Source organism: Burkholderia multivorans ATCC BAA-247 (assembly GCF_000959525.1).
GTDB lineage: Bacteria > Pseudomonadota > Gammaproteobacteria > Burkholderiales > Burkholderiaceae > Burkholderia > Burkholderia multivorans.
Window position 1 is genome coordinate 287,392 of the sequence record NZ_CP009831.1, and the last position, 55,822, is coordinate 343,213.

The following is a 55,822-nucleotide window of genomic DNA, read 5'->3' on the forward strand; positions in this document are numbered from 1 at the left end:
GTCCCACCGCAAGATGCGCGTGTCGGGTGACAAAACGTCGCGACGTCGCGCCCGCGCGCGCAAGCCTTTGAGCGCGTGACGCGCATCGAATCGGGTGCGTGCGCAACGATCGACGGTCGATCGGCGCAAGGCATCGCGCGCGCCGCGGAAACCGGCGCGCGCGATGCCGCGCTCAGGCCGATGCGCCTTCGTCTGCGTCCGCGTGCGCGGCAGCAGGAATCAGCAGCACGGGTAGCGACGCGTGTCGCACGCACTGTTCGGCGATGCTGCCGAGCACGAGCCGGCGGAAGCCGCGACGCCCGTGCGTGCCGAGTACGAGCAACTCCGCGCCGAACGCTTTCGCGCCGTCGAGGATCAGCGACGACACGTCGTTGAACGACGACGCCTCGTTGGTCAGCGTCGCGCCCTTGACGCCCGCTGCCTGCATCTGCGCGGAGAATTCCGCCGCGAGTTCGGCGCCCTGCGCGAGCAGCTGATCGCGCAGTACCGACGGATCGTAGCCCGGCACGTTGTAGTAGATCGCGGCGTTCTCGACGACGTAGAGCGCCTGCAGTTCCGCGCCATGCGCTTTCGCGAGCGCGAGTGCTGCTTCGAACGCGTGGCGCGACGTATCGCTGCCGTCGACGGCAACCAGAATGCGTTTGTACATGGTGTCTCCGAGAGGCGGTTGAACGGAAGTCGGCCGGACGGCCGCTCCGGCCTGCGTTGCTGCGTCGCAGAGTAAACGAATGCCCGCGACTTTGCAGTGCCGAGCCGATCCGCGCGTTGTCGCGGCGAGCGTGCATGACGTGGCGGCGCGACGCAGCATCTTGCGTCGCACGATGCCGCACCGCGCACGCACGCATGCGCGCCGCGCGCGCCGATACCCGCGCGCGTCGATCGCCCGCGGTGCAGCCGTTCCGCAAACGATCGATTCAAACGCATGCGCCGACGCGCAAGCAACGCGCGCCGCGCCTCGGCGTCGTGCGTGAGCCGCCGCGCCGCGCTACCGGTCGGCCGGCGCCAGCTCGATCACCCTGCCGGGCCGTCGATCGTGGCCGGGCCCGTACACGCTGCCGTACATCCGGTGCACGGCGCCGAACGTGTCGTCGCCGACGGCGGCCGGCGCGTCGAAGCCTTTTTCGACGAGCACATAGCCGGCACGTAGCGCGAACGCCGGATGATTGCCGCCCGGCCGGCTATCGAAGCCGGCGAGGCCGTCGCCGGCCTCCGGCATCGCATTGACGAGCGACGCATTGCTGCGCGTGATCTGATCGGGAGAGAACGGTCCGCCGCCGGCAAGGCGCGCGGCCTCGCGGTGCTTGCCGTCGGTATCGACGGTGCTGTCGAGCGTGTCGTCGTTGTCGAGCTCGATGCTGCGCGGACGGACAGGACGGTTTGGGGTCGATGACGCCATCGCGACGCTCCTCGCGGCGAAGCGCTCCGGATCAAGCAAATCCCGTTCCGGGCACGACGGGAAAACGGCGCGCGGGCGATCGCCGCGGTCGCCTGCGCGCGCACTGATTCGTCATGATTTATTTCAACTAGAACACGCGTTTTCTCCAGAGTATGATTCGTTTCTTGCGAAGCGGCGACAGGGGATGCGAACTCGCCGCCTCTGCCCGCGCCGGGGCGCCAACACCCTCCAAGACGGGTAGTGAACAACAAAGCAAGGGACTAGAGGTGGCGGATTCCATGCAAGCGACTACTGCCTTCACGCATCGCGGTTATCTGTTGAATTGCGCGCCCGCGCGCACCAGCGACGGTTCGTTCAAGCCCTACGTCGTGATCTCGCGATCGAGCGACGGGGAGCTCGTGGCGAACCGTTTTTTTCCGTCCGACCTCCAGTTCAACGACGAGGACGCTGCGATCGCGCACGCGCGCGACTGGGCGGTGCGCTGGATCGACGCGAGCAGCATCACGATGTGACGTCGCGGCTGTGACGGGCATCGGCCATCGTGCCGATGCGCGGCATGCCGCCCGCCGGCGAAAAACGCGGTAATCTTGTCGGACCCGTCACTTTATTCGCGGCCGAGCGACGCAGCTCGGCCGTCTGCTTTGACCTATGTCGACATCACCCGCCCGTCAGTGGGGCCTCGAAGAAATCGTCGCCGGGCTGCGCGAGTCGCGCGAGGAGCGCCACCGCACGCGTCATCCGCGCGGCATCCGCGAACTGCCGTCGCGCGACGCGATCTGCAAGATCGTGACCGGCCTGCGCGCGTCGATGTTTCCGACGCATTACGGCGCGCCGGATCTCACCGACGAAAGCGTCGACTACTACGTCGGCCATACGCTCGAAAGCACGCTGCGCATCCTGTCCGAGCAGATCCGCCGCGCGCTGCCGTTCCTGCCCGAGCATGCCGATACGCCGCCGGCGGCACTCGAGGAGCGCGCGTTCGAGATCGCACGCGAATTCGGCAGGCAGCTGCCGGCGATTCGCGCCTTGCTCGTCAGCGACATTCAGGCCGCGTATGCCGGCGATCCCGCCGCGCAACACATCACCGAAATTCTGCTGTGCTATCCGGGCGTGCTGGCGATGATGCATCACCGGCTCGCGCATGCGCTGCACCGGCTCGGCGTTCCGCTGCTCGCGCGTTTCATCAACGAGATCGCGCATTCGGCCACCGGCATCGACATTCACCCCGGCGCGCAAATCGGGCCCAGCTTCTTCATCGATCACGGCACGGGCGTCGTGATCGGCGAGACGGCGATCATCGGCGAGCGCGTGCGCGTCTATCAGGCCGTCACGCTCGGTGCGAAGAGCTTCCCGGCCGACGGCGACGGCGCGCTCGTCAAGGGCAATGCACGCCATCCGATCGTCGAGGACGACGTCGTGATCTACGCGGGGGCGACGATTCTCGGCCGCGTGACGATCGGGCGCGGGTCGGTGATCGGCGGCAACGTATGGCTCACGCACAGCGTGCCGCCCGGCACGAGCGTCGCGCAGGGGAAGGTGCGCGAAGGCGAGCGCGCGGAGAAGCCGTAACGCGGCACGCGCGTGTCGGGGAGCGGCCGCTGCGGGCCGTAGCCAGGAACGCCGGAACGCTGGAATCGGCGCAACGCCGGAGCAGCGAAATCGGCGCCGGCGCAGCGGCCTGTGGCTGTGCGAAAGGCGGCGCGCTGCGCGCGCGTCGATCGTCAGTGCCGGCTGCTCGGCGAGCGATGCTTGTACAGCACGTCCTGATCGACGCGAATCAGGTTCTGCCCCGCATCGACGACGAAATCCACGCCGTTGTACGCGCTGCCCGTCAGCAGCAGGATCGCGCTCGCGACGTCGTCGGGGCCGGCGATGCGCGCGAGCGGCGTCGATGCGCGGCTCGCGTGTTCGAAATCGGCCTGCGTCTGGTCGTCGCTCGGCAGCATCAGGCCCGGGAACACGGCGTTCACGCGCAGCACCGGCGCGGCCGACAGCGCGAGCATCTGCGTCAGGTTGCCGAGCGCCGCCTTCGCGACCGTATAGCTGAAATGGTCGCGATGGAAGTTTTCCTTGATCTTCTGATCGACGACGTTCACGACGACGCCCTGCGTGCCCGCTGCCCGCGCGCGCTCGTAGAACGCACGCGTGAGCAGGATCGGCGCGCGACAGTTCACGGTCCACGCGTGATCGAACGCGGCGAGATCGAAGCTCGGGAAATGGTCCTGCCAGAACACCGACGCATTGTTCACGAGCACGTCAAGGCGCCCGAAGCGCGCGTACACGGCGTCGACCAGCGACGCGATCTGGGCCTCGTCGGACAAGTCGGCCTGCAGCGCGACGGAGGCGGGGCCGCGTTCGGCGATCGCGCGGGCCGCGGCTTCGGCCGCGTCGGCCGAGCGGTCGTAGTGCACGGCGGTGCGATAGCCGTGCGCGGCGAAATACTCGGCGAATGCGCGGCCGGCACGGCGCGCGGCGCCGGTCACCAGCACGACGGGCGCGTCCGCCGCTTGCTTCGTTGACTGCATTTACGTATTCGTCAGGTTCACGGAAGACGGGTTCGCGACGATCGACAGGAATTCGCGCCGCGTCGACGGATCGGTGCGGAATGTGCCGAGCATGCGCGACGTGACCATCTCGACGCCCGGTTTGTGCACGCCGCGCGTCGAAATGCACTGATGCGCGGCTTCGAGTATCACGCCGACGCCCTTCGGCTGCAGCACGTCGAACAGCGTGTCGGCGATCTGCACCGTCATCTTTTCCTGGATCTGCAGGCGCTTCGCGAATGCATCGACGAGGCGCGCGAGCTTCGAGATGCCGACCACACGGTGATTCGGCAGATACGCGACGTGCGCGCGGCCGATGATCGGCACCATGTGATGCTCGCAGTAGCTCTCGAAGCGGATGTCCTTCAGCACGATCATTTCGTCGTAGCCGTCGACCTCGCTGAACGTGCGCGCGAGGATGTCGCGCGGCTCGATCGAATAACCGGCGAAGAACTGCTCGTAGGCGCGCACGACGCGTGCGGGCGTATCGATCAGCCCTTCGCGCGTCGGATCGTCGCCGGCCCAGCGCAGCAGGACGCGTACGGCGTCCTCGGCTTCTTCACGACTCGGGCGGGATGCGGCCGGCTCGGACCGCGCGGTTTTTTTTCCCATAGCGTTGCTCCATCGAAGGCGCCGTTTGCGGCGGCGCGGTATCCGGGCATTGTTTCATGCTTTCGCGCTTCGTGCGTGCGGCCCCGCGCTCACTTCGGCCACTCGTCCTGCTCGTCGTTGAACAGCGACGCGACGACGCCGCGCAGCCACGCAGTGCGCGGATCGTTGTGGAATTTGCGATGCCAGTGCTGTTTCAGGTCGAAGCGCGGCAGCGGCAGCGGCGGCTCGACCGGCACGATGAACGCGTGCTCGGCCGCGTAGGCGTAACCGATCGCGTGCGGCACCGTCGCGATCAGATCGGTGCGGCTCAGGATGAACGGCAGACTCATGAAGTGCGGCGTCTCGAGCACGGCGCGCCGCTGCATCCGCTGCTTCGCGAGAAACTTCTCGAGCACTTCCTGGCTGCGTCCCTCGGCGCGCACGACCGCATGCCCGCTTTCGAGAAACTGCTCGACGGTGAACGGCCGCGCCTGCTCGAGCGGGTGACCGCGCCGCATCAGGCACACGAAGCGATGCGTGAACAGACGCTGCTGGAAGAAGTTGTTGCCGTCGAGATCGGGGAAATAACCGACCGCGAGATCGATCGAGCCGGCCTCGAGCCCGCGTCCGACTTCATCGTGCGGCAGCGACACCGAGCGCAGGTTCGCATGCGGCGCGCACTGCGCGAACGCCTGCAGCAGCTTCGGCAGAAACACGATCTCGCCGACGTCCGATAGCGCGATCGAAAACGTATGCGTGCTCGCGGCCGGATCGAAATCGTGCGGCGCGACGAGCCCGCGCTCGATCTGCGCGAGCGCGTCGCGCGCGGCGGGCAGCAGCGCGAGCGCACGCGGCGTCGGCTCCATCCCGCGCGACGTGCGCACGAACAGCGGATCGCCGAAATACGTGCGCAAGCGTCCGAGCGCCGTGCTGACGCGCGGCTGGCTGACGCCGAGCAGTTCGCCCGCGCGGCTCACGTTTCGCGTGTCGTCGAGCGCGACGAGGTAGGGAATGAGGTTCAGATCGAGCGCTTCCATCGTCGGCCAATATCTTGAAAACGGATAGAAGTTATCTCCGGAATCGCGTTGCCGCATAGTCGGGAAAGCGCTGAAATGCGTTCACCAATCGAACCAATGTTCAATTTCGAACCGATCCGGTGCAGGTGCGAAGCCGCCGCCCGGTCGACAGGAGACATGTCATGCGCACCCAGGTCGCCATCATCGGCGCCGGCCCCGCCGGCCTTCTGCTTTCCCATCTGCTCCGCCTGCAAGGCGTCGAATCGATCCTCCTCGAAGCGCGCTCGCGCGAATACTGCGAGAACCGCATCCGCGCGGGTGTGCTCGAACAGGGCACCGTCGACACGCTCAATGCGGCTGGCCTTGGCGACCGCATGCGCCGCGAAGGGCTGCAGCATCACGGGATCGAGCTGCTGTTCGGCGGCCAGCGTCACCGGATCGATCTGAGCGGCCTGACCGGCGGCCGCGCGATCACCGTCTATAGCCAGCACGAGGTCGTGCGCGACCTGATCGCGGCCGGCGTCGAGCACGGTCATCCGATGCATTTCGACGTGACCGACGTCGCGCTGCACGACGTCGACGGCGATCGCCCGTTCGTCACGTTCAAGCACGCCGACGGCCGCGCGGACCGCATCGACTGCGACTACATCGCCGGCTGCGACGGCTTCCACGGGATCGCGCGGCAGACGATTCCGGCCGAGCGGCTGCGCACGTTCGAGCGCGTCTATCCGTTCGCGTGGCTCGGCATCCTCGCCGACGCGGCGCCGTCGCTCGACGAGCTCGTCTATGCGCACCACGAGCGCGGCTTCGCGCTGTTCTCGATGCGCTCGCCGACCGTCACGCGGCTGTATCTGCAGTGCCGCCCGGACGAGGATCTCGGCGCCTGGTCCGACGCGCGGATCTGGGACGAACTGCATACGCGCTTTTCGAACGACACCGGCTGGACGCCGACCGAGGGCCGGATCACGCAGAAGAGCGTGACGCCGATGCGCAGCTTCGTGTCGGAGACGATGCAGCACGGCCGCCTGTTCCTCGCCGGCGACGCGGCGCACATCGTGCCGCCGACCGGCGCGAAGGGGATGAACCTCGCGGTCGCCGACGTCCGCGCGTTGTCGCGTGCGCTGGGTGCGCGCTACCGGACGGGCGACGCGACGGCGCTCGATGCGTATTCGGCGACCTGCCTCGAGCGCGTGTGGCGCGCCGAGCATTTCTCGTACTTCATGACGAACATGCTGCACCCGTCGGCCGACGATACGCCGTTCGTGAACCGGCTCAAGCTCGCGGAACTGAAGTACGTGACGCGCTCGCGTGCCGCCGCGCAATCGCTCGCGGAAAACTACGTCGGGCTGCCGTTCGACGACGAAGCCGGCCCCGAGACATCCCGCCTTGACAACGCGCTGTGCGCGACTCTATGATCGGCCCATCGTTCGCTAATCGAATCTAGGTTCGATTAGCGAACAAAACGCCGAAGCCGGAGCCGGTTTCGGCACGGCACGCGGCACGCGCGTGTTCCTCCGACAGCCGCGCATCGTGCCGCGGGTTCGTATCAGGAAGAGACATGGTCAACAAGATTTTCGAATCGCTTCAGTCGGCGGTCGCCGACGTTCACGACGGCGCGACGATCATGATCGGCGGCTTCGGCACGGCCGGCATGCCGTCCGAGCTGATCGACGCGCTGATCGAGCAGGGCGCGCGCGACCTGACGATCGTCAACAACAACGCGGGCAACGGCGAGACGGGCCTGGCGGCCCTGCTGAAGGCGAAGCGGGTGCGCAAGATCATCTGCTCGTTCCCGCGCCAGAGCGACTCGCAGGTGTTCGACGCGCTGTACCGCGCGGGCGAGATCGAGCTGGAGCTCGTGCCGCAGGGCAACCTGGCCGAGCGCATTCGCGCGGCGGGTGCCGGCATCGGCGGCTTCTTCACGCCGACCGGCTACGGCACGAAGCTCGCGGAAGGCAAGGAAACGCGCGTGATCGACGGCAAGCCGTACGTCTTCGAAACGCCGATTCACGCCGATTTCGCGCTCGTGAAGGCGTACAAGGGCGATCGCTGGGGCAATCTCGTGTATCGCAAGACCGCGCGCAACTTCGGGCCGATCATGGCGAGCGCCGCGAAGGTCGCGATCGTGCAGGTGTCGCAGGTCGTGCCGCTCGGTGGGCTGAACCCGGAACACATCGTGACGCCGGGGATTTTCGTGCAGCGCATCGTCGAAGTGCCGCAGGCCGCGCATGCGGCCGAGCTGGCCGCGGAACGCGCATCGCAAGCCGCCTGACCGCCCGAGGAGATCCGACATGAAACGACTGACCCGCGATGAAATGGCCAAGCGCGTCGCCCAGGACATCCCCGAAGGCGCGTACGTGAACCTCGGCATCGGCGTGCCGACGCTGGTGGCGAACCACCTCGATCCGAGCAAGGAAATCTTCCTGCACAGCGAGAACGGGCTGCTCGGCATGGGCCCGGCGCCCGCGTCCGGCGAGGAAGACGACGAGCTGATCAACGCCGGCAAGCAGCACGTGACGCTGCTCACGGGCGGCGCCTACTTCCACCACGCCGATTCGTTCGCGATGATGCGCGGCGGCCACCTCGACTACTGCGTGCTCGGCGCGTTCCAGGTATCCGCGAACGGCGACCTCGCGAACTGGCATACGGGCGCGCCCGATGCGATTCCGGCGGTCGGCGGCGCGATGGATCTCGCGATCGGCGCGAAGCAGGTGTTCGTGATGATGGAGCACCTGACGAAGCAGGGCGAGAGCAAGATCGTCGCGCAGTGCTCGTATCCGGTGACGGGCGTGCAGTGCGTGAGCCGCATCTATACGGATCTCGCCGTGCTCGACGTGACGTCCGACGGCCTCGCGGTGAGCGAGATCTTCACCGACCTGTCGTTCGACGAACTGCAGAAGCTGACCGGCGTGCCGCTGATCGACGCGACGCGCAAGGCGGCCTGAACCGCAAGCGGCCGGCGCGCGCGTGCGCACGCCGGCGCGCTTCGGTGGACAATAGGCCACCCGTTTTCCCATCCGACGCCATGCTCGAAGACAGCGCCCGCCTGACCTCCCTCATCTGCGGCAGCGAGCCGCTCAACCGGATCTGGTCGCCCCGTGCCACCGTCCAGCGGATGCTCGACGTCGAAGCCGCGCTCGCGCGCGTGCTGGCCGCGCAACAGGTTATTCCGGCCGCCGCGGTCGCGCCGATCGAACGCGCGTGCGTGGCCGACCGTCTCGATGCCGATGCGCTCGCACGCGACGCGGCGCTCGGCGGCAATCTCGCGATTCCGCTCGTCAAGCAGCTCACCGCGCAGGTGAAGGCCGACGATGCCGAGGCCGCGAAATTCGTGCACTGGGGCGCGACGAGCCAGGACATCATCGACACCGCGACCGTCCTGCAGCTGCGCGATACGCTCGACGTGCTCGAACCGATGCTCGACGACGCGTGCGCGTCGCTCGCGACGCTCGCGCGCACACATCGCGCGACGCCGATGATCGGCCGCACGTGGCTGCAGCAGGCATTGCCGATCACGCTCGGGCTGAAGTTCGCGCAGTGGCTCGACGCGCTGCTGCGCCATCGCACGCGGCTCGCCGAGCTGCGCGCGCGTGCGCTCGTGCTGCAGTTCGGCGGTGCGGCCGGCACGCTCGCGAGCCTGCGCGATCGCGCGAGCGGCGTGAGCGCCGCCCTGGCCAAAGAGCTCGAGCTCGCCGCACCGGCGGTGCCGTGGCACACGCAGCGCGACCGGATCGCCGAGGCCGCTGCATGGTTCGGCATGCTGATCGGCACGCTCGGCAAGATCGCGCGCGATATCTCGCTGCAGATGCAGACCGAAGTCGGCGAACTCGGCGAACCGGCCGCGGCCGGCAAGGGCGGTTCGTCGACGATGCCGCACAAACGCAACCCTGTGGGCTGCGCCGCCGTGCTGACGGCTGCGGTGCGCGCACCGGGCCTCGTCGCGACCGTGTTCGCGGGGATGGTGCAGGAACACGAGCGCGCGCTCGGCGGCTGGCAGGCCGAGTGGGACGCGCTGCCCGACCTCGCGCGCCTCGCCGGCGGCGCGCTCGCGCAGATCGCGCAGATCGTCGCGGGCCTCGACGTGAACGCCGAACGCCTCGCGGCGAACCTCGACCTCACGCACGGCTTGATCCTCGGCGAAGCCGTGATGCTCGCGCTCGGCGACCGGATCGGCCGTCTCGACGCGCATCACGTCGTCGAGCACGCGTCCAAGGAAGCCGTGCGCACCGGCGCGACGCTGTTCGACGTGCTCGCCGCCGACGCGACCGTGTCGGCCCACCTGTCGCGCGACGCGCTCGCACAGTTGCTCGACCCCGCTCATTACGTCGGCGAGGCGCACGCCTACGTCGACGCCGTGCTCGCGCTGCACGCGCGCACGTAACCACCAGGAGAACACTGATGCCTTTCGCCACCGTCAACGGCGTAAAACTGCATTACCGGATCGATCGTGCCGCGCGCGACGACGCGCCGTGGCTCGTCTTCTCGAATTCGCTCGGCGCGGACCTGCAGATGTGGGCGCCGCAGATTCGTCCGTTCACGCAGCACTTCAACGTGCTGCGTTACGACACGCGCGGCCACGGCCATTCCGATGCGCCGGCCGGTTCGTACACGATCGACCAGCTCGCGGGCGACGTGATCGGCCTGCTCGATCATCTCGGGATCGCGCAGGCGTCGTTCTGCGGAATCTCGATGGGCGGCCTGACCGGCGCCGCACTGGCTGCGCGCTTCCCGTCGCGCATCGTCCGCGCGGTGCTCGCGAACACGGCCGCCAAGATCGGCTCGCCGGAAGTGTGGACGCCGCGCGCGCACAAGGCGCGCACCGAAGGGATGTCCGCACTCGCCGACGCGGTGCTGCCGCGCTGGTTCACCGATGCGTTCGTGCAGCGCGAGCCGCGCCTGTTCGATGCGATCCGCGACACGTTCGTGCATACCGACAAGGACGGCTATGCGGCGAACTGCGACGCGCTGAACGCAGCCGACTTGCGCGACGAAGTGAAGGGCATCGCGCTGCCGGTGCTCGTCGTGACCGGCGCGCACGATCTCTCGACGCCGCCCGACCAGGGCCGCGCACTGGCCGCCGCGATTCCGGGCGCGCGTCACGTCGAATTCGACGCCGCGCACATTTCGAACATCGAGCGCACCGACGATTTCAATCGCGCGCTGCTCGATTTCCTGACTGCGTGAGGCAGCGACGATGGACGACCAGCAACGTTACGAAGCCGGAATGAAGGTGCGCCGCGCGGTGCTCGGCGACGCGCATGTCGACCGCTCGATCGAGAACCGAACCGAGGTGACCGAGGAATTCCAGAACCTGATCACGCGCTATGCGTGGGGCGAGATCTGGACGCGCGACGGCCTGCCGCGCCATACGCGCAGCCTGCTGACGATCGCGATGATGGTCGCGCTGAACCGCAGCGAGGAACTGGCGCTGCATCTGCGCGCCGCACGCAACAACGGCGTGACGCGCGACGAGATCAAGGAAGTGCTGCTGCAGAGCGCGATCTACTGCGGCGTGCCGGCGGCGAATTCCGCATTCCATCTCGCGGATCGCATCTTCAAGGAACAGGACGCGGCAGGCTAAGCGCGACTGGCAACGAACGCGCCGGCAGTGCATCGGCGCGCCGCGTACCGGATGGCCGGTACGCAAACAAAGGAATGGCCCGGCGCCCGCCGGGCCGCCGACAATCCGGCGTCGCGGCACGCAGCGCATCGAGCGCCTGCCGAGCCCGACATCGACAAGGAGACAGACAGTGAATCGCACCCCGGTGGTCGACGTCCAGACCTTCATCAACGAGCAGCCGTTCGGCGGCTTTCAGTGGCTCGTGTTTCTCATGTGTTTCGTGATCGTCCTGCTCGACGGATTCGATACGGCCGCGATCGGCTTTATCGCGCCGTCGCTGCTCGGCGAATGGAACCTGACCAAGCCCGATCTCGCGCCGGTGCTGAGCGCCGCGCTGTTCGGCCTCGCCTGCGGCGCGCTCGTGTCGGGGCCGCTGTCGGACCGGCTCGGGCGACGCGTGCTGCTGCTCGGCTCGGTGTTCCTGTTCGGCATCGCGTGCCTCGTGTCCGCGTTCTCGACGACGATCGGGCATCTGACCGTGCTGCGCTTCGTGACCGGCGTCGGGCTTGGCGCCGCGATGCCGAATGCGGTCACGATGATGGGCGAGTTCTGCCCGGACAAGCGCCGCGCGACCGTGATCAACCTGATGTTCTGCGGCTTTCCGCTCGGTGCGGCATTCGGCGGGTTTCTCGCCGCGTGGATGATTCCGCATTTCGGCTGGCGCAGCGTGCTGGTGCTCGGCGGCGTGACGCCGCTGCTGCTCGGCGTGCTGCTGCTGTTGAAGATGCCCGAATCGGTACGCTTCATGGTCGCGCACGGCCATCCGGTCGACCGGATCCGCGCGACGCTCGCGCGCATCTCGCGCGATGCGCTGAACGCGAGCGCGTTCGCGATGACGGAGTCGGCGCCGCAGACCGGCGGCAAGGGGCTCGGCGTCGTGCTGTCGCGCTCGTACGTGATCGGCTCGGTGATGCTGTGGGCCGCGTACTTCATGGGGCTCGTGATCTTCTACGCGTCGATCAACTGGATGCCGATTCTGCTGAAGGATGCGGGCCTCACGCCGAAGAGCGCGACGCTGATTTCCGCGCTGTTCCCGCTCGGCGGCGTCGGCGCGGTGCTGTGTGGCGTGCTGATGGATCGCTTCAACGCGAACCGCGTGATCGCCGTCTGCTATGCGCTGACGGCCGTCAGCGTCTATGCGATCGGGCAGGCGGCCGGCAACGTCGGGCTGCTCGTGCTCGTCGTGTTCGTCGCCGGCGTGCTGATGAACACCGCGCAATCGTCGATGCCGGCGCTCGCGGCTGCGTTCTATCCGACCGAAGGGCGCGGCACCGGTGTCGCGTGGATGCTCGGCGTCGGACGCTTCGGCGGGATTGCCGGGTCGTTTCTGGTCGCTGAGCTCACGCGCCGGCATTTCTCGTTCGCCGGCGTGTTCGCGACGATCGCCGTGGCCGGGCTGCTTGCCTGTGTCGCGCTGCTGATCAAGCAGATCGCGCGGCCGCATCGGACGACGCCGTCGACCGGCACGATCGAGCCGATCGGGCACTGAGCGGGGCCAGGCTCGGCGTGCCGGCGTTCGGGGCGGCGCGCCCGGCTCGGCCAGTGGGTCGCGGCTCGCGGCTCGCCTCTCGCGACTCGCGTGCGTCGTCGCGCAAAAGCATCCGGGCCGCATTCGCGGCCCGTCGACTCGGCGGCACGTGTGCCGCCGTTCATTCTTCCGCGTCGTGTTCCTTCACGAACGTGCGCAGATACGCGCGCAGCGCGGCCTCGCGGCAGCGGTGATCGGCGAGGTTCGCGGCGCCCATCTCTTCCTCGTCGCCGAACAGCGTCGGCGGCGCGCAGTAAGTGCCGACTTCGATGTCCTCGCGCAGCACGCGGATGTCGTGCGTGCCCGGATGGTATTCGGCCACCCAGTGCATTCCTTCGATGCGCTCGCCCGCCCTCAGCATTGGCTTCATCGGCAATCTCCCGGCAGCGGCGGCGCAGCCGGCGAAGCGGCTGCACGCGTCAGTAGCGAGAGCGTACGCCTGCGTCGCGCGAAGCTCAATGGGCGGTGAGCGCTCACTGCGGCAATACGTGCGCGACGAGCGGATACAGGGACAGGATCAGCAGCACGGCCATCGTCACGTTGAAGATGCGCAGCGCGCGCGGATTCGACAGGAAACGCCGCAGGCCGAGGCCGAACGCGGCCCACAGGCTGATGCACGGAAAGCCGATCAGCACGAATACGACGGCCATCCACGCGGCGTTCATGCCGTAATCGGCGGACAGCCGGATCGTCGTCGCGGCGGTCAGCACCATCATCCATGCCTTCGGATTGACCCATTGGAACGCGGCGGCTTCGATGAACGTCATCGGCCGCGGCTTTGCGCCGTGCGCCTTCACTTCGCCGGACGTGCCGATGCGCCAGGCGAGATACAGCAGATACGCGACGCTCGCGACTTCGAGAACCGTGTATAGCAGCGGCACGCGCTTGAACGCTTCGCCGAGTCCGAAGCCGACGCAGAGCATGAGGATCGCGACGCCGATGCTGATACCAAACAGGTGCGGCATCGTGCGGCGAAAGCCGAAATTGACGCCGGATGCGAGCAGCATCGTGTTGTTCGGGCCGGGCGTGATCGACGTGACGAGCGCGAACAGCATGCCGGCGGGCAGCGCGCTCAGCGTGAGGAATTCCATCGCGAGTTCTCCATTCGGGTTCTGGGCAGGAATGGAGTCAGTGTAATGACGATTGTCAGTACAGTACCGGTACAGATTGCCTGGCGAATGCCGGTACGGGCGGCGCGCGCTTGGCCGGCAAATCGTTACGGCGGCCATCAGCCCTACGCGATCGCCGCCGAATGTCCGGCAGATGACTGAACGACGCTCTTCGCGGCCCCGTCTGGAAGATATGGCATGGGCCGGAATCGCCTCTTCTGTCGTGACGGAGGGGCACAATGCCGCGCGAAAGGGCTTGCGCACGCTCGGGCGCCCAGAACGATATTGCGCCGGTTGCATCGGCATGGCCGCGTGTTTTCGCGCGCTCCGCGCAACGCCCCGTACGCATCTGCCCCCCTCCGCGAATCCCGACTCCGACGATATACCCCTCCCCCCTATTTGGCCAAAATCGCCTATACTCCCCCCCGGTATATTCGAGAACGCACCATGAGCCATACGATCAAGGAAAAGCAAAAACTGCTGAACCGTGTCCGCCGTATCAAGGGACAGGTGGAAGCGATCGAGCGCGCGCTCGAGGAAGAGCGCAGCTGCAGCGAAATCCTGCAATTGATCACGAGCGGGCGCGGCGCGATGAACGGTTTGCTCGCGCTGGTGCTCGAGGATCACATCCGCAGCCATCTGGTCGATGCGGACGATACGCACGCGGACGAAGGCGGCGCGACCGAGCAGCTGGTCGCGGTCGTTCGCAGCTACTTCAAGTGATCGGGGGCCGGGTGAACGATTTCAGGAATGCCGCGTTCGGCGCGGGACACGACCACATCTTTCTCGGCGCCGCGCACGAGCGAAACGAGCGCAGGACGTGGATGGTGATCGCGCTGTGTGCGGCGATGATGGTGGCGGAGATCGTCGGCGGGTCGCTGTTCGGCTCGCTCGCGCTCGTCGCGGACGGGCTCCACATGTCGACGCACGCGGGCGCGATGCTGATCGCCGCGCTCGCGTACACGTACGCGCGCCGGCACGCGCGCGATCCTCGCTTCGTGTTCGGCACCGGCAAGCTCGGCGATCTGGCCGGCTTTACGAGCGCGATCGTGCTCGCGATGATCGCGCTGCTGATTGGTTACGAGGCCGTCGCCCGCCTGCTGTCGCCGGTGCCGATCCATTTCGGCGAGGCGATTCCGATCGCGGTGGCCGGGCTAGTCGTCAATATCGTGAGCGCGTGGTTGTTGAGCGGCGATCATCATCACGGGCACGACCATCACGGTCATCACCACCACAACCACGATCACAACCACGATCACAACCACGAGCACAACGACGAGCACAACGACGAGCACGACGCCCACGCCCCCTCCGTCGCCGCGACACGCGACCACAATCTGCGCTCCGCCTACATCCACGTGATCGCCGATGCTGCCGTCTCGCTGTTGACGATCGTCGGGCTGCTGCTCGCGCGCGCATTCGGCTGGGTCTGGATGGACCCGCTCGCCGGCATCGTGGGCGCGCTCGTGATCGCGAACTGGTCGTACGGACTGATGCGCGACACCGGCGGCGTCCTGCTCGACATGAATGCGGACCGCCGCTTGACGGAACGCGTGCGGCACGCGCTCGAGCACGATGGCGATACGGTCGGCGATCTGCACGTATGGCGTGTGGGGCCCGGCCACATGAGCGCGATCGTCTCCGTGACGACCGACGATCCGACGCGCGATGCGCGCTTCTATCACGGCCTGCTGCGGCACATCGGCGGCCTGTCGCACGTGACCGTCGAAGTGCTGCCGGCCGCGGCGGGGCAATGACGATGGCAGTCCGATCGCCTTGCGTCGAAGTCTGCGCGTTCGACGGCCGCACCGGCTACTGCATCGCCTGCCTGCGCACGCGCGACGAAGCGCGCGAGTGGAAGAAGATGACCGACCATCGTCGTCACCGGATCGTCAACGACCGCGCGCGTCGGCAGGCGAAGCTCGCGCGCGCCGCGTCGGACTGACGCGCGCGCTCGAACCGCGGCCGAGCGAGCGTATATAGCCGGCCGATTGCGTTCGCGCCAGCCGCCGGGCATGCTGTCACGCACGCATGCGGCCGCACACCGCCGCCGCGCGCCACCACCACGACCAACGATGACGACCTCGCCGCCGACGGCCGCCAAACCCGCGATTCCGCGTACCGTATGGGCGCTGGGTTTCGTGAGCCTCTGCATGGATCTTTCCTCGGAGCTGATCCACGCGCTGCTGCCGATCTACCTCGTGTCGACGATGGGGATGAGCGTCGCCGCGCTCGGCGTGCTCGAAGGGGCGGCGGAGGCGACCGCGATGATCGTCAAGGTGTTTTCCGGCGCGATCAGCGACTGGCTCGGGCGCCGCAAAGGGCTGCTGCTGCTCGGCTACGGGCTCGCCGCCTTGACCAAGCCGCTGTTTCCGCTCGCAGCCACGCCGTCGGTCGTCGTCGCCGCGCGCCTGCTCGACCGCGTCGGCAAAGGGATACGCGGCGCGCCGCGCGATGCGCTGGTGGCCGACGTCGCGCCGCCCGAGATTCGCGGCGCGTGCTTCGGCCTGCGGCAGTCGATGGATACGGTCGGCGCGTTTCTGGGCCCGCTGCTCGCGATCGTGCTGATGTTCTGCTTCGGCGACCGCATTCGCACCGTGTTGTGGTTCGCGGTGGTGCCGGCTTTCGCCGCGATTGTGCTGATCGTCGCCGGCGTTCGGGAACCCGTGCGCACGCAGCCGCGGCGTTTCCGTGCCCCGCTGCATTGGCGCGCGCTCGGCGCGTTCCCGCGGCAATACTGGTTCGTCGTCGCAGTGGGCGCGACGTTTACGCTCGCGCGCTTCAGCGAAGCGTTCCTCGTGCTGCGCGCGCAGCAGACGGGGCTCGATATCGCGTGGATACCGGCCGTGATGGTCGCGATGAGCGCCGCGTATTCGCTGTCCGCATGGCCGGCCGGCATCCTGTCGGACCGGCTCGATCGGCGCGTGCTGCTTGCGCTCGGCATGGCGATGCTGATCGTCGCGGATCTATTGCTCGGCGCCGGCACGTCGACGGTGTCGATGTTCGTCGGCGTCGCCGCGTGGGGTCTGCATATGGGGCTCACGCAAGGCATTCTCGCCGCGATGGTGTCGGAAACGTCGCCGGCCGAGCTGCGCGGAACGGCGTTCGGCGTGTTCAATCTGGTCAGCGGCGTCTGCATGCTGCTCGCGAGCAGCATCGCCGGTGTGCTGTGGGCACGCTTCGGCGCATCGACGACGTTCTTCGTCGGAGCGGCACTCGTCGTGGTGCCGCTCGCGCTGTGTCGCGCGATGCCGCGTCCCGGCACGTCGTCCGCATGATGTCGGATGGTGCGGCGCGGAACGATCGCGACACGCACTCTGCCGCATGTCGAGCCGGTGCCGTTTCGGCAACGATCCGACGCAGTGTCAACGTTCGTTGAACGATGGACCGTCCGCAATTTTTTTCGAATTAAATCCGGCTATGCTCGGCGCTCCTCGTCGCCGGCGCACCGGACGCGATACCGGCTGCGCCGGCCGATTCCGCGAAAAAAAATCGACGGATCGCCGATCCGCGCGCGCCTGCCCGCGGCCGTCGACGTGAACGATCGCACGTTCAGGAGGGCATCAGTCATGGTCGCGATGAATCGCATTCGAGCGGTGCTCGTCGCCGTCGCGCTTGCCGCGGCCGCACCATCCCGCGCGCAGAACGCCACCGACTGGCTGGCGAACACCTACGGCACGCTGGCCGCGCACGTCGGCAACGCGGCACGGTCGATGTGGGTCGCGCCGGAAGGCGTGATCTACACCGCGTCGATGTGGGACGAGGAGGCGGGCGGCGTGTCGATCTATCGGAACCACCGAACGCTCGGCTCGATCGGCGCGCACGGCGAATTCCAGGGCAGCGCGATCACCGGCAACGCGACGTCGATCTTCGTCGCGCTGCAGGCCGGCAAAGCATACGGAAGCGGTGCGGTCGGCCGCTACGACCGCACGACGAAAGCGCGCGACCGCTTCATCCAGGTCACTGCGTCGACGAATCAGCCGCGCGTGGACGTCGTCACCGGTCTCGCGACGGCCGGCTCGCTGCTCTATGCGAGCGACTTCTACGGCAACCGCGTGCGCGTGTTTACGACCGACGGCGTGTGGCAGCGCGACATCGCCGTGTCGAGCCCCGGCGCGCTCGCGCTCGACGGCGCGGGCAACGTGTGGGTCGCGCAGAAGCATGCGGGCACGATCGTTCAGTTCAGCGCGACCGGCGCATTGCTGAACACGATCCGGATGGCGGCCGACGCGCGGCCGGCGTCGCTCTATTTCGATGCGGCGGCGAACGAGCTGATGGTCGGCGACGAAGGGCCCGACATGAACATCAAGCGCTACGCGATCGCGGGCCGCCCGGCGCTGGCCGGCACGTTCGGCGTGCGCGGCGGTTATCTCGACACGACGACCGGCATCAAGGGGCAGGTCGGCGCGAAGCGCTTCACGCGCGTGGCCGGCATCGGCAAGGACGCGGCCGGCAACCTGTACGTGCTGAACAATCCGTGGGGCGGCAGCTGGGATCTCGGCCGCGACGGCGCGACCGACATTCACGCGTACAGCAGCGCCGGCAGCCTGCGGTGGACGCTGCAGGCACTGAACTTCGAGGCGATCGCGGCGCCCGATCCGGCCACCGACGGCGCGTTGTTCTACGGCGGCACGCACATCTACAGCGGCACCGCGGGCGGCACGTTGGTCGCGAACACCGTCGACCCGTTCAGCTATCCGGCGGACCCGCGCATCGATCCGAACGACGTGCAGCGCGACGAGCATTTCGGGCATGTCGTGTCGGTCGGCGGGCACCGGATCCTCGTCGCGTCCGGCCAGAATCCGCCGATCTTCTACTTCTTCCACTTCAACGACGCGAACGGCTACGTCGCGATTCCGGACGGCTCGCTTCCCGGCCCGGCGTTCAATACGACGCGCCGCGTGACGAGCGGCTTCAGTCTCGACGGCAACGGCGACGTGTGGGTCGGGTTGGACAAGACGGGCGTGATCCACCACTACCCGCTGGCGGGTTTCGATGCAAACGGCAAGCCGTCGTGGGGCGCACCCGACACGATTCCGGTGCCGGCCAGCATCCAGCCGCTCACGCGCATCGTCTATCTCGCGGACAGCGACACGATGATCCTCGCGCAAGGTCCGACGGGCGGCACCGACTGGACGGCGATCGGCACGCGGATCGAGGTGTATCACGGCTGGCGCGCGGGCAATACCACGCGGCCGAATCCGGTGATCACGCTGCCGCACACGACCGCGAAATCGATCGATGCGGCGGGCGATCATCTGTTCGTCGGCTATTGGTTCGGCACCGGTCAGCCGCTGCCGGACATCGATGCGTTCAACCTGACGACCGGTCGCCTCGACGCGACGCTGGTGAACACGAGCAGCGCGACGGTCGATGCGAGCAGCGCGCTCGATTCGATGTACGGCGTGAAGGCGTACCGCCGCTCGACCGGCGAATACGTCGTGATGAAGAACAACGTGAAGGCGTCGAGCATCACCGTGTACCGGTGGAAGCCGTGAGCGGCGGCGCATTGACGGGCGCCGGCGCCGACGTGGGCAATGACGCGAGCCGCCGTGCGAAACCGTCCGCCGGCGGACGTTCTGCGATCGAAATCCGAAACGATTGCCGAACGCGCGTGGCGACGCCGACCGTCGCGCAGGATGCACGCGCCGTTCCGGCACGCGCGTTTGCGTTGCGCCGAACCGCGTGCGCCGTGTCGCGCGTCAATCGGCGCGCCTGAACTCGTCGCGAAGCGCGCGGTACAGCCGTCGATACCGCGCGAGCCGGCCGGCGAGCAGATCGACGCCGGCGGGCTCGGGCGCGATCGTCTCGACGACGGGCGGCGCGACACAGACTTCCGCGAGCGCATCGCCGGTTGCCGCGAGCCGCGCGAGCCGTGCGGCGCCGAGCGCCGCGCCGATCGCACCGTCCGCATGACGCAGCATCGCGAGCCCGGTCGCATTCGCGCACAGCCGTGCCCACAACACGCTCTTCGAGCCGCCGCCGATGAACGACACCGCGTCGAGCGTCGTGCCGGCCGCGCGCAGCGCATCGTAGCCGTCGGCCATCGCGAACGCGACGCCTTCCATCACCGCATACGCGAGATCGTCGGCGCCGTGCTCGTTCGATACGCCGAAGAACACGCCGCGCGCGTGCGCGTCGTTGTGCGGCGTGCGTTCGCCGCCGAGATACGGCAGGAACAGCGGCGCGCGGGCCGGATCGGCGCGTTCGGCGCGCGCGGCCAGCGCGCCGGGCGTCGTGCCGTGCGCGCGTGCGAGCCAGTCGAGGCTCGCGGCGGCCGACAGGATCACGCTCATCTGGTGCCAGCGTCCTTCGACGCAGTGGCAGAACGCGTGCACGGCGGCGTCCGGGTTCGGCGCGAAGCGGTCGTTGCCGGCGAACAGCACACCCGACGTGCCGAGCGAGAGGAAGCCGCTGCCCGCGCCGGTGACGCCCATGCCGAGCGCCGAGGCCGCGTTGTCGCCGGCGCCGCCCGCGATCGCGACCGGTCCGGCGATTCCCCATTCGCGCCGCAGCGCATCGCGCAGCTGCGCGGCGGCGGCGTTGCCTTCGACGACGCGCGGCATCTGCTCGCGCGACAGTCCGGTGGCGGCGAGCATCCGGTCGGACCAGTCGCGGCGCGCGCAGTCGAGCCACAGCGTGCCCGACGCGTCCGACATGTCGGACACGAACTCGCCGGACAGGCGCCACGCGACGTAGTCCTTCGGCAGCAGCACTTTGTGTACCGCGCGGAACACCGCCGGCTCGTACTTCGCGAGCCACATCAGCTTCGGCGCGGTGAAGCCGGGCATCGCCATGTTGCCGGTGATCGTGCGCGATTCGGGCACCAGCGCCTCGAGCTCGACGCATTCGGTGCCGGCGCGCGTGTCGTTCCACAGGATGGCCGGGCGCAGCACCTGGCCCGCGCGATCGACGAGCGTCGCGCCGTGCATCTGCCCGGACAGCGCGATGCCGCGCAGCGCGGCAAAGCCGGCCGGATGCGCGGCGCGCACGGACGCGATCGCATCGAGCGTCGCGTGCCACCACGCCTGCGGGCTCTGCTCGGACCAGTGCGGGTGCGGCCGGCTGATCGACAGCGTGGCCGATCCGGTCGCGAGCGGGACCGATCGGGAATCGGTGAGAAGAACCTTGACCTCGGACGTGCCGAGATCGATGCCGAGAAAAGTCACGTATGAAGCGTCCTGTCTGGGGCGCGTGACGGCGCTCGCCGCGAGGGCGGCGCATCGTCGCGGCCATGCGGTTCGTTGAGCCGGTGCAGCGCGCGGAACTTCGACGGCGGCACCTGTTTCATCGCGAGAAACTGTCGATTGAAGTTCGACAGGTTGTTGAAGCCGACCCGATAGCAGATGTCGGTGACCGTCAGGTCGGAGAACATCAGCAGCTCGCACGCCTCGTTGATGCGCAGCCGGTTCAGATAGCGGACGAACGACGAACCCGTATGGCGGCGGAAAAAGCGCGTGAACGTGCTGACGCTCATGCCGGCGAACGCGGCGACGTCCGCCTCGCGCAGCATGCCGGGCAGATTCTGCTGCAGATACGACAGCACCTGGTTGATCGTCGACGACATGTAGTGCTGCGCGTCGATCCGGTAGCCGGGGCCGGCGAGCACGCGCCGCTCGCGGCACGACGACAGCCGGTCGAACAGCGACATCAGGATCTCGACGCGGCGGCAGCCGTGCGCGTTCGCGAGCTCGAGCATCAGCGGTGCGACCTCGCGGCCGACGCGATCGGGAAACTGCACGCCGCGCGATGCGTCGTCGATCAGCTCGATCACCGGCTGCAGCTCGCTGAAGGCGCCGACCATCTTCTCGATCGCGTCGCGCGAGAACTGCAGCACGACGTCGCGCGACGGCACGCGTTCGCCGTCGGCGAGCTCGCTGACCCAGTTGTGCGGCAGATTCGGGCCGGTGACGATCAGGTTGCCCGGACCGAAATCGCCGATGTGGTCGCCGACGAACATCTTGCCGTGCGACGCCTGGATCAGATGAATCTCGTACTCCGGGTGAAAGTGCCACTTCGCGACCGAATGCGGATAGTCATGGACCCACGCACGAAACGATTCGTCGCGATGGGTAGGAACGATCTCGAGATCCGGGTTCATCGTGTGCTCCGTCTGCGTGGCGTGCCGGCGCGCTACGGGCGGGACATCGACCAGCCTGTCGCGGCGGGCGGCACGGTGTGCGCGGCCTGCGCGGGCGGCGTCGCGGGCGCGACCGGGTCGGCGTTCGCGTCCGGCAGCGTGACGTTGCGCTCGGTGCCGGCGTCGAACAGATGCAGCGCCGCTTCGTCGAAGCGCAACGCTACCACGGTGCCCGGCGCCGGAGCCATCGGGGCCGGCACGAGGGCCGCGCACGGCCGGCCGTGCCAGTCGAGCGTGACGAGCGCCTCCGCGCCGAGCAGCTCGACGAGTTCGACCGTGCCGGTCAGCGCGAGCGCGTCGGGCCGCGCGTCGCCGTCGGCCGCGAGCCTCAGGTGATTCGGGCGGATCGCGACCTTCACGTGCCGGCCGTGCTGCAACTGCGCGAAGCGCGGCGCCGCGAGCGGCCAGCGCACGCCGTTGCAGTCGAGCAGCACGCTCGAGCCCGCGCGCTCGATCGTGCCGTCCGCGAAATTCATCGCCGGCGTGCCGACGAAGCCGGCCGCGAACACCGTGTGCGGCTGCCCGTACAGCTCGGCCGGCGTGCCGATCTGCTCGATGCGGCCGCCGCGCATCAGCACGACGCGATCGGCGAGCGTCATCGCTTCGAGCTGGTCGTGCGTCACGTACAGCGTCGTGGTCTTCAGCCGCCGGTGCAGCCGCTTGATGTCGCCGCGCAGCTGCGTGCGCAGCTTCGCGTCGAGATTCGACAGCGGCTCGTCGAACAGGAACACCGCGGGCGTCTTGATCATCGCGCGCGCGATCGCCGTGCGCTGCTGCTGCCCGCCCGACATCGCCCTCGGCCGGCGGTCGAGCAGCGCATCGAGGCTCAGAATCTGCGCGACCTCGCGCACGCGGCGATCGATCTCGTCGGCCGGCAGCTTCAGCCGGCGCAGGCCGAACGCGATGTTGTCGTACACCGTCATGTGCGGGTAGAGCGCGTAGTTCTGGAACACCATCGCGACGTTGCGCTCGCGCGGCGGCAGGTCGTTGACCACCGCGTCGCCGATCACGAGCTCGCCGCCGGTGATCGCCTCGAGGCCCGCGATCATCCGCAGCATCGTCGATTTGCCGCAGCCGGACGGGCCGAGCAGCACGATGAATTCGCCGTCGGCGATGTCGAGATCGAGCGGATGCAGCACGGCCGGGCCGCCGTCGTAGTGTTTCGATAACGCGTTGCAGACGATCCGTGCCATGGCTCAATCCATTTCGATCTGAATCTTGACGTCGCGCGGATGGCCGCTCGCCGCTTCCTCGAATGCGCGCACGCCTTCGGAGAACGGGAACGTGCGCGAGATGAACGGCTTCACGTCGATCGCGCCGGATGCGATCAGCGCGAGCGCGCGCGGAAAGATGTTCGCGTAGCGGAACACCGATTCGATCCGGCCTTCCTTCGCCTGCAGCGCGACCACGTCGAGCGGCACTGGCGCCACCGGCATCCCGATCAGCACCGCGCAGCCGCCCGCGCACATCAGGTCGACGAGATTCGCATAGGCGTTCGCGCTGCCGCTCGCCTCGAACACGACGTCCGCGCCCCAGCCGCCGGTGACGTCGGCTACCGCGTCGGCGAGCGACGTGGTACGCACGTCGACGGTCGTGACCGCCGGGTTGCCGTCGAACAGCGCGAGCTTGTCGGGCACGACGTCGGCGAGAATCACGCGCGCGGCGCCGCCCGCGAGCGCGGCGAGCGTCGTCATCGCGCCGATCGTGCCCGCGCCGATCACGACCGCGATGTCGCCGGGCTTCATCGCGGCCTTCTTCGCGGCCTGCAGCCCGATCGACAGCGGCTCGACGATCGCGCCCTCGGCGAACGACACGTTGTCGGGCAGCCGGTACGTGAACGCGGCCGGATGCACGACGTACGGCGTCAGGCAGCCATGCACCGGCGGCGTCGCCCAGAAGCGCACGTCGGGATCGAGGTTGTACAGCCCGCGCAGCGTCGCGGGCGAATCGAGGCGCGGCACGCCGGGCTCCATGCATACGCGGTCGCCGACGCGCAAGTGCGTGACGTCCGCACCGGTCTCGACGACGATGCCCGCCGCCTCGTGGCCGAGCACCATCGGCGCGTCGACGCGGAACGGGCCGATCGCGCCGTGCACGTAGTAATGCACGTCGCTGCCGCAGACGCCGACCGTATGAATCTTGATCCGGACGTCGCCGGGGCCGACCTCGAGCGGCAGGTCGATATCGCGCAGCGCGAGCTCGCGCGTGCGTTCGAGTACGAGCGCTTTCAACGCATCCTCCTTATTTTCCCTTGACCATCGAATTGAGCAGACGGCTCAGCATGCCGACGAACACGAGCGGCGGCAGCGCGAGCAGCACCGTCGACGCGTTGATCACGCCCCACGGCACTTCCTGTCCGAGCGACGTGAACGCCGATGCCACCACCGGCAGCGTCGCGCTGCGCGACGACGTCAGCGCGAGCGCGATCATCAGCTCGTTCCACACGAGCACGAAGCTGAACACGATGCCGCCGAGCAGCGTGCTCGCGCACACCGGCAGCGCGATATGCCAGAACACCGCGTACGGCCCGTAGCCGTCGAGCGCGGCCGCTTCCTCGATCTCGCGCGGCAGCCGGCGGAACACCGGAATCGACAGCCACGTGATCGTCGACAGCGTGACGAGCAGGTACGTGACGATCATCGACAGCTTCGTGTCGTACAGCCCGAGATCGACCCAGATCGCGATCAGCGGCACCGCGATCGCGACCGGCGGTAGAAAGCGCAGCGACAGCAGGAAGAACTGGATGTCGCGCTTGCCGCGTATCGGATAGCGGGCGATCGCATATGCGGCCGGCACGCCGAGCAGTGCGCCGAGCACGACGGCCGCGCCGACGATCGCGATGCTGTTGCCGAGCCCGATCAGTACTTCGGGGCTCGACAGCACCTGCTCGTAGTTCGCGAGCGTCGGCACGAACAGGAAGCGCGGCGTCGGCGTCACGATGTCGAGCAGATGCTTCAGCGAATTCAGCACGGCCCAGAACAGCGGGAACGCGGCGACGAGCAGGATCGCGGCACCGATCGCGACGGTGAGAGCCGGCGCGGCGATGCCGCCGCGGGCGGTCAGTCGTCCCATTTGTTGACCCTCTTCCAGATGAGCGTGAAGACGAGCGTGGTCGCGACCATCATCAGCACGGCCATGCTCGACGCATACGACACCTTGCCGGCGAGGCCGATGCCCTGCTGATACGCATACAGGTCCAGCGTCTCGGTCGCGATGCCGGGGCCGCCCTTGGTCATCACGTAGATCAGGTCGAACGAACGCAGCGACTCGACCATCTTGATGAACACCAGGCTCACGAGCGGCGCCTTCAGCATCGGCAGCGCGATATACGCGTGCACCTGCCACGTCGTCGCATAGTCGAGCCGCGCGGCTTCGAGCGGCTCCTGCGGCAGCGTCTCCAGCAGCTTCAGGATCACGACCGCGAAGAACAGCCCCCACTGCCACACGTCGACGAGCGCGACCGCGTACAGCGCGAGATGCGGATCGGCGAGGAACGCGGTGTTGCCGATGCCGAGCGCGCCGAGCAGCCAGCTCACGATCCCGGTGAGCGGCGCATACATGAACTTCCAGATGAACGCGGCCGAGACGCGCGGCAGCAGCACCGGCATGATCAGCACGAGCGACGCGATGCGCCGCCAGCGTCCGTGCACGCGCTCGAACATGAACACCGCGAGCGCGATCCCGACGATCACGGCGCCGGCTACCGTGACGATCTCCCACAGCGCCGACACCTCGATCGCATTGACGAAGCGGCGGTCGGACGCGAGCCGGAGGAAATTGCGCAGCCCGACGTATTCGCTGTCCGGGTAGCGCAGCACGCGATTGCGCAGCGCGAGATTGATCGCGGCGATCGTCGGAACGAGGCTCAGGACCGCGAGCAGCACGAGGGTCGGCGCGAGGAACACCCACGGCAGGCTCGTGCGGTCGCGCCGCGTGCGGCCGCGCGCGGCGCGCGCGACCGTTGTCACGCCGAGCGCATGCGCGCCGGCGCCGTCATTTGCGAGTGCCATGTTCGAGCGCATCCTTCGCGTACTGGGTTGCGTCGTCGAGCGTGCCGCGCACGTCGGTCTGCGTGCCGGTGAACACCTGTTCGAGCGCGATGCCGAGGTTGTCGCCGATGTCGGGCCACTGCGGCGTGCGCCAGATCGTCACCTGCGTGACGGGGTTCGTGTCGTTCAGGCCGGCCTGGATCTGCGGCGCGACGTGCTGCTTGAAGTACGGGCTGGCGATCGTGCTCGAGCGGTTGTAGTCGCTGAACACGCCGTTGCGCAGCCGCGCCTGTTCCTGCTCCTTGCTGGTCGCCCATGCGATGAAGCGGCCGGCCGCCATCCGCGTGCAGTCGTCCTTCGCGCCGAGCGCCGAGATCGCGAAGCCGTGTCCGTAGGCGGCCGACGGCAGCGGCGCGGGCGGACGCGTATAGCCGACCTTGCCCGCGACCGTCGACTTGCTCGCATCCTCCATCCAGTCCGCGAACGGCGTCGATTCGATCATGAACGCGACCTTGCCGGAGCGGAACGCTTCGAGCGCGTTGCTCCAGTCGTAGGTCGCGGAGCCCGGCGGCGCGTACTTGAACAGCTCGCTATACAGCTGCGTGGCCTTCACTGCGGCCGGCGAGTCGAACGCGGGCTGCCCGCTCTTGTCGGTCCACGTGCCGCCCATCCCGAGCATGAACGGCGCCCAGCGCCACACGTTCATTCCCGAGCCGCGCTGGCCGCGCGCGACCCAGCCGTACAGCTTCGGCGGCGCGTTCAGCTTCTTCACCGCGGCGACGAGCTCGTCGAGCGTCTTCGGCACCGGAATGTGTGCAGCGTCGAGGATGTCGCGGCGATAGAACAGGAAGTCGCCGCCGCCGATCAGCGGCGCGAAGTATGCGACGCCCTTGTAGCTCGCGACCGCGCGGCGGCCCGGCAGGAAATCGTCGTAGTCGTATTCCTTCGGGTAGTACTTGAGGAGCGGCACGATCCAGCCGGCCGACGCGAATTCGGCGACGTTCGCCTCGTCGACGTAGTAGACCTGATACGAGCCCGCGCCGGTCGACGCGTCGAGCCGCGATTTCGCGCGGCGATCGTTCTCGCCGAAGTAGCTGATCTCGACCTTGGTGCCGCTCTGCTTCTCGTAGCCGGGCAGCGATTTTTCCATGACGGACAGACCGAGACTCTTCTGCGCGAGCACGCGCAGAGTCGGCACCTTGCACGCCTGCGCGGCGGCGATGCCCGGCAGACAGGCGCCGAGCAGCACGCCCGCTGCGACGATTCGCATCTTGTTCACCCGTGTCTCCTTGATTGTGCTTGTTCGATTGCCGTCGGCGACGGCAGAGCCAATGGTGGGACGCGCGCACGCGGTTCACCACATCAAAAGGAAAGACGGGCCGATACTTTTTGCTCAGGTTCGGTCGTGCATTGCACAAAATGTGGTGGTCGATGTGCGCGCAACGGTCCTGTCGCGTGGTTTGACGCACTGCAGCGGCAAGCGCGTGCGGTCGTGTGCGGCCGTGGCGAAGCGGCGAGTCCGGTCAGTGGACCGAGGCAGTGACGGCGCGGAGCGCGGTCGCGAAGTACGCGGTGTGCGGATGCGGATGAAAAGTGGGAGACCGACGCGTATGGGCATCGGTCTCCCGGATGAAGGTGCTGCGAAACGTTTACGACGTGACAGCCCGATGTAAAGAATTCATGGTGGGCCGTTCGCAGCGCACGCGGTTCGGCGAGCGGCGCGCGCGGGCGGCGCCGGCGTAAGGCGCCGATTTGCGCGCGATGCGCGTCGCCCGGCTCATATACGACCCATCAACACCAGTATCACGACGATGATGACGATTAACCCGACCGTTCCCGACGGCCAATAGCCCCAGCTTCGGCTGTGAGGCCATGTAGGAAATGCTCCGATGAGCAGCAGAATCAGTATGACGATAAGGATCGTACCGAGCATCGCACCCCTCCTTTGAATTCGAGATGACAGTGTCTGCAGTCGCAATTCGTGTGCCGCTTCGGCGGGGTGCGACGACAAAGATGCCGTTCGACGCGCATCAATTCGCGTCGTGAATACAGGACGATTCAGAAAATAAATTTCGAAAATGCGGGCGTGCTCGCTATGCTGGCCCTTCCGTTTCGATCTGCGGGACATGCGATGGCTGAACTCTTTCTGGTGCGGCACGGGCAGGCGTCGTTCGGCACCGACGACTACGACAGGCTGTCCCACGTCGGCGTGCAGCAGGGCGTTTGGCTCGGCGAATACTTCGCGCGCGGGCATGCGCCGTTCGATCGCGTGATCTGCGGGACGATGACGCGGCATGCGCAGACGGTCGACGCGATCCTGCGCGGCATGGCGCGCGACGACATGCCGGTCGAGCGCCATCCGGGCCTGAACGAGTACGACTTCCACGGACTGTTCGCGGCGGCGGCCAGCGATTACCCGGAGATCGCGCGGCTTGCGGCCGGCTCGATGCACGAGCATTTCCGCGCGTTCAAGCAGGTGCTGCAGCTGTGGACGGAAGACCGGCTCGGCCCGGCGGCGCCGGAAAGCTGGGCGCACTTCCAGCAACGCGTGGCCGATGCGCGCGCGGCGATCCGGCAGTCGGGCGGCAAGCGCGTGCTCGCGGTCAGTTCCGGCGGGCCGATCGCGGTGACGATCCAGCAGGTGCTGACCGCGCCGCCCGCGAGCGCGATCGCGCTGAACCTGCAGATCCGCAACAGCAGTCTTTCGCAGTTTTTCTTCAACGCCGAAGCGTTCCATCTGGCGTCGTTCAACGGGATCCCGCATCTGGAGGATCCGGAGCGACAGTCGTTCCGGACCTATGGCTGATCCGAACACGCACTCACGAACGATCGCGACGATGACGAACACCACCCAGCAACTCGACGTTGGCCGCCTTGCGCGTTATCTCGAACGGCATGTTCCGGGCTTCGAAGGGCCCGTCGACGCGGAGAAGTTTGCCGGCGGCCAGTCGAACCCGACCTTTCTGCTGACCGCGAAGAGCGGCCGCTACGTGCTGCGTCGGCAGCCGCCGGGCGAACTGCTGAAGTCCGCGCACGCCGTCGACCGCGAGTTCCGCGTGCTGAGCGCGCTGTCGCGCACCGCGGTACCGGTCGCGCGGCCGTATCACTTGTGCGAGGACCGCGACGTGATCGGCAGCCTGTTCTACGTGATGAGCTACGAGGACGGCCGCATCTTCTGGAATCCGGCGCTGCCGGAACTGGCGCAGGCCGATCGCTCAACCTGCTACGACGCGGTGCTGCGGACGATGGCCGCGCTGCACGACGTCGACGTCGACGCGGTCGGCCTCGGCGACTACGGCCGCCCCGGCAACTATTTCGAACGCCAGATCGGCGTGTGGACGAAGCAGTATCGGGCGGCGGAAACGGAGCGCCTCGACGCGATGGAGATGCTGATCGACTGGCTGCCGCGCGCCTGCCCGGACGATACCGGCCGCCCCGCGCTCGTTCACGGCGATTTCCGGCTCGACAACCTGATGTTCGAACGCGACGACTATCGCGTGAAGGCCGTGCTCGATTGGGAACTGTCGACGCTCGGCAATCCGCTCGCCGATCTCGCGTATTTCTGCATGTGCCTGCGTCTGCCCGCGGACGGCCATATTCCGGGGCTCGCGGGCCAGGACCGCGCGGCGCTCGGCGTGCCGGACGAAGCGCAGATCGTCGCGCGCTACTGCGCGCTGCGCGGGATCGAGCCGATTCGCGACTGGCATTTCTATCTCGCGTTCAGCTTCTTCCGGCTCGCGGCCATCGCGCAGGGCGTGAAGGCGCGCGCGCTGCAGGGCAACGCGTCGAACGAGCAGGCGCTGCGCGTCGGCGCGATGGCGGGGCGGCTCGCGGAGCAGGCGGTCCGCGTGATCGACGCGCATCGCTGAGCCGCGCAACGACCTGACGACATTCAATGGAGGAGCGAAAGACAATGGCAACGAACCTGTTCGACCTGACCGGCAAGATCGCGCTGGTGACCGGCGCAAGCCGCGGCATCGGCGAGGAAATCGCGAAGCTGCTCGCGCAGCAGGGCGCGCACGTGATCGTGTCGAGCCGCAAGCTCGACGACTGTCGCGCGGTGGCCGACGCGATCGTCGCGGCGGGCGGCCGCGCAGAAGCGCTCACGTGCCACGTCGGGCGCATGGAGGACATCGCCGCGACGTTCGAGCAGATCCGCAACAAGCACGGCCGTCTCGACATCCTCGTGAACAACGCCGCCGCGAACCCGTATTTCGGGCACATCCTCGATACCGATCTCGCCGCCTACGAGAAGACGGTCGACGTGAACGTCCGCGGCTACTTCTTCATGTCGGTCGAGGCCGGCAAGATGATGAAGGCGCAGGGCGGCGGTGCGATCGTCAACACGGCGTCGGTGAACGCACTGCAGCCGGGCGACCGGCAGGGCATCTACTCGATCACGAAGGCCGCGGTCGTCAACATGACGAAAGCGTTCGCGAAGGAATGCGGGCCGTTCGGCATCCGCGTGAACGCGCTGCTGCCGGGCCTCACGAAGACGAAGTTCGCCGGCGCGCTGTTCGAGGACAAGGACATCTACGAGACGTGGAAAGCAAAGATCCCGCTGCGCCGCCACGCCGAGCCGCGCGAGATGGCGGGCACCGTGCTGTATCTGGTCTCCGACGCGGCGAGCTATACGAACGGCGAGTGCATCGTCGTCGACGGCGGGCTGACGATCTGAGCGCGCGATGAAGATCGACAGCTATGCCGGTCAGGCGGTGATGATCACCGGCGCCGCGAGCGGTTTCGGCGCGCGGCTTGCGAGCGAACTGGCCGCGATGGGCGCGCGGCTCGCGCTCGGCGATCTGAACGCGGACGCGCTCGAGCGCGTGGCCGCGCCGCTGCGTGCGGCCGGCGCGGACGTGATCGCGCAGCGCTGCGACGTGCGCATCGAAGCCGACGTCGCCGCGCTCGTGCAGGCGGCGGTCGCGCGCTATGGGCGGCTCGACGTCGGCGTGAACAACGCGGGCATCGCGCCCCCGATGAAGGCGCTGATCGACACCGACGAAGCCGATCTCGACCTGAGCTTCGCGGTCAACGCGAAGGGCGTGTTCTTCGGCATGAAGCATCAGATCCGGCAGATGCTCGCGCAGCGCGAAGGCGTGATCCTGAACGTCGCGTCGATGGCCGGGCTTGGCGGCGCGCCGAAGCTGGCCGCGTATGCGGCGTCGAAACATGCGGTGGTCGGGCTCACGAAAACGGCCGCGCTCGAATACGCGCGCCACGGCATCCGCGTGAACGCGGTGTGCCCGTTCTACAGCACGACGCCGATGGTTACCGACAGCGATATCGGCGACCGGCAGGACTTTCTCGCACAGGGCTCGCCGATGAAGCGGCTCGGCCGCCCGGAAGAAATCGTCGCGACGATGCTGTCGCTGTGCGCGAAGGAAAACACCTATCTGACCGGGCAGGCCGTCGCCGTCGACGGCGGTGTCTCGGCCTTCTGAACCGAACGCAGCACCGAATCTCGAGGAGTCGATCATGGACTTTGGCTACACCCCGAAAGTGGAAGAACTGCGCGAACGCGTGCGCGCATTCATGGACGCGCACATCGTGCCGCGCATTCGTCAATGGAACGACGAAGTGCATGCGGGGCAGTATCCGGTGTCGTTCATGGAAGACCTGAAGGCGCGCGCGAAGGCCGAAGGGCTGTGGAACCTGTTCCTGCCGCATCTGAAGGACGACGAACCGGGAACGCGCCTGACGAACCTCGAGTACGCGCCGCTCGCCGAAATCATGGGGCGCGTCGGCTGGGCGTCCGAGGTGTTCAACTGCAATGCGCCGGACACCGGCAACATGGAGCTGCTGCACATGTTCGCGACGCCCGAGCAGCGCGAGCAATGGCTGCTGCCGCTGCTGCGCGGCGAGCTCCGCTCGGCGTTCGCGATGACGGAGCCCGACGTCGCGTCGTCCGATGCGACGAACATCACGACGCGCATCGTGCGCGACGGCGACGACTACGTGATCAACGGCCGCAAGTGGTTCATCACGAACGCCGCGCATCCGAACTGCACGATTTTCATCGTGATGGGCAAGACCGATCCCGCGGCCGAATCGCATCGCCAGCAGAGCATGATCCTCGTGCCGCGCGATACGCCGGGCGTGACGGTCGTGCGCAACATCACGGTCGTCAATCACTACGCACCGGAAGGGCATTGCGAGATCACGTTCGACAACGTGCGCGTGCCCGCGCGCAACCTGCTTGGCGAGGAAGGCAGCGGTTTCGCGCTCGCGCAGGCGCGCCTCGGGCCGGGCCGCATCCACCACTGCATGCGTTCGATCGGCGCGGCGGAGCTCGCGCTCGAACTGATGATCGACCGCGCGCAGGCGCGCGAAGCGTTCGGCAAGCCGCTGAACCGGCACGGCACGGTCGGCGAGTGGATCGCGCGCTCGCGCATCGAGATCGACCAGGCGCGGCTGCTCGTGCTGAAGGCCGCGTGGATGATCGACAAGGTCGGCGCGAAGGCCGCGCGCAAGGAGATCTCGATGATCAAGGCGCTCGTGCCGACCGTCCATACGAACGTGTGCGACCGCGCGATGCAGCTGTTCGGCGCGGCCGGGCTGAGCCCCGACACGCCGCTCGCCGATCACTGGACGTGGGGCCGCGCGCTGCGCTTCGCCGACGGTCCGGACGAAGTGCATCTGCAGTCGATCGCGCGGATGGAGCTCAAGCAAGCGGTGCCCGGCGCGAGTGCGCCGTACCTGACGCCGCCGCCGCGCGGCTGAGCGTCGCAGGCGGCGCCGCGCACGTCGGCGCCGCCGCGGGAACGAACATGGACGAACGGGCGGCGCGCGCCGTAAGATGCCGGCGAGGAGGCTTCGCGATGCGCCTATCGAAGATTGATCTGAACCTGTTCGTCGTATTCGACGCGATCTACAACAAGCGCAACCTGACGCGTGCGGCCGAACTGCTGAACCTCACGCAGCCTGCCGTCAGCAATGCGCTCGCGCGGATGCGCAAGACGCTGAACGATCCGCTGTTCGTCAGCACGCCGGCCGGAATGATGCCGACGCCGTTCGCGGAAAACATCGTCGGGCGCGTGCGCGAGGCGTTGCAGCTGCTCGATTCGAGCGTGCATGAAGGCGACGTGTTCGATCCGGCGTCGTCGGAGCGCGTGTTCCGGCTGAGCATGAGCGACCTGACCGAAGCGCTGCTGCTGCCCGCGCTCGGCGAACTGCTGCAGCGGCAGGCGCCCGGCATGCACGTGCGCAGCTACACGATGGATCGCCGCGAGATTGCGACCGCGCTCGCGAACGGCACCGTCGACATCGCGATCGACGCGCCGCTGCTCGGCGATCCGCATCTGCATCAGGCGTCGCTCGTGCGCGACCGCTATGCGTGCATGATCCGCGACGGTCACCCGTTCAAGGGCGACACGCTGACGATGGACGACTATCTCGCGATGGGGCACATCCACGTGTCGAGCCGCCGCAAGGGCAGCGGACACGTCGATGCGGAGCTGACGCGGCTCGGGCTGCGCCGGAACATCCAGATGCGTGTGCAGCACTACATGGTCGCGCCGCTGATCGCGATGCGCGGCGATCTCGCGCTGACCGCGCCGCTGCGGCTGCTGCAGCGCTATCCGGCACGCATTCTCGAACTGCCGTTCGAGATGCCGGGCCTCGAATACTTCTGCTACTGGCATCGCAGCGCGGACCAGGATCAGGCGAACCGGTGGCTGCGCGAGCGGCTCGCGGAGTTGATGCGCGATATCGTCTGATGCGCGCGGCGCGGCGGGTGCGCGCGGGAGCGGCTAAGGCGCGGTTCGTCGGCAGGAAACGTCAGGCAATCGCGGCGCTCTGCCGACCGGTGGGACTGCGGAAGCGAAGGCGAAGGCGGAGGCTGCGGCGGCGCTCGGCACGTCGAATGCGCGGGTAAACCGCAGCGCATTCGCGCTCGCCACGACTAGTGGTCGAACCGATGCCCGCGCTTCACGTCCTTCAGCCAGTCCTTGACGTGGTCGAGATCCGCGAACGCCCGCAGTGCCACGTTCAGCTCGTGAATGCCGCGCTGCACGCTGGCCATGTCTCGCGCGAGCACGCGCATGACGGTATCGGGCGCGAGCTTGACCGACGACGCGATCCCGTAGGTGCGCCGGAAATCGGCTTCGACGTGCTGGATTTCCTGATCCAGCTCGCGCAGCTGTTCCTCGAGGATGCCGTTGTAGCGCGCCAGCCGCTCTTCACCGAAGCTGTCGATCGCGTGCTGATCGATCTGCTCGATCTCCAGCTGCAGTTCGAGCAGTTGCAGCAGCTTGCCTTTCGCATAAGCGTCGTTGACGCGCTGCATCAGCACGGTCTTGCGTGCCTGCTCGCGCGGATCCGTTTCGCGATCGGGATGCAGCGCGCTGGCGAGCTTGCGATAGATCTCGCGGATGGACCGGCTCGATGCCGCCTGCTCGGCTTCGCGTTTCGCCTGCGCGGCGGATGGCCGCGGCGCTTTCCTGCGCTTGGCGCGCTGCGCTTCGCGGGCCGCGTGGCTGGCCATGTCGCGCTCGAACTGTTCGTCGAGTTCGGCCTGTATGCGCGCGGCGAGTTCTTCGGGCGACAGCGTGTCGAGGTCGTCGATCGGCTCGTCGCCCGGCGTCGGTTCCGGCTTCGTGTTCGTCGTGCGGCGATCGGTCGTCGCGTCGCTGTCGATGCCGGACCCACCGTGCCGGTTATAGATGACGCTCAACTGCGCGTCGTCGCTGACGTCGAGCAGATCGCGCGCCATGTCGGCGATCAACCCCGAAAGGATGCGTTGCTCGGCCTTGCTCAGTCCTTTTTTCAGAAAGGCGTCGTCGAGCAAATGGACGAGCCTGGTCCGCAGCGCGGTCGACGTCCGTTCGAGCGGCAGCAATCCGTCGACGAACTTTTTCTGGAACGCCGGCATCACGGCTTCCCACGCAGCGAGACGTTCGCGTCGCTTGTCGATTTGCTCGACGAGCGCATTGAACGTTTTGCGGGCTTTCGACAGGCGAGTGCTTTCGTAACCGGGTGCGATGGCGACCGCGGTGCCGCGACGTGCGGTCATGTTGGTGTCCTCCGGCTGCGGCGGAACGCGCAGCAGGTCGCTATTCTAGCTGGCCGGATGCGCGTTCATTCGAGAAACAGCTGCCCTTGTCCCGACACGACGCGTTCGAAATCGTCGCGCAGAAACGGCAGGATCGCATCGGCGACGGGCTGCAGCTGCCGGCTCACATAGAACCCGTAGTCGATCGGCGCGTGCGTCGCTTCGAGCGGCTCGGGCCCGGCCGTCGTCATCACGTAGCTGATCCACCCGCCGCGCTGATATTGAAGCGGCCGGCCGTTGGCCTGATTGAATTCGTCGGCGATCCGCGCCGCGCGCACGTGCGGCGGCACGTTGCGCTGATATTCCCGCAGCGGCCGGCGCACGCGCTTCCGATAGACGAGCAGCGCGTCGAATTCGCCGGCGAGCGTGCGCTGCACGTAGTCGCGGATGAAGTCCCGATAGGGCTCGCGCCGGAACACGCGACGATACAGCTCGCGCTGGAACTGCTGCGCGAGCGGCGTCCAGTCGGTCCGGACCGTTTCGAGTCCCTTGAACACGAGGTCTTCGCTGCCGTCGGCCGCGGCCGCGAGTCCCGCATAGCGCTTCTTGCTGCCTTCTTCCGCACCGCGCACGGTCGGCATCAGGAAGCGGCGGTAATGCCGTTCGTATTGCAGCTCGAGCGCGCTGTCGAGCCCGAAGCGTTCGCGCAGGTGCGTGCGCCACCAGCCGTTCACGTGCGCGACGAGTGCACGGCCCTTGCGCGCGGCTTCGTCGTCGTCGTGCGCGCGGCCGAGCCAGACGAAGGTCGAATCGGTATCGCCGTAGATGACGTCGAAGCCCTGCGCCTCGATCAGTTCGCGCGTGCGATGCATGATCTCGTGGCCGCGCATCGTGATCGACGACGCGAGACGCGGATCGAAGAACCGGCAGCCGGTCGAGCCGAGCACGCCGTAGAACGAGTTCATGATGATCTTCAACGCCTGCGAGAGCGGCGCGTTGCGCTGGCGCTTCGCGTCGTCGCGGCCTTCCCACACGCGCCGCACGATGTCGGGCAGACAGTGCGCGGTACGCGAGAAGCGCGCGCCGAGAAAGCCGGGCACCGACGCGTCGTCGTCGGGATGCGCGAGCCCCTCGATGAGTCCGACCGGATCGATCAGGAACGTGCGGATGATCGACGGATACAGGCTCTTGTAGTCGAAGACGAGCACCGAGTCGTACAGGCCGGGCCGCGAATCCATCACGAAGCCGCCGGGACTGTTCTGCCCGGTCACGTCGCCGAGATTCGGCGCGACGTAGCCGAGCCGATGCATGCGCGGCAGATACAGATGCGTGAACGCGGCGACCGAGCCGCCGGTGCGATCGGCCGCGAGCCCGGTGACCGTCGCGCGTTCGAGCGCGAACGACAGCAGGTCGGCCTTCGCGAAAATGCGCGTGACCAGCTCGCAGTCCTTCAGGTTGTAGCGCGCCAGCGCCGGCTTGTCGTGATCGAAGCGGCGCTGGATTTCGTCCATCCGCTGATACGGGTTGTCGATCGACTTGCCTTCGCCGAGCAGTTGCTGCGCGACGTATTCGAGGCTGAACGACGGGAAGCTCCACGTCGCGGACTTCAGCATGTCGATGCCGTCGAGGATCAGCCGGCCGGCCGCGCCCGCGAAGAAATGATCGGGCTGCTGCCCGTGCGCGCGCCAGTCGAGCACGCTGCCGCCGCGGCCGAGCTTCAGCGGCACGCCGAGCTGCTCCGCATGCGCATGCAGCACGCGCAGATCGAACTGCACGAGGTTCCAGCCGATGATCGCGTCGGGATCGTGCGCGTCGAACCAGTCGTTGAGGCGCGCGAGCATCGTCGCGCGGTCGTCGCAGTAGTCGAGATCGAAATCGCGCGCTTGGGCCGCGTCGCCGTTCGGCGGCCCGAGCATGAACACCTGTCGTTGTCCGCAGCCTTCGAGCGCGATCGAATAGAGATCGCCGTGGACGCTCGTTTCGATGTCGAGCGACACGCAGCGCAGCGCGGGGCGATAGTCGGTCGCGGCTTTCAGTTCCGCGTCGACGAGCGTGCGCGCATCGCCGTGCCGGCCGCGAAACCGCACCGGTGCGGTGATGAAGCGCTCCATCGTGTAGCGGTCGGGCGGCTGTACGTCGGCTTCGTAGACGTCGACGCCGGCTGCCGCGAGCCGCTTCTGCAGCGCGGTGAGGTGCCGGTAGCGTCGGCAGTACAGGCCGACCACCGCGCGCTGCCGGAAATCGCGCAGCGCGAGCGGGCGCAGCTCGGCGTCGCGCTCGCCGGCGAGTACGCGTTCGGCGAGCGGCTGCTGTTCGGCGGGCACGAACGCGACCGCTTCTTGCGGACGCAGCCGCACGCGGCGCGGCCCGTGTTCGGTCGCCAGCCAGAACTCGACCTCGACGCCGGCCGACGTGTCACGCCAGTGTCGGGTGAGGATGAAACCCTGCTCGAACTCCGTCAAAACGCACGCTCGCGATGGATGCCCAGGCGGCGGATTGTAGCGCCTGCGCACGCGGCATGCCGCATGCCGTGCCGCGCGCCGCGGTGCGCGATGCGCCGCTCAGGCCGGCGCGGGCACGAGGCCGTCCTTGAGATGCTCGGCGCGTTGCGGCCGCTGATAGAGGTAGCCCTGCGCATACTGAATGCCGACCGCATGCAGCGCGCGATGCTGCTCTTCCGTTTCGACGCCTTCCGCGACGATCTTCAGTCCGTAGTGGTGCGCGACCGCCGCGATGCCCTCGATCAGGCGCGCGCTGCCGCCGTCGAGCTGCGCGACGAACTGGCGGTCGATCTTCACGTAGTCGAACGGGAAGCGCGTCAGCATGTCAAGATTGCTGTGCTGCGTGCCGAAGTCGTCGATCGCGAACTTCACGCCCTTCGCGCGCAGCGCGGCGAACATCGCGGTCGTCCGCGGATTTTTCTCGAGCAGCACGCGCTCGGTCACTTCGAGAACCAGCGTGAAGCCCGGCGGCAGGCGCCGGATCGCCTCGTCGACGATCGACATGAAGCGCGGGCGCTCGAGATCCTTCGGCGCGACGTTGATCGCGATGCGCAGCGGCATCGCGGGTGCGAGCGCGGTCAGCTCCGATACGGCCGTGCGCAGCACGTATTCGGTCACGCGCGGCAGCACGGCGCTCGACTCGAGCTGCGGCACGAACGCGGTCGGGCTGATGGCCCCCCACTTCGGGTGATGCCAGCGCAGCAGCGCTTCGACGCCGACGGTCCGGCGCGTTTCGATCTCGACGACCGGCTGATACACGACGTGGAATTCGTTGCGCCGCAGTGCATCGCCGACGGCCTTCAGCAGCAGCCGGCGCGGCGCCGTCGCGATCAGGTAGGCGGCGACGACGAGCGCGTCGACGAGCAGCGCGATCGTGCCGAACAGCAGCCGATAGCGGCGCTCGACTTGCGACACGTACTGCGCAGACGCAACGACCGACACCGTGAACGGCCAGGCGCGCGACGCGATCGCGGTGCCGCGTGGCCGCACGGCGCGCGATGCAGGGACGAAGCGGCCGCGATGGTCGAGGCGGCCCGCGCCCGCGATCGAGAGCGTCGCGCTTTCGGCGCCGTAGCTGCCGCTGTGCGCGAGCGCGTCGGCGACGTAGTCGCCTTCGATCAGATAGAGCACGCCGGCGTCGCGCGCGGTCGCGCGAAACGCGGCGAGCACGGGGATGCCGCGCTGATACGGCGTCTCGGGCAGCAGCGTGATGCGCGTGCCGTCCGCGGCCGGCGTGGCGGCCGGTGCGCGCACGTAGGCGTCGAGCGGCGCATCGATCGCGCCGAGCGCGGACGAACAGGTCAGCCGCCCGCCGTTGACGAGCGCGATCGCGCGCAGATAGCGCAGCCGCGTCTCGGCTTCCGCGAGCGGCGCGAAGATCTGTCTGCAGGGCCGGCCGACGAGCGGCGGGAGCGCGTCCGCGTGGCGCGAGCGCAGGCTGTTGAGGATGCGATCGACCGACGCGGCGATGTCGCCGGCCACGAGGCCTTCGTGCCGCGCGACGGCGTCGCCCGCATAACGCTCGGCCAGCACGAATGCACCGGCGGGCACGAGCACGCACACGGTCACGACGGCGGAGAATGCAAGCCGCAACCAGACGGCACTACGCTGGAAGACGGGCTTCGCGCCCGCGGTCGGCGCCGGTATCCCCGCAGTCGCCTTTGTTGTTGTGCGCATGGTGGCAAATGAACCGGTCGAATGGGCCGATCGCGAGCATGCGGCATGCCTGGTCCGGGCAATGCGGCTCGCGGTTGCGGTCGTTCACGTGCCTGGAGCGCTTGCTCGGCGAGGCGGGCCCGGTGGACGCGTATCGTCTCGGGCCGCAGGCCGAAAAATACCCCGGCCGCATCGCTGTGCGGCCGGGGCGAAAGCACCTTCTCTTGGCACGAGGACGGCGCGTTCGCAGTATAAGACGCACCGCACGATTACGGAATAACAATTTGTAATAAACGGTACGACCTGGAAATTGAGTCGTTGAAGGAAATATTGCCGCGTGCCTATGCCCGTACCTGCGGCGCGCGCGGCGCGCTCAGGCGCTGCTTTCCGATACGCCGTCGTTGGCCGGGTTCGCGGCGATGCGTGCGTGCGGCGGCGGCGCATCGTCGGCCACGTTGACTTCGAGCTGCGGCGGACGTCGGCGGGCGGGCGCCGGCGGCGTCGGATCGAACGCATCCAGCAGCGAGCGGCCGCGCGCGGTCAGATGCGCGCGCCGCGTACCGCCGGCGGCATGTTCGAGCATCACGAGCTGGCGTTCCAGCAACGTGTCGAGTTCGGCGCGGGTCATATCGAGCTGATCGGGCGCATGACGGACCAGCATCAGTGTCGCGAATTCGTGAGGGCTGAGCATGTTCGTCTCTCGGGTTCGATCGTCGGGAATGAACGCGGCGGCGCGCGGTGCAGCGACGTGCGCGGTTCGATCGGGCTGCGTTCGGCGCGTGGCGCGAGCGCGGCACGCGCGAGGGCGCGCGCCGCACGGCCGTCGGCGCAGGAACGATGCGTCGGCTTGCGACGCGAAGAGGGCGGGCGTGGCTCGTCGCGGGCTTCCGATCGAGCCGCGCGTCGAACGGCAACCGGACGACGCGTGACCGTTCGTCCGTCCGCGACCGCTTCGTCGACACACCGATCGAAACACGCAGCGCGCAAACAGCGGCTGCCTCGAGCGACACCTAAAATAGATCGGCAAGCGCAAATTTCAAGAGGCTCTTCGACCCAGCACATACGGAGGCTTCATGGATCTATTCGACATCGTGGAAGAGCAGATGGACGCGATGCGGCTGCCGCTGTACGCGGTGACCGTGACGGCGGCGGCACGCGTGAACACGCCGCTGATCGCGATCCTGCACTGGCACGGCTTTCGTCGCGAAACGCCGCTCGAGTTGCCGGGCATCGCGATACCGCCGCGCCCCGTGCCGGGCTGCGCGATCCAGATCGGCAGCGCGTGGCACGCGTTCGAAGCGGTCGACGCGATGCTGCTCGACGCCGCGTGGCGGCTCGGCGCATGGGAGCTCGAACGCATCGAGCGGCGCGCGTGCACCGAGATCGGCGCGCCGGCATCCGAAGCGCTCGCGTGCCGCCAGGCATTCGGCGACTACGACAGCGGCGCACCGGCCGAGCACCATCTCGTCGACGGCGCGCCCGATCGCGGCGAGCTGATGCAGCTGGCCGCGCGCAAGGGCTACCTGCGGTGGATGTTCCGGCCCGTGAAGGGCGGGTTGTGGCGTGCGCTCGACGAGCGCGACGACACGCTCGACGCCGACGGCGGCCGCCGCCCGCCGTGTCCGATCGCGCCGCGGCCGATCGTGCCGCGCCCGCGTCGCGTGGCCCGCGCGGCGCGCACCGTGTACCGCCTCGGCGACGTCCGCGGCATCCTGCTGCGCTGAAACATTTTGTTACGTATTCGCGATTCGTCGGCCTCTTGAAGCGCGCGGCGGGCGCCACTATTTCGCTTTCCGCCAATCGACGGCACGACCGCACGCGAGCCATGCGCGCCCGCGTGCGCGGTCGGATTCCTTTTGGTGATCTCATCGCTCAGGAGATGAAAATGCAGATTCGTCCCCTCTACGACCGGGTTATCGTCAAGCGAATCGAACAGCAGCGGACGACGGCCTCGGGCATCGTGATTCCCGACTCCGCCGCGGAAAAGCCCGAGCAGGGCGAAGTCATCGCAGTCGGCAGCGGCCGGCTGCTCCAGGACGGCTCGCAGCGCCCGCTGCAATTGAAGGTCGGCGACCAGGTTCTCTTCGGCAAATATGCAGGCCAGACCGTGAAGGTGGACGGCGAGGAACTGCTCGTGATGCGCGAAGAGGACGTGATGGGCGTACTCGAACCTGAAGCGTCCGCCGCACGCAAGGCGGCCTGATCCCCCGATTCGACCGCGGCGCACGGCGCGCAGCCGGAGCGCGCGGCATTTCGTACAACAACATTATCCGGAGCAACAACATGGCAGCAAAAGACGTGAAGTTCCACGACGGCGCGCGTAGCCGGATCGTGAAGGGCGTGAACGTACTCGCCGATGCGGTGAAGGTGACGCTGGGCCCGAAGGGCCGCAACGTACTGATCGAGCGCAGCTTCGGCGCGCCGACGATCACGAAGGACGGCGTGTCGGTCGCGAAGGAAATCGAGCTGAAGGACCGCTTCGAGAACATGGGCGCGCAGGTGGTCAAGCAGGTCGCGTCGAAGACGGCCGACGTCGCCGGCGACGGTACGACGACCGCGACCGTGCTCGCGCAGGCGATCGTGCAGGAAGGGATGAAGCACGTCGCGGCCGGCATCAACCCGATGGACCTGAAGCGCGGCATCGACAAGGCGGTCGGCGCGGTGCTCGACGAGCTGCGCAAGCTGTCGCGTCCGATCGCGACGAACAAGGAAATCGCGCAGGTCGGCGCGATCTCGGCGAACTCGGACGAAGCGATCGGCAAGATCATCGCGGACGCGATGGAGCGCGTCGGCAAGGAAGGCGTGATCACCGTCGAGGACGGCAAGTCGCTCGAGAACGAGCTCGAAGTCGTCGAAGGGATGCAGTTCGATCGCGGCTACGTGAGCCCGTACTTTATCAACGATCCGGAGAAGCAGGCCGCCTATCTCGACGACCCGCTGATCCTGCTGCATGACAAGAAGATCTCGAGCATCCGCGATCTGCTGCCGATCCTCGAGGCCGCATCGAAGGCCGGCAAGCCGCTGCTGATCGTCGCCGAGGACGTCGACGGCGAAGCGCTCGCGACGCTCGTCGTCAACGCGATGCGCGGCATCCTGAAGGTCGCCGCGGTGAAGGCGCCGGGCTTCGGCGATCGCCGCAAGGCGATGCTCGAGGACATCGCGATCCTCACCGGCGCGACCGTGATCTCCGAGGAAACCGGCAAGCAGCTCGAGAAGGCTACGCTCGAGGATCTCGGCCGCGCGAAGCGCGTCGAGGTGCGCAAGGACGACACGATCATCATCGACGGCGCGGGCGATCCGGCGCGCATCGACGCGCGCGTGAAGGCAATCCGCGTGCAGATCGACGAAGCGACGAGCGACTACGATCGCGAGAAGCTGCAGGAGCGCGTCGCGAAGCTCGCGGGCGGCGTCGCGGTGATCAAGGTCGGCGCGGCCACCGAAGTCGAAATGAAGGAAAAGAAGGATCGCGTCGACGATGCGCTGCATGCGACGCGCGCGGCCGTCGAGGAAGGGATCGTGCCGGGCGGCGGCGTCGCGCTGCTGCGCGCACGCGCGGCGCTCGCCGACATCAAGGGCGCGAATGCCGACCAGGACGCCGGCATCCGGATTGTGCTGCGCGCGCTCGAAGCGCCGCTGCGCGTGATCGTGTCGAACGCGGGCGAAGAGCCGTCGGTCGTGATCGCGAAGGTGCTCGAAGGCAAGGGCAACTTCGGCTACAACGCGGCGACCGGCGAGTATGGCGATCTCGTCGAAGCGGGCGTCGTCGATCCGACCAAGGTCACGCGCACCGCGCTGCAGAACGCCGCGTCGATCGCCGGCCTGATCCTGACGACGGACGCGACCGTCGCCGACGCGCCGAAGGACGAAAGCGCGGCGCCGGCGCCGTCGCCCGCCCTCGACTACTGAGCGGCGGTCCTACCGCCCGGTCTCGGCCCGCCGGCCTGTCGCCGGCCGGCGCGGCTCCCGTTCGGCGCACGCGGCGTCACACCCGCGCTGCGCCGTTTTTTTTCGCCTCACGTCGTACCGATACTTCACACGTCGTGCCGCGACGCGGGTACGCCGGCCGGCACGTCCGCCGCGCGATCCGCGAGCCGTTCGAACTCGGACGGATCGTGACTGCTGAACACCAGCACGCCGTTGCGGCGCTGCGCGAGCGCGCGCAACGCAGCCTGATTCGCGAGCCGCGCGCGGCGGTCCTTCTCCAGCATCCACTGATACATCCGCAAGCCGACATGGCATTGCGGATTCGCGTTCATCTCGCGCGCGTCGAAGTACGCGTCGGCCGCGTTCAGCAGCCAGCCGTGCGCGGTTTCGATCGCAATGCCGGCATGCCCGAGCGTATGGCCGCGCAGCGGGACGAGCAGAATCGACGGCGGCAGGCCCGCGAGCGCCTTCACGCCCGCGAAGCCCTGCCAGGTCTCGCCGCCGTCCGGATACGTGCGCCACTTGCCGGACGTCGACCACTGCTGCGGACGGAAGCGCTGTCGGTCCATCCAGGTGCGCTGCGCGGCCGCATACGCGCGCTCGGTTTCGAGCAGATGCACGGTCGCCTCGGGAAAATCGTCGAGGCCGCCCGCGTGATCGAAGTCGAGATGGCTCAGCACGATATGGCGGACGTCGCGCGGATCGTAGCCGAGCCGTTCGATCTGCCGGATCGCGGTCATTTCCTCGCGAAACGCGGGACTCACGAGCCCGAGAAAGAACCGGCTGAGACGCGAGCGCGGATCGGCGACGTCGCGCAAGCCGAAGCCGGTATCGACGAGCACCAGCGAATCGCGCGTCTCGATCAATACGCAGTGGCATGCGAGCGAGCCGCGTTCGAAGATGCCGTGCCGACTGCCGTTCATCAGGCGCCCGCAGAGCGGGCACGTCGAGATGCAGTTCAGGTGATGGATCACCATGACGGAGGGCTCCGCGCCGCGTGCCGGCGGACGGCCGCACGCGCGGCCCGTCCGCCCGGTGCACGTGTCAGCTGCGCTCGGGCTTGTCGGCGTCCGGCGACTGCTCGACCGGCGCACCGGCGCCGAGCTCGGCACCGGTCGTCGGGTCGCAGTTCGGGTCCGAACGCAGTCGCTGCGCGAGCGCGTCGATCGCCTCGGCCTGCTGCGCTTCGAGCATGCCTTCCGCGATGCCGGTGCCGCCGTCCACCGCCGGCTCGGCCGGCCGCACTTCCAGATCGCCGCCGTGGTTCCACGGTCCGATCAGCGGTTCGGCGTCCGGCTGCATCCGGAAGTACACGCGATCGTACGGCTCCATCGGCGGCAGCTTGCCGGGCGGGAAGTTCGCATCGATCGCATACAGCGCCTTCTCGAACGACTTCTGGTGCGAGACCTCGCGCGTCATCAGAAAGCCGAGCGCGTCGCGCACGTTCGGATCGTCGGTCACGTTGATCAGCCGTTCGTAGATGATCTTCGCGCGCGCCTCGGCCGCGATGTTCGAGCGCAGGTCGGCCGTCGGCTCGCCGATCGTGTCGATGTACGCGGCGCTCCACGGCACCGCGCCCGAGTTCGTCAGCGGCGAGCCGGCGCCGTACAGCAGCTGCGTCACGTGGCTGTCGTTGCCCGCGCCGTTCAGCTTGCGGTACAGCTCGGCCTGCTCGTCGACCGCTTCCGCCAGTTCGCCCTTCGCGCCGCGGTTCAGCATCGCGACGAGCGAGCCGATCACTTCGAGGTGGCTCAGCTCTTCGGTCGCGATGTCGAACAGCATGTCCTTGCGGCCCGGATCTTCCTCGGTGATCGCCTGCGTGAAGTAGCGCATCGCGGCGGCGAGTTCGCCCTGCGGCCCGCCGAACTGTTCGAGCAGCAGATTGGCGAGACCGGGGTTCGGTGCGTCGACACGCACCGTGTACTGCAGTCGGGTGTTGTGAATGAACATGGCATCTCCGTGTGAGTGGTCCACGCGTTTCGCGACGCCGATGCAGCACGAAGCGGTCCCGTTGCGAGCGGGCATACGGAATGCTCGCGTGACAACGATGCGCCGACGCGGGCTCGGGCAGCAGTCGTCACCGCTGCCGAACCGTATCGGAGCGCGGCGCACGGTGCGTCGCGGGCGGAAGTCGCGAAGGGGGACGAATGCCGCTGCTTTACGACGCCCGTCGATGCGCGCCGCGCGGCACTGCCGTCGCTACGTCGTCGCGCTGTCATGCCTTCCGCGGCGGATTTTTCAAGTGCCTTGCATTTCCGGCGCATCGTCAGTGCCCGTTCGCGGCCGCCGCGTGCCGCCACCCATTCCTGCAGGAGGGACGATGTCGACTGTCGGCCGTAATCCACTGACCGAGCGCACTGCGTCGGGCATCCGCGACGTGTTCGCCGGCAGGCGGCGCGGCCCCGGCACGTTGTTCCTGTTCGCGGGGCCGGCCGTGATCGCGTCGGTCGCGTATATGGACCCCGGCAATTTCGCGACCAACATTCGTGCGGGCGCGCAGTTCGGCTATGCGCTGCTGTGGGTCGTGCTGCTCGCGAACGTGATCGCGATGCTGTTTCAGTCGCTGTCGGCGAAGCTCGGCATCGTGACGGGCCGCAACCTCGCGGAGCTGTGCGCCGAGCATTTCCCGCGGCCGATCGTCTATGCGATGTGGATCGTCAGCGAACTGGCGGCGATGGCGACCGATCTCGCGGAATTCCTCGGCGGCGCGATCGCGCTCGCGCTGCTGTTCGAGCTGCCGCTGATCGTCGGGATGTTCGTCGTCGCAGTCGTCACGTACGCGATCCTGCTGTTGGACCGGAACGGTTTTCGGCCGATGGAGATCATGGTCGGCGCGCTGGTCGGCCTGATCGGGCTCTGCTATCTCGCGGAGATGTTTATCGCGCCGGTGGACTGGGCGCAGGTCGCGATGCACGCGGTCATGCCGCAGATGCCGCGCGGCGACGCGCTGCTCGTGTCGGTCGGGATCGTCGGCGCGACGGTGATGCCGCACGCGCTTTATCTGCACTCGGGGCTCACGCAGCGCCGCGTGCCGGGGCTCGATGCGGCGCAGCGCCGGCTGCTGGTGCGCTATTCGAACCTCGAGGTGATCGTCGCGCTGTCGCTGGCCGGCGCGATCAACATGGCGATGGTGATCATGGCGAGCGCCGCGTTTCATGCGGGCTTCAGCGACGTCGCGGAGATCGAGACCGCGTATCACACGCTGACGCCGCTGCTCGGCACGACGGCCGCCGCATTCTTTCTCGTGTCGCTGATGAGCTCCGGCATTTCAAGTTCGGCGGTTGGCACGCTCGCCGGACAGATGATCATGCAGGGCTTCGTCGGCTTCCGGATGCCGGTGTGGCTGCGGCGGCTCGTGACGATGGTGCCCGCCTTCATCGTCGTCGGGCTCGGTGTCGACGCGACGCAGGCGTTGCTGATCAGTCAGGTCGTGCTGTCGTTCGTGCTGCCGGTGCCGATGGCCGCGCTCGTCTACTTCACCGCGCGCCGCGACATCATGGGCGAGTTCGTCACGCGTCCGGCGATGCGCTGGACCGCAATCGCGGCCGCGGTCGTCATCGCCGTGTTGAATCTCGGCTTGGGTGTCGCGATGGTACAAAACGCGACGTCGACGGACGCGGCCGCACCTGCTGCTGCGCACGGCGGCGCGTCGTCCTGATGGCGGGATGAAGCGGAGTCGGTGCGGCGTGCACGCCGCGTGACGACCGACCTCGGCGGCGTGCTCAGTGCACGCCGGCCGGCGCGATCGCGCGCACGGTGTCGGTGATGCGCATGCAATGCGACAGCCCGAAATTCTCGGCTTCGCGGCGTTCCGGTTCGCTGCTCGCGAGGGCGGCGGCACGCTCGGGCGGCACGCCGAGCGCCTGCAGCGCGACGTCGAACGGATGCTGGTTCGCGGCGCGATCGGGCTGATCCGCGTCGCTGACCACGACCGAGAAGCGGTCGAGATTCGCACGCCCGAACTGACCTTCGAACATGTCGCTGAGTCGCGCGGCCGGTAGCGTCGTGACGAGCCCGAGCCGATAGCCGTGCTCCGATGCACTGTCGAGCCACTGGATGATGGCATCGCGCTGATGACGCGCTTCGCGCGAATCGGGTGTCGCTTCGATTTGTTCGAATGCGGCGTCGAGTCGGGTGACGATGGCTTCGATGACCACGATGATTCCTCTCCAGAGACGTGACGGTCCGTTCGCTGACGGGAATGCCGAACACCTTAGCGTCGAACCGAAACGCCCAACCAATTAATCTTTTTACCCGACTCATAGGGTTCGGCTAATGAATGCCGGGCAAACGCAATGCCCGCGTGCCATGCGGCCGAATCGCGTGTGCGACCGCGTCGTGCATCGCATTGACGGGGTTCAATGTGATGCACGCGAATCGTGCATGGCAACGGGGTGGGGAATTCGCCATGCGAAAAAAAGGCGGCGTACCGTGCGACAGTCGCGGTACGCCGCTTTTTTCGCATCGCGCACGTCGGCGCCTCAGTGCAGCTTGATCGACGGCTGATTGCGGCTTTGCAGCCAGTGGCTCAGCGACTGGAACAGTGCGCGCTTGATGCCGTACACGCTGAACAGGTGCTTGCGATACAGGAACTTGTACAGCCCGATCGCGGCGAGCCCGTCGACGATCAGCGAACGCGAGCGCACGCCGAGTTCGGCCTGATAGACGGCGCCTGCATGTCCGAGCGACACGACCGTGCCGGCATCGCGGAACGTGAAGCCGGCGACCGGCTTGCCGGCGATGCGGCGCGCGAATGCCTGGCTCAGATAGACGGCCTGCTGATGCGCAACCTGCGCGCGCGGCGGCAGACAGCCGCTTGCGCCGTTCGACGGACACGCGGCGCAGTCGCCGAACGCGTACACGTGCGGATCGTCGGGCGTTTGCAGCGTATCGGTAACGATCACCTGATTCGACCGGTTGAGTGCGATGCCGTCGAGTTCGCGCAGGATCGCGGGCCCCGCGACGCCGGCGGCCCAGATCGTGATGTCGCTCGCGAGCCGTTCGCCGCTCGCGATCGTCACCGCATCGGCGCCGACTTCGGCGACGCGCGTATCGGTCAGCACGTCGACGTTCAGCGCGCGCAGCTGCGCGTGCATCTTGTCCGACAGCCGTGCATCGAGCGCCGGCAGAATGCGCGGCGCGCCTTCGATCAGACGGATACGCACGTCGCGCGCGGCGTCGAGCGCCTTGAACCGATACGTCGTCAGCTGCTGGACCGCGTGACACAGCGCGGCCGCGAGTTCGACGCCCGTCGCGCCCGCGCCGATCACGCTGATGCTGACCGGCGCGGCAGGCTGCGCCGGCTGCTGCTCGGCGCGATGGTTCGCCTTCGTGCAGGCCGCGAGAAACTTGCGGCGGAAGTCTTCGGCCTGATCGAGGTTTTCGAGCGGCAGTGCATGGCGCGCCGCGCCCGGCACGCCGAAGAAGTTCGTCACGCTGCCGACCGCGAGCACCAGATCGTCGTAGGCGAGCGTGCGCGCCGGCAGGATTTCGGTGCCGTCCGCGTCGTGCACCGCGCCGATCGTCGCGATGCGCACCGCGCGATCGACGCGTTGCAGCGCGCCCTGCACGAAGCGGAAGCCGTGCCGCTTCGCCTGCGCCGCATATTCGATCGTGTGCGACGCCGGATCGCGATGGCCCGATGCCGCTTCGTGCAGCAGCGGCTTCCAGAAGTGCGTCGGATAGCGGTCGACGAGTACGACTTCGGCGTGGCCGCGGCGGCCGATCGTGTCGCCGAGGCGCGTCGCGAGATGCAGGCCGCCGGCGCCGCCGCCGACGATGACGATGCGCGGCACACGCGGTGCGGCGGGCGCGGCAACGAGAGGCGTGGTGTTGTCCATGTTCGGGCTCCTGCCGATGATGAATATCGGGATGACATTGCTCAGGAACCGACGATATAGTTTGGCAACCCATCGAACAATTCAATGTTTATAAGCGACTCATATGTATTCACTTATAGGAAAGACCGCGACGTTCCGGCAGCTGAAGGCGCTCGACATGATTGCGCGGCTCGGCAGCGTGTCGCGCGCGGCCGAAGAACTGAACCTCACGCAGCCGGCCGTGTCGCTGCAGGTGCGGCTGCTCGAGGAGGCGGTCGGCGCCGCCTTGCTGCAGCGCGTGGGGCGCGGTGTGCAGCTGACGGCGGCCGGCGAGATCGTCGCGCGCTATGCACGCGAGATCCTGCATCTGTGGAGCGAAGCCGGCGACGAAGTCGCCGCGCTGACCGGCGATCTAGGCGGCACGCTGCGGATCGGCGCGATCACGACGGCTGAATACCTGATTCCGCCGTTGCTCGTGAAATTCACTGCGACGCGGCCGCACGTGAAGACGTACTTCAAGGTCGGCAACCGCGACGACATCATCCGGATGCTCGCGACGCATGAAATCGATCTCGCGGTGATGGGCAGCGCACCGAAGGAGCTGCGCACGCATGCGGTCGAATTCGCGAAGCATCCGATGGTGTTCGTCGCGTCGCCCGATCATCCGCTGATGCAGCGCAAGCGCGTCGCGCTGAAGGATCTCGAATCGGCGCACCTGCTCGTGCGCGAGCGTGGCGCGGGCACGCGCTCGACGGTCGAGAGCCTGTTCAAGACCTCCGGCTACCGCTTCCATGTGGGCTCCGAACTGTCGAGCAACGAAGCGATCAAGCAGATGGCCGAGGCGGGCCTCGGCGTCGCGTTCCTGTCGCTGCATGCATGCGCGCTCGAACTGCGTACGGGGCTGCTCAAGCAGTTGCCGTTTCCGGGCAACCCGATCGAGCGCGAGTGGTACGTGGTCACGGTTGCCGATCGCCGCATCTCGCAGGTGACAGGGCTGTTCCGCGATTTCCTGATCCGGCAGGGCGCGCCGGTGATCGACGGCGCGACGAGCGCGTCGCACGAGCGGCGACGCAAATGACGGGCGGGCGGCGGCGCGGGTTCCGTGTCAGCCGAGGCCGAAGTCGTCGTTGCTATCGGGGATCGATGCAAGCAGCCGTTCGAGCCGATGCCAGCCGACGACGCGCGCACACCATTTACCGATCCCCGCAAGCGGGCCGCCGATGCGCGGCGCGGCGGCGCGCGATCGTGTCGCACAGGCGGCGCGGGACAGGCAACATTCACGCATGACGCTCTCCTTGGATGCCGGATGCCGGATGCCGGATGCCGGATGCCGCGATCGTAAGCGGCACCGCGCGCGCTCGCGCGCACGCGTGGATGCTCCGAGCAGAAACGGATGATTTTTTTCGGCGCGCGCCGAGCGGGCCGTGCAGGGCCGGCACGCGTTCCGAAAACGCGTCACAATGCGCGATCGACATCCGTTCCCGGGAGAGCCGCCATGAGCGACCCGATCCACACGGCAGCGCCGGACGACGGCGTGCCGGTCAACCTGCGCTCGAGCCGCGGCCGCGGCTGGCGCGGTTTCGGCGCCGCGCTGCTCGGCATTCGCGCGGGCACGTACCGGATTCCGGCGGCGGATCATCACCGGATCGGCGTGCATGTCGGCGCACCGGTGCGCGCTGATTGCGCGTGCGACGGTCAGCGCATGTCGCGCATTCAGGCGCACGGCGACATCGACGTGATTCCGGCCGGGCTGCCCGGCCGGTGGACGGACAGCGCCGACTGCCGGATCCTGCACATCACGCTCGACGACGCATTCGTGCGCCGCACGGCCGAGCAGCTCGAACTGACGCCGTCGCGCGCGCAGATCCGCCGCCGGATGCAGGTGCGCGATCCGCGGCTACAGCACATCGCGTGGGCCATGGCGGCTGAACTCGAAGCGGAAGATGCGTCGGATCCGCTGTACGCGGAGAGCCTGTGCACTGCGCTCGTCGCGCGGCTGGTCGATGCGCAGCCGCAGTTTCGCGAGCGGCGCCGGATGCTGTCGCCGCAGGCGGCCGCACGTGTCATCGACTATGTCGACGCGCATCTGGACCGTCGTCTGACACTGACCGAACTCGCGGCGCTCGTGTCGATCAGCGTGCCGCACTTCAAGGTGCTGTTTCGCGAGACGATCGGGATGCCCGTGCATCAGTACGTGGTGCGCCGGCGCGTCGAGCGCGCGAAGGCGCTGCTGCTCGAAGGGCGGCTCACCCTCAGTCAGATCGCGCTCGAAGCCGGCTTTGCGCATCAGAGCCATATGGCGAACTGGATGAACCGCGTGCTCGGCGCGACGCCCGCGGAAATCGCGCGATCGGGCGTGCGCGCGACGACGTTGCGGCTCGTCGGCGATCGCGGCGGCGAAGAAGCCGCGGAAGCGAACGCGCCGCAACGGTAGCGTTCGGCGCGGCCGGCGGACGGCTTCGGGCTTCGCCGCCGCGCCGCCCGCTGCGACGATCCGCATCCGACATCGTCATCCTTTCCTGTCGTGATCATCCGTTCATGCGCGCCACGCGCGCCGCGCGGCCCGACAATCGCCGCATCTTCTCACGACAGGAGCGAAACATGTTCGTGATCTTCGGTGCATCGGGCCATGTCGGCCAGGCGACGGTAACGGCGCTGCGGGCGGCCGGCCATCCGGTGCGTGCGGTGCTGCGCGATTCGCGCGACCGCGAGCGCTTCGCGCAACTCGGCTGCGATGTCGCGATCGCGGATCTCGCCGATCCGCGCGCGGTGGCCGCCGCGCTCGACGGTGCGCATGCGGTGCAGATGCTGTGTCCGGTGCCGACGCGCGACGCCGATCCGGCCGCGACGATGGCGCGCACGATCGAGGTCGCCGTGGAGGCGCTCGGCGCGCATCCGCCCGACGTGCTGCTGGCACTGTCCGACTATGGTGCGGAACTCGAGGGCAACACCGGCATCACGCGCGTGTTCCGCGATTTCGAGGCGCGACTGAAAACGGTTCCGACGCAACTGACGCTGCTGCGCTCGGCCGAGCATCTGCAGAACTGGGCGCGCATGCTGCCGGTGGCGCTCGCGACCGGCGCGCTGCCGAGCCTGCATCATCCGGTCGATCGCATGTTTCCGGCGGTCTGGGCACCGGACGTCGGCGAGATCGCCGCGCAATTGCTGACCGAACCCGACGCGCCGGCGAGCACGCTGCGCATCGTCAGCGTCGAAGGGCCGTGCCGTGTCAGTGTGCGTGACATTGCGGCGGCGCTCGGCGCGGCGGCCGCACGCGACATCGCCGCGCATCCGCTACCGCGCGACGCTTGGACGCCGACGCTGTTGCGCGCGGGGCTCAGCGCGCGTCATGCGGAACTGATCGTCGATTTATACGACGTGCACAACGCGGGCCGGATCGACGTCGAACGCGGTTCGGAGCGGCGCTTCGGCACGACGATGCCGGCCGATGCGCTCGCGGCGCTGCTGCATATGCATGCGCGAGCGCAGGCAGCGCGCACGTAAGGCAACCCGTGCCGCCCGTATCGATGCGGCGGCGCGGGCCTATCGGCGCATGCGGTTCAGCACCGCATACGACAGCGAGCCGATCACGATCCCCCAGAACGCGGAGCCGAGCCCGAGCCACGTCATCCCTGACGCCGTCGCGAGAAACGTGATCAGCGATGCCTCGCGATGGCTTTCGTCCTCGAAGATGCCGTGCACGTTCGCGCCGATCGCGCCGATCAGCGCAAGCCCGGCGAGAATCGCGACGAACGCCTTCGGCAGCGCGAAGAACACCGCGACGATCGAGCCCGCGAAAATCCCGGCGATCAGATAGATCACGCCGTTCGCGATGCCGGCGACGTAGCGGCGGTCCGGATCCTCGTGCGCGTCCTTGCCGGTGCACAGTGCGGCCGTGATCGCCGCGACGACGATCGTGATGCCGCCGAAGCACGCGACGACGAGCGACATGATGCTCGTCGCGGTGATGATCGGGCGAGCGGGCGTCCGATAGCCGGACACGCGCAGGATCGTCATCCCCGGCAGGAACTGGCCCGTCAGGCTGACGACGACGAGCGGCAGCGCGAGGCTCAGCGTCGTGCCGAGCGTCCATTCGGGCGCGATGAACACGGGCCGCGCGATGCTCGGCGACCCGAGCGTAGGATGCGTCATCCCGAGCAGCATCGCGAGCGCGGCGCCCGTCAGCAGCACGAGCACGATGCTGTAGCGCGGCAGCAGCCGCTTGAAGATCACGTACGCGGCGATCATCCCGAACGCGAGCACCGGCTGCGCGGAGGCCGCCGCGAACGCGTGCATGCCGAACGGCAGCAGGATGCCGGCCATCATGCCGCACGCGATGCCGCGCGGGATGTGGCGCACGAGCCGGTCGAAGTAGCCGCTGATGCCGATCAGCAGGATGATCAGCGCGGCCGTGATGTACGCGCCGACCGCCTGATTCAGCGTCAGCTGCGGAAACAGCCCGACGAGCAGCGCCGTGCCGGGCGCCGACCACGCGGTGACGACCGGTACTTTCAGCTTCCAGCTCGCGAACAGCCCCGACACACCTGCGCCGATCGAGATCGCCCATACCCACGACGTGACCATCGCGTCGGACGCATGTGCGGCCTGCGCCGCCTGAAAGAAGATCGCGAGCGGGCCCGCGTACGAGATCAGTACCGCGAGAAAGCCGGCGGTCACGGCGGAAACGGACCAGTCCTGGCCGATCGCGCGCGGCGCGCTGGTCGGGGTATTCGGTTGCATTGTCGTCGGGGAATGGCGGCTCGGCGCGTGGAAGGCGATCGGACCGATCGTGGCGGGTGCGACGAGGTGCCGTCATTCTGGGCGCTGCCGCCGAAATTGACAATTCCCGACTGCGCTTACGTGCTGATCTGCAGATACCCGTCGACGGCCGCGATTCGGGCGCCACTGCCCGTCGACAGCGACGCCGTGCCCTGATCGAACGGATGGACCGGCGCATCGGTCGGCCGCCACGCGTGGCGCAGCAACAGTTCGGCATAGCCGCGGCGGATCACGAATCCGTCACACTTTTGCCGGTACGCGTCGCGCCGCATCCGGTAGGCGCGCGGCAGGTCGTACCACGGCAGCGCCGGCAGATCGTGATGGACGAGATGGTAGTTGTTGTTCAGGTACAGCAGCCGCATCGCGAAACCGGCCTCGTTGATCGCGATGCGCGCCTTCGGATGGCGCGCGGCGCGATGCTCGTAGAGCGAGCGGATCATCGCGAGCGACTGCGCGGGCCACGTGACCGCAACCAGGTAGTACCACCACGGCACGCCGACCGTGCGGTCGAGCCAGACGAGAAGTGCCGCGACGCATGCGACGTGGGTCGCCCACATCGGCAGATCGCGCCATTCGCCGCGCCGAAACGCGGCGCACGCGTCGCCCAGCATCGCCGCGACGCTCGTCGGCGGCCCGACCAGCAGCCTGCCGACGAACGTATTGCGTGCGCTCGACAGCACGCGGCGCCAGCGCGGCAACCGCGCCCAGCACGCGCGCGACACGTAGTTCGTTTCGGGGTCGATGCCCGGCACGGTGAGATCGTCGTCGCGATGATGACGCAGATGCGTCTCGCGATAGACCGTATACGGATACCAGACCGTGAGCGGCGGATAGCCGAGCAGTTTGTTCACATGGATCGAACGCGTCGGATGGCCGTGCAGCAGTTCGTGCTGCAGCGACAGATGCCATGCGCCGAGCAGGATCAGCGGCGGCGTCGCGGCCGCGAGCGACAGCGCGTGCGCGCGCACGGCGAGCAGCACCGCGAGCCAGCCGCCGTAGACGGCCACGATCAGCAGCCAGGTCGGCCATTCCGTGCGGGCAGTGAAACGTGTGCGGAGCGCGGCAATCGCGCGCGCGTGGTCGACGTCGAAATATTCGGCCATGGTGCTGAAGCGCAGCGGCCGCGAAGCCGGCTGCGCGCGATGGCGCGGCCCGGGCGGCCGAACGAAATCATCGGAAGGACGGAACGGGACAACGTCGTCGTGCACCGCCGTGGTGCGCGAGCGCGCGTCCGCAAGGTTCCGAACGTAACGCGGCGAACGTTGCGTGGCCAACCAATCGATTTGCATTTGCTTATCGCGGCAAGCGCGCAAAGCTTCGCACCGCGGCCGCGCTCCGCGCGCGGGATGCACCTGCAAATGCACCCCGTGCATCGAAATTCGGGATCGCACGTAGTCTCGCGACGTATCGGTGTGCGTAGAATGCCCGCATGAGCCAATGGACCGCCGCACTGCCGATGTATAACGTGACGCCACACCACGCTGCGCTGTGGCTTGCATTGCTGCGCGATGCGCTCGACGCCTTCGCGAAGGCCGGTGGCCCGGCCGACGTCCGCGTGCTGCACGAACCGTTCGGCGATCTGCTCGCGCTATGGCGGCGCGGCGATCTGCTGCTGTCGCAGACTTGCGGGTTTCCCTATCGGATGCTCGGGCTGCGCGACGCGGTGCAACTGATCGCGACGCCCGCTTTCGACGCCGACGGCTGCAGCGGCGCCGAGTATCGCAGCGTGCTCGTCGTGTCGGCGCGCGTACATGCCGGCGGCGTGACGACGCTCGCCGCGTGTCGCGGCCTGCGTGCGGCGTGCAACGGAGCGGATTCGCACAGCGGGATGAACGCGTTCCGACACGCGGTGGCACCGCATGCGCACGACGGCCGGTTCTTCGGTTCGGTCACGTCGTTCGGTTCGCATCTGAACGTGCTGCGTGCGCTCGGCGCCGGCGAAGCCGATTGCGCGGCGATCGACTGCGTGACGTTCGCCTATGTGCGCGATGCGCTGCCGGCGCTGTTGAACGACGTGCGCGTGATCGACATGACGGCATCCGCGCCGGGGTTGCCGTTCATCGCGTCGCGCGCGCTCGGCGAAGCGCAGGCCGACGCGTTGCGCGACGCGCTCGCGAGTGCGGTGAAGGCCGATGCCGCGCGGGCGCGTGCATTGCGGCTGCGCGGTTTCGAACGGTTGTCGCCGGGCGATTACGACGTGATCCAGCGCTTCGCGCAGG

53 protein-coding genes and 1 pseudogene (1 of these 54 cut by a window edge) are annotated in these 55,822 nt (G+C 67.9%); 28 read left to right on the top strand and 26 right to left on the bottom strand.

What is annotated here, in order from left to right; translation table 11 throughout:
- Positions 1 to 172: 172 nt before the first annotated feature.
- Positions 173 to 649, bottom strand: coding sequence for a universal stress protein (locus NP80_RS03540; protein ID WP_006409378.1), 477 nt, complete (start codon positions 647 to 649; stop codon positions 173 to 175).
- 336 nt (positions 650 to 985) lie between these two features.
- Positions 986 to 1,396 carry a DUF3005 domain-containing protein gene (locus NP80_RS03550; protein WP_006409363.1) on the bottom strand — a complete coding sequence of 137 codons (411 nt, stop codon included), beginning with the start codon at positions 1,394 to 1,396 and terminating at the stop codon, positions 986 to 988.
- A 278-nt stretch (positions 1,397 to 1,674) separates the two neighbouring features.
- Here NP80_RS03550 and NP80_RS03555 point away from each other — a divergent pair, with 278 nt between their 5' ends.
- Positions 1,675 to 1,908, top strand: a complete 234-nt coding sequence (locus tag NP80_RS03555) for a hypothetical protein (RefSeq protein ID WP_006404583.1) — start codon at positions 1,675 to 1,677, stop codon at positions 1,906 to 1,908.
- A gap of 136 nt (positions 1,909 to 2,044) precedes the next feature.
- Complete coding sequence (epsC, locus tag NP80_RS03560; RefSeq protein ID WP_006404582.1) at positions 2,045 to 2,965, top strand: serine O-acetyltransferase EpsC; 921 nt, start codon at positions 2,045 to 2,047, stop codon at positions 2,963 to 2,965.
- A 152-nt stretch (positions 2,966 to 3,117) separates the two neighbouring features.
- On the opposite strand, the gene NP80_RS03565 is transcribed toward epsC, so the two are convergent.
- The 3 genes from NP80_RS03565 to NP80_RS03575 form a co-directional block, all read right to left on the bottom strand.
- Positions 3,118 to 3,921 (bottom strand): SDR family oxidoreductase, encoded by an 804-nt coding sequence (locus NP80_RS03565; protein WP_006404581.1) that lies wholly within the window; start codon positions 3,919 to 3,921, stop codon positions 3,118 to 3,120.
- Positions 3,922 to 4,551, bottom strand: a complete 630-nt coding sequence (gene folE / locus NP80_RS03570) for a GTP cyclohydrolase I FolE (protein WP_006404580.1) — start codon at positions 4,549 to 4,551, stop codon at positions 3,922 to 3,924.
- Positions 4,552 to 4,640: 89 nt separating this feature from the next.
- The gene (locus tag NP80_RS03575; RefSeq protein ID WP_035488038.1) at positions 4,641 to 5,567 is read right to left on the bottom strand and encodes a LysR family transcriptional regulator; all 927 of its coding nucleotides are present in this window, start codon (positions 5,565 to 5,567) and stop codon (positions 4,641 to 4,643) included.
- 161 nt (positions 5,568 to 5,728) lie between these two features.
- On the opposite strand from NP80_RS03575, the gene NP80_RS03580 reads away from it, so the two are divergent.
- The 7 genes from NP80_RS03580 (at position 5,729) to NP80_RS03610 (ending at position 12,655) form a co-directional block, all read left to right on the top strand.
- Positions 5,729 to 6,961 (top strand): 4-hydroxybenzoate 3-monooxygenase, encoded by a 1,233-nt coding sequence (locus NP80_RS03580; RefSeq protein WP_006404578.1) that lies wholly within the window; start codon positions 5,729 to 5,731, stop codon positions 6,959 to 6,961.
- A gap of 143 nt (positions 6,962 to 7,104) precedes the next feature.
- Entirely contained in the window at positions 7,105 to 7,818 is a 714-nt protein-coding gene (locus NP80_RS03585) for a 3-oxoacid CoA-transferase subunit A (protein ID WP_006404576.1), read from the top strand.
- Between the two features lie 19 nt (positions 7,819 to 7,837).
- Positions 7,838 to 8,491: a CoA transferase subunit B gene (locus NP80_RS03590; RefSeq protein ID WP_006409374.1), complete on the top strand. Its 654-nt coding sequence runs from the start codon at positions 7,838 to 7,840 to the stop codon at positions 8,489 to 8,491.
- 80 nt (positions 8,492 to 8,571) lie between these two features.
- Positions 8,572 to 9,927 carry a 3-carboxy-cis,cis-muconate cycloisomerase gene (locus tag NP80_RS03595; protein ID WP_035946158.1) on the top strand — a complete coding sequence of 452 codons (1,356 nt, stop codon included), beginning with the start codon at positions 8,572 to 8,574 and terminating at the stop codon, positions 9,925 to 9,927.
- Between the two features lie 17 nt (positions 9,928 to 9,944).
- A complete protein-coding gene (pcaD, locus tag NP80_RS03600; RefSeq protein ID WP_006404574.1) occupies positions 9,945 to 10,730 on the top strand; it encodes a 3-oxoadipate enol-lactonase in 786 nt (261 codons plus the stop codon).
- A gap of 10 nt (positions 10,731 to 10,740) precedes the next feature.
- Positions 10,741 to 11,127 (top strand): 4-carboxymuconolactone decarboxylase, encoded by a 387-nt coding sequence (gene pcaC / locus NP80_RS03605; protein WP_006409381.1) that lies wholly within the window; start codon positions 10,741 to 10,743, stop codon positions 11,125 to 11,127.
- A 169-nt stretch (positions 11,128 to 11,296) separates the two neighbouring features.
- Complete coding sequence (locus tag NP80_RS03610; protein WP_006409377.1) at positions 11,297 to 12,655, top strand: MFS transporter; 1,359 nt, start codon at positions 11,297 to 11,299, stop codon at positions 12,653 to 12,655.
- A gap of 160 nt (positions 12,656 to 12,815) precedes the next feature.
- Here the strand turns inward: NP80_RS03610 and NP80_RS03615 are convergent, their stop codons facing one another.
- Both NP80_RS03615 and NP80_RS03620 read right to left on the bottom strand, forming a co-directional pair.
- The gene (locus NP80_RS03615; RefSeq protein ID WP_012217756.1) at positions 12,816 to 13,064 is read right to left on the bottom strand and encodes a hypothetical protein; all 249 of its coding nucleotides are present in this window, start codon (positions 13,062 to 13,064) and stop codon (positions 12,816 to 12,818) included.
- A 103-nt stretch (positions 13,065 to 13,167) separates the two neighbouring features.
- Positions 13,168 to 13,785, bottom strand: a complete 618-nt coding sequence (locus NP80_RS03620) for a LysE family translocator (protein ID WP_006404570.1) — start codon at positions 13,783 to 13,785, stop codon at positions 13,168 to 13,170.
- A 465-nt stretch (positions 13,786 to 14,250) separates the two neighbouring features.
- On the opposite strand from NP80_RS03620, the gene NP80_RS03625 reads away from it, so the two are divergent.
- The 5 genes from NP80_RS03625 to NP80_RS03645 all read left to right on the top strand — a co-directional run bounded on the left by NP80_RS03625 (position 14,251) and on the right by NP80_RS03645 (position 19,301).
- The gene (locus NP80_RS03625; RefSeq protein WP_006409366.1) at positions 14,251 to 14,526 is read left to right on the top strand and encodes a metal/formaldehyde-sensitive transcriptional repressor; all 276 of its coding nucleotides are present in this window, start codon (positions 14,251 to 14,253) and stop codon (positions 14,524 to 14,526) included.
- Between the two features lie 11 nt (positions 14,527 to 14,537).
- Positions 14,538 to 15,560, top strand: coding sequence for a CDF family Co(II)/Ni(II) efflux transporter DmeF (gene dmeF / locus NP80_RS03630; RefSeq protein WP_006409373.1), 1,023 nt, complete (start codon positions 14,538 to 14,540; stop codon positions 15,558 to 15,560).
- Positions 15,557 to 15,748 carry a DUF1289 domain-containing protein gene (locus tag NP80_RS03635; protein WP_006409371.1) on the top strand — a complete coding sequence of 64 codons (192 nt, stop codon included), beginning with the start codon at positions 15,557 to 15,559 and terminating at the stop codon, positions 15,746 to 15,748. Before dmeF ends, NP80_RS03635 begins: the two co-directional genes overlap by 4 nt.
- 130 nt (positions 15,749 to 15,878) lie before the next feature.
- The gene (locus NP80_RS03640; protein WP_006404564.1) at positions 15,879 to 17,081 is read left to right on the top strand and encodes an MFS transporter; all 1,203 of its coding nucleotides are present in this window, start codon (positions 15,879 to 15,881) and stop codon (positions 17,079 to 17,081) included.
- A gap of 291 nt (positions 17,082 to 17,372) precedes the next feature.
- The gene (locus tag NP80_RS03645) at positions 17,373 to 19,301 is read left to right on the top strand and encodes an SMP-30/gluconolactonase/LRE family protein (protein WP_035946161.1); all 1,929 of its coding nucleotides are present in this window, start codon (positions 17,373 to 17,375) and stop codon (positions 19,299 to 19,301) included.
- A gap of 204 nt (positions 19,302 to 19,505) precedes the next feature.
- On the opposite strand, the gene xylB is transcribed toward NP80_RS03645, so the two are convergent.
- The 8 genes from xylB to NP80_RS28745 all read right to left on the bottom strand — a co-directional run bounded on the left by xylB (position 19,506) and on the right by NP80_RS28745 (position 27,865).
- Complete coding sequence (gene xylB, locus NP80_RS03655; RefSeq protein WP_045593078.1) at positions 19,506 to 20,972, bottom strand: xylulokinase; 1,467 nt, start codon at positions 20,970 to 20,972, stop codon at positions 19,506 to 19,508.
- Positions 20,969 to 21,904, bottom strand: coding sequence for an AraC family transcriptional regulator (locus tag NP80_RS03660; protein ID WP_006410217.1), 936 nt, complete (start codon positions 21,902 to 21,904; stop codon positions 20,969 to 20,971). The genes xylB and NP80_RS03660 overlap by 4 nt, the downstream gene beginning before the upstream one ends.
- A 32-nt stretch (positions 21,905 to 21,936) precedes the next feature.
- Positions 21,937 to 23,136 carry an ABC transporter ATP-binding protein gene (locus NP80_RS03665; protein WP_006410219.1) on the bottom strand — a complete coding sequence of 400 codons (1,200 nt, stop codon included), beginning with the start codon at positions 23,134 to 23,136 and terminating at the stop codon, positions 21,937 to 21,939.
- Between the two features lie 3 nt (positions 23,137 to 23,139).
- Positions 23,140 to 24,174, bottom strand: a complete 1,035-nt coding sequence (locus tag NP80_RS03670) for an NAD(P)-dependent alcohol dehydrogenase (protein WP_006404556.1) — start codon at positions 24,172 to 24,174, stop codon at positions 23,140 to 23,142.
- 10 nt (positions 24,175 to 24,184) lie between these two features.
- Positions 24,185 to 25,015: a carbohydrate ABC transporter permease gene (locus NP80_RS03675; protein WP_006404555.1), complete on the bottom strand. Its 831-nt coding sequence runs from the start codon at positions 25,013 to 25,015 to the stop codon at positions 24,185 to 24,187.
- Positions 25,003 to 25,953 carry a carbohydrate ABC transporter permease gene (locus NP80_RS03680; RefSeq protein ID WP_006410225.1) on the bottom strand — a complete coding sequence of 317 codons (951 nt, stop codon included), beginning with the start codon at positions 25,951 to 25,953 and terminating at the stop codon, positions 25,003 to 25,005. Before NP80_RS03680 ends, NP80_RS03675 begins: the two co-directional genes overlap by 13 nt.
- A complete protein-coding gene (locus NP80_RS03685) occupies positions 25,937 to 27,202 on the bottom strand; it encodes an ABC transporter substrate-binding protein (RefSeq protein WP_232356517.1) in 1,266 nt (421 codons plus the stop codon). The genes NP80_RS03680 and NP80_RS03685 overlap by 17 nt, the downstream gene beginning before the upstream one ends.
- Before the next feature lie 507 nt (positions 27,203 to 27,709).
- Entirely contained in the window at positions 27,710 to 27,865 is a 156-nt protein-coding gene (locus NP80_RS28745) for a DUF3309 family protein (protein WP_006404550.1), read from the bottom strand.
- Between the two features lie 198 nt (positions 27,866 to 28,063).
- Between NP80_RS28745 and NP80_RS03695 the strand changes: the two genes are divergently transcribed.
- The 6 genes from NP80_RS03695 (at position 28,064) to NP80_RS03720 (ending at position 33,650) form a co-directional block, all read left to right on the top strand.
- The gene (locus NP80_RS03695) at positions 28,064 to 28,738 is read left to right on the top strand and encodes a histidine phosphatase family protein (protein ID WP_035946882.1); all 675 of its coding nucleotides are present in this window, start codon (positions 28,064 to 28,066) and stop codon (positions 28,736 to 28,738) included.
- 31 nt (positions 28,739 to 28,769) lie between these two features.
- Complete coding sequence (locus NP80_RS03700) at positions 28,770 to 29,801, top strand: phosphotransferase (RefSeq protein ID WP_006410220.1); 1,032 nt, start codon at positions 28,770 to 28,772, stop codon at positions 29,799 to 29,801.
- A 44-nt stretch (positions 29,802 to 29,845) separates the two neighbouring features.
- Positions 29,846 to 30,610, top strand: a complete 765-nt coding sequence (locus NP80_RS03705; protein WP_006410227.1) for an SDR family oxidoreductase — start codon at positions 29,846 to 29,848, stop codon at positions 30,608 to 30,610.
- Positions 30,611 to 30,617: 7 nt separating this feature from the next.
- Positions 30,618 to 31,376 (top strand): SDR family NAD(P)-dependent oxidoreductase, encoded by a 759-nt coding sequence (locus NP80_RS03710; protein ID WP_006404546.1) that lies wholly within the window; start codon positions 30,618 to 30,620, stop codon positions 31,374 to 31,376.
- A gap of 34 nt (positions 31,377 to 31,410) precedes the next feature.
- Positions 31,411 to 32,655, top strand: coding sequence for an acyl-CoA dehydrogenase family protein (locus NP80_RS03715; protein WP_006410223.1), 1,245 nt, complete (start codon positions 31,411 to 31,413; stop codon positions 32,653 to 32,655).
- A 98-nt stretch (positions 32,656 to 32,753) separates the two neighbouring features.
- A complete protein-coding gene (locus tag NP80_RS03720; RefSeq protein ID WP_006410226.1) occupies positions 32,754 to 33,650 on the top strand; it encodes a LysR family transcriptional regulator in 897 nt (298 codons plus the stop codon).
- A 185-nt stretch (positions 33,651 to 33,835) separates the two neighbouring features.
- Here NP80_RS03720 and NP80_RS03725 read toward each other — a convergent pair whose 3' ends face one another.
- The 4 genes and pseudogenes from NP80_RS03725 to NP80_RS03740 form a co-directional block, all read right to left on the bottom strand.
- Positions 33,836 to 34,945, bottom strand: coding sequence for a J domain-containing protein (locus NP80_RS03725; RefSeq protein WP_006410228.1), 1,110 nt, complete (start codon positions 34,943 to 34,945; stop codon positions 33,836 to 33,838).
- A 65-nt stretch (positions 34,946 to 35,010) separates the two neighbouring features.
- Positions 35,011 to 37,386 (bottom strand): DNA polymerase II, encoded by a 2,376-nt coding sequence (locus tag NP80_RS03730; RefSeq protein ID WP_006410232.1) that lies wholly within the window; start codon positions 37,384 to 37,386, stop codon positions 35,011 to 35,013.
- Positions 37,387 to 37,485: 99 nt separating this feature from the next.
- Positions 37,486 to 39,102 (bottom strand): EAL domain-containing protein, encoded by a 1,617-nt coding sequence (locus tag NP80_RS03735; RefSeq protein WP_045593081.1) that lies wholly within the window; start codon positions 39,100 to 39,102, stop codon positions 37,486 to 37,488.
- Positions 39,103 to 39,544: 442 nt separating this feature from the next.
- A pseudogene (locus NP80_RS03740) lies at positions 39,545 to 39,772 on the bottom strand (hypothetical protein); the annotation flags it as partial.
- 382 nt (positions 39,773 to 40,154) lie between these two features.
- On the opposite strand from NP80_RS03740, the gene NP80_RS03750 reads away from it, so the two are divergent.
- The 3 genes from NP80_RS03750 (at position 40,155) to groL (ending at position 42,987) form a co-directional block, all read left to right on the top strand.
- Positions 40,155 to 40,805: a hypothetical protein gene (locus NP80_RS03750; RefSeq protein ID WP_006397622.1), complete on the top strand. Its 651-nt coding sequence runs from the start codon at positions 40,155 to 40,157 to the stop codon at positions 40,803 to 40,805.
- Between the two features lie 161 nt (positions 40,806 to 40,966).
- A complete protein-coding gene (locus NP80_RS03755; protein ID WP_006397623.1) occupies positions 40,967 to 41,284 on the top strand; it encodes a co-chaperone GroES in 318 nt (105 codons plus the stop codon).
- Between the two features lie 80 nt (positions 41,285 to 41,364).
- A complete protein-coding gene (gene groL, locus NP80_RS03760) occupies positions 41,365 to 42,987 on the top strand; it encodes a chaperonin GroEL (protein WP_006397624.1) in 1,623 nt (540 codons plus the stop codon).
- Positions 42,988 to 43,112: 125 nt separating this feature from the next.
- Here groL and NP80_RS03765 read toward each other — a convergent pair whose 3' ends face one another.
- Both NP80_RS03765 and NP80_RS03770 read right to left on the bottom strand, forming a co-directional pair.
- Entirely contained in the window at positions 43,113 to 43,982 is an 870-nt protein-coding gene (locus tag NP80_RS03765) for an MBL fold metallo-hydrolase (RefSeq protein WP_006410230.1), read from the bottom strand.
- Between the two features lie 67 nt (positions 43,983 to 44,049).
- Positions 44,050 to 44,955 carry a manganese catalase family protein gene (locus NP80_RS03770; RefSeq protein WP_045593083.1) on the bottom strand — a complete coding sequence of 302 codons (906 nt, stop codon included), beginning with the start codon at positions 44,953 to 44,955 and terminating at the stop codon, positions 44,050 to 44,052.
- Between the two features lie 370 nt (positions 44,956 to 45,325).
- On the opposite strand from NP80_RS03770, the gene NP80_RS03775 reads away from it, so the two are divergent.
- A complete protein-coding gene (locus tag NP80_RS03775) occupies positions 45,326 to 46,663 on the top strand; it encodes an Nramp family divalent metal transporter (protein WP_006409410.1) in 1,338 nt (445 codons plus the stop codon).
- 64 nt (positions 46,664 to 46,727) lie between these two features.
- Here NP80_RS03775 and NP80_RS03780 read toward each other — a convergent pair whose 3' ends face one another.
- Together NP80_RS03780 and NP80_RS03785 are read right to left on the bottom strand one after the other, a co-directional pair.
- On the bottom strand, positions 46,728 to 47,162 hold the full coding sequence (locus tag NP80_RS03780; RefSeq protein WP_006409400.1) for an HAD family hydrolase: 435 nt from the start codon (positions 47,160 to 47,162) through the stop codon (positions 46,728 to 46,730).
- 324 nt (positions 47,163 to 47,486) lie between these two features.
- Positions 47,487 to 48,845, bottom strand: a complete 1,359-nt coding sequence (locus NP80_RS03785; protein ID WP_006409395.1) for an NAD(P)/FAD-dependent oxidoreductase — start codon at positions 48,843 to 48,845, stop codon at positions 47,487 to 47,489.
- 103 nt (positions 48,846 to 48,948) lie between these two features.
- On the opposite strand from NP80_RS03785, the gene NP80_RS03790 reads away from it, so the two are divergent.
- Positions 48,949 to 49,902: a LysR family transcriptional regulator gene (locus tag NP80_RS03790; protein ID WP_006404519.1), complete on the top strand. Its 954-nt coding sequence runs from the start codon at positions 48,949 to 48,951 to the stop codon at positions 49,900 to 49,902.
- Between the two features lie 27 nt (positions 49,903 to 49,929).
- Here NP80_RS03790 and NP80_RS03795 read toward each other — a convergent pair whose 3' ends face one another.
- Entirely contained in the window at positions 49,930 to 50,109 is a 180-nt protein-coding gene (locus tag NP80_RS03795) for a hypothetical protein (RefSeq protein WP_006409402.1), read from the bottom strand.
- A gap of 210 nt (positions 50,110 to 50,319) precedes the next feature.
- Between NP80_RS03795 and NP80_RS03800 the strand changes: the two genes are divergently transcribed.
- Both NP80_RS03800 and NP80_RS03805 read left to right on the top strand, forming a co-directional pair.
- Entirely contained in the window at positions 50,320 to 51,258 is a 939-nt protein-coding gene (locus tag NP80_RS03800; RefSeq protein ID WP_006409393.1) for an AraC family transcriptional regulator, read from the top strand.
- A 167-nt stretch (positions 51,259 to 51,425) separates the two neighbouring features.
- Positions 51,426 to 52,328: an NmrA family NAD(P)-binding protein gene (locus tag NP80_RS03805; protein ID WP_035946185.1), complete on the top strand. Its 903-nt coding sequence runs from the start codon at positions 51,426 to 51,428 to the stop codon at positions 52,326 to 52,328.
- A 39-nt stretch (positions 52,329 to 52,367) separates the two neighbouring features.
- On the opposite strand, the gene NP80_RS03810 is transcribed toward NP80_RS03805, so the two are convergent.
- Complete coding sequence (locus tag NP80_RS03810; RefSeq protein ID WP_006409412.1) at positions 52,368 to 53,564, bottom strand: benzoate/H(+) symporter BenE family transporter; 1,197 nt, start codon at positions 53,562 to 53,564, stop codon at positions 52,368 to 52,370.
- 116 nt (positions 53,565 to 53,680) lie between these two features.
- Positions 53,681 to 54,706, bottom strand: a complete 1,026-nt coding sequence (locus NP80_RS03815) for a fatty acid desaturase (RefSeq protein ID WP_006409396.1) — start codon at positions 54,704 to 54,706, stop codon at positions 53,681 to 53,683.
- 326 nt (positions 54,707 to 55,032) lie between these two features.
- Between NP80_RS03815 and NP80_RS03820 the strand changes: the two genes are divergently transcribed.
- Positions 55,033 to 55,822: the 5' portion of a phosphate/phosphite/phosphonate ABC transporter substrate-binding protein gene (locus NP80_RS03820; protein WP_006409408.1), read on the top strand. 35 nt of this gene lie beyond the right edge of the window; 790 of the gene's 825 nt are visible here — the first part of the coding sequence; the start codon lies at positions 55,033 to 55,035; its stop codon lies beyond the right edge, outside the window.

What these genes read in the sequence shown, in the direction of transcription:
- NP80_RS03540 (WP_006409378.1), bottom strand. Translation starts at nt 649, where the DNA reads ATGTACAAACGCATTCTGGTTGCCGTCGACGGCAGCGATACGTCGCGC.
- NP80_RS03550 (WP_006409363.1), bottom strand. Translation starts at nt 1,396, where the DNA reads ATGGCGTCATCGACCCCAAACCGTCCTGTCCGTCCGCGCAGCATCGAG.
- NP80_RS03555 (WP_006404583.1), top strand. Translation starts at nt 1,675, where the DNA reads ATGCAAGCGACTACTGCCTTCACGCATCGCGGTTATCTGTTGAATTGC.
- epsC (WP_006404582.1), top strand. Translation starts at nt 2,045, where the DNA reads ATGTCGACATCACCCGCCCGTCAGTGGGGCCTCGAAGAAATCGTCGCC.
- NP80_RS03565 (WP_006404581.1), bottom strand. Translation starts at nt 3,921, where the DNA reads ATGCAGTCAACGAAGCAAGCGGCGGACGCGCCCGTCGTGCTGGTGACC.
- folE (WP_006404580.1), bottom strand. Translation starts at nt 4,551, where the DNA reads ATGGGAAAAAAAACCGCGCGGTCCGAGCCGGCCGCATCCCGCCCGAGT.
- NP80_RS03575 (WP_035488038.1), bottom strand. Translation starts at nt 5,567, where the DNA reads ATGGAAGCGCTCGATCTGAACCTCATTCCCTACCTCGTCGCGCTCGAC.
- NP80_RS03580 (WP_006404578.1), top strand. Translation starts at nt 5,729, where the DNA reads ATGCGCACCCAGGTCGCCATCATCGGCGCCGGCCCCGCCGGCCTTCTG.
- NP80_RS03585 (WP_006404576.1), top strand. Translation starts at nt 7,105, where the DNA reads ATGGTCAACAAGATTTTCGAATCGCTTCAGTCGGCGGTCGCCGACGTT.
- NP80_RS03590 (WP_006409374.1), top strand. Translation starts at nt 7,838, where the DNA reads ATGAAACGACTGACCCGCGATGAAATGGCCAAGCGCGTCGCCCAGGAC.
- NP80_RS03595 (WP_035946158.1), top strand. Translation starts at nt 8,572, where the DNA reads ATGCTCGAAGACAGCGCCCGCCTGACCTCCCTCATCTGCGGCAGCGAG.
- pcaD (WP_006404574.1), top strand. Translation starts at nt 9,945, where the DNA reads ATGCCTTTCGCCACCGTCAACGGCGTAAAACTGCATTACCGGATCGAT.
- pcaC (WP_006409381.1), top strand. Translation starts at nt 10,741, where the DNA reads ATGGACGACCAGCAACGTTACGAAGCCGGAATGAAGGTGCGCCGCGCG.
- NP80_RS03615 (WP_012217756.1), bottom strand. Translation starts at nt 13,064, where the DNA reads ATGAAGCCAATGCTGAGGGCGGGCGAGCGCATCGAAGGAATGCACTGG.
- NP80_RS03620 (WP_006404570.1), bottom strand. Translation starts at nt 13,785, where the DNA reads ATGGAATTCCTCACGCTGAGCGCGCTGCCCGCCGGCATGCTGTTCGCG.
- NP80_RS03625 (WP_006409366.1), top strand. Translation starts at nt 14,251, where the DNA reads ATGAGCCATACGATCAAGGAAAAGCAAAAACTGCTGAACCGTGTCCGC.
- NP80_RS03635 (WP_006409371.1), top strand. Translation starts at nt 15,557, where the DNA reads ATGACGATGGCAGTCCGATCGCCTTGCGTCGAAGTCTGCGCGTTCGAC.
- NP80_RS03640 (WP_006404564.1), top strand. Translation starts at nt 15,879, where the DNA reads ATGACGACCTCGCCGCCGACGGCCGCCAAACCCGCGATTCCGCGTACC.
- NP80_RS03645 (WP_035946161.1), top strand. Translation starts at nt 17,373, where the DNA reads ATGGTCGCGATGAATCGCATTCGAGCGGTGCTCGTCGCCGTCGCGCTT.
- NP80_RS03660 (WP_006410217.1), bottom strand. Translation starts at nt 21,904, where the DNA reads ATGAACCCGGATCTCGAGATCGTTCCTACCCATCGCGACGAATCGTTT.
- NP80_RS03665 (WP_006410219.1), bottom strand. Translation starts at nt 23,136, where the DNA reads ATGGCACGGATCGTCTGCAACGCGTTATCGAAACACTACGACGGCGGC.
- NP80_RS03675 (WP_006404555.1), bottom strand. Translation starts at nt 25,015, where the DNA reads ATGGGACGACTGACCGCCCGCGGCGGCATCGCCGCGCCGGCTCTCACC.
- NP80_RS03680 (WP_006410225.1), bottom strand. Translation starts at nt 25,953, where the DNA reads ATGGCACTCGCAAATGACGGCGCCGGCGCGCATGCGCTCGGCGTGACA.
- NP80_RS03685 (WP_232356517.1), bottom strand. Translation starts at nt 27,202, where the DNA reads ATGCGAATCGTCGCAGCGGGCGTGCTGCTCGGCGCCTGTCTGCCGGGC.
- NP80_RS28745 (WP_006404550.1), bottom strand. Translation starts at nt 27,865, where the DNA reads ATGCTCGGTACGATCCTTATCGTCATACTGATTCTGCTGCTCATCGGA.
- NP80_RS03695 (WP_035946882.1), top strand. Translation starts at nt 28,064, where the DNA reads ATGGCTGAACTCTTTCTGGTGCGGCACGGGCAGGCGTCGTTCGGCACC.
- NP80_RS03700 (WP_006410220.1), top strand. Translation starts at nt 28,770, where the DNA reads ATGACGAACACCACCCAGCAACTCGACGTTGGCCGCCTTGCGCGTTAT.
- NP80_RS03705 (WP_006410227.1), top strand. Translation starts at nt 29,846, where the DNA reads ATGGCAACGAACCTGTTCGACCTGACCGGCAAGATCGCGCTGGTGACC.
- NP80_RS03710 (WP_006404546.1), top strand. Translation starts at nt 30,618, where the DNA reads ATGAAGATCGACAGCTATGCCGGTCAGGCGGTGATGATCACCGGCGCC.
- NP80_RS03715 (WP_006410223.1), top strand. Translation starts at nt 31,411, where the DNA reads ATGGACTTTGGCTACACCCCGAAAGTGGAAGAACTGCGCGAACGCGTG.
- NP80_RS03720 (WP_006410226.1), top strand. Translation starts at nt 32,754, where the DNA reads ATGCGCCTATCGAAGATTGATCTGAACCTGTTCGTCGTATTCGACGCG.
- NP80_RS03725 (WP_006410228.1), bottom strand. Translation starts at nt 34,945, where the DNA reads ATGACCGCACGTCGCGGCACCGCGGTCGCCATCGCACCCGGTTACGAA.
- NP80_RS03735 (WP_045593081.1), bottom strand. Translation starts at nt 39,102, where the DNA reads ATGCGCACAACAACAAAGGCGACTGCGGGGATACCGGCGCCGACCGCG.
- NP80_RS03750 (WP_006397622.1), top strand. Translation starts at nt 40,155, where the DNA reads ATGGATCTATTCGACATCGTGGAAGAGCAGATGGACGCGATGCGGCTG.
- NP80_RS03755 (WP_006397623.1), top strand. Translation starts at nt 40,967, where the DNA reads ATGCAGATTCGTCCCCTCTACGACCGGGTTATCGTCAAGCGAATCGAA.
- groL (WP_006397624.1), top strand. Translation starts at nt 41,365, where the DNA reads ATGGCAGCAAAAGACGTGAAGTTCCACGACGGCGCGCGTAGCCGGATC.
- NP80_RS03765 (WP_006410230.1), bottom strand. Translation starts at nt 43,982, where the DNA reads ATGGTGATCCATCACCTGAACTGCATCTCGACGTGCCCGCTCTGCGGG.
- NP80_RS03770 (WP_045593083.1), bottom strand. Translation starts at nt 44,955, where the DNA reads ATGTTCATTCACAACACCCGACTGCAGTACACGGTGCGTGTCGACGCA.
- NP80_RS03775 (WP_006409410.1), top strand. Translation starts at nt 45,326, where the DNA reads ATGTCGACTGTCGGCCGTAATCCACTGACCGAGCGCACTGCGTCGGGC.
- NP80_RS03785 (WP_006409395.1), bottom strand. Translation starts at nt 48,845, where the DNA reads ATGGACAACACCACGCCTCTCGTTGCCGCGCCCGCCGCACCGCGTGTG.
- NP80_RS03790 (WP_006404519.1), top strand. Translation starts at nt 48,949, where the DNA reads ATGTATTCACTTATAGGAAAGACCGCGACGTTCCGGCAGCTGAAGGCG.
- NP80_RS03795 (WP_006409402.1), bottom strand. Translation starts at nt 50,109, where the DNA reads ATGCGTGAATGTTGCCTGTCCCGCGCCGCCTGTGCGACACGATCGCGC.
- NP80_RS03800 (WP_006409393.1), top strand. Translation starts at nt 50,320, where the DNA reads ATGAGCGACCCGATCCACACGGCAGCGCCGGACGACGGCGTGCCGGTC.
- NP80_RS03805 (WP_035946185.1), top strand. Translation starts at nt 51,426, where the DNA reads ATGTTCGTGATCTTCGGTGCATCGGGCCATGTCGGCCAGGCGACGGTA.
- NP80_RS03810 (WP_006409412.1), bottom strand. Translation starts at nt 53,564, where the DNA reads ATGCAACCGAATACCCCGACCAGCGCGCCGCGCGCGATCGGCCAGGAC.
- NP80_RS03815 (WP_006409396.1), bottom strand. Translation starts at nt 54,706, where the DNA reads ATGGCCGAATATTTCGACGTCGACCACGCGCGCGCGATTGCCGCGCTC.